Genomic DNA, 56,820 nt, shown 5'->3' on the forward strand with positions numbered 1-56,820 from the left:
GAGGGACTTGAACCCTCACGTCCGTAAGAACACTAACACCTGAAGCTAGCGCGTCTACCAATTCCGCCACCTTCGCATTGATGCTGTGCAATATAAATCATGTGGTTATTTGGTGCGAAGAGAGGGACTTGAACCCTCACGTCCGTAAGGACACTAACACCTGAAGCTAGCGCGTCTACCAATTCCGCCACCTTCGCATTCCAAGAAACATTACCGGAGTAACGTTACCACGGAGGCGAATTCTAGAGATTTTGGCGGGTACGTCAATAGTTATTTCCCCTGTTTGCGGGCGTTTGCTGGAAAAACGTCCGTTTTGGGCCGTTGGTACTGTTCAAACAGCCAAATCAGCCAGTCAATCAATACTCTGACCCGTGGCGCAAGGAAACGGCCGGGGGGATACATGACGTAAATGGGCATCGGCGGCGGCGGGGTGTCCGCCAATACTTCGACCAGTTCCCCTGTCTGCAGCCAGGGGGCCAGCGAGTAATGCGCCGCCTGTATCAACCCCATGCCGGCGCGGCAACCGCTGGTGTAGGCATCCGCCCCGCTGACGCTCAGTTTGGCGGGCAATTCGCGCAATTCCACCTGGCCGTTACGACAAAACTCCAGCGGATAATCCCGGTTGCTGGTGAGGGAAAAGTAGCCCACCGCCTGATGTTGCTGCAATTGGTCAATCGACTGCGGTACGCCGAACTCCGCCAGGTAGCCGGGAGAGGCGCAGGTCAGCTGCGGCAACATGGCAATGCGGCGCGCCACCAGGCTGTCATCTTCGGTTTCCCAGGCGCGCAGCACGCAATCCACGCCCTCACGCAGCAAATCCACGTGGGTGTCGTTGGCACCCAACGCCAGGGTCAGATCCGGATAGCGCCGGTAAAAGTCATCCAGCGCCGGAATAACGATTTCGCGCGCCAGCGAATGGGGCATATCGATGCGCACCTTGCCGGAAGGCTGCAATTTATGGTGGCTGAACAGCGTGTCCGCTTCTTCCAGCGCACCCAGCAATTGTACGCAGCGCTGATAATAGAGCGTGCCTTCGCTGGTCACCTGCACCTGACGGGTGGTGCGCAGCAGCAGGCGCACACCGAGGCGCTGCTCCAGCCGTTTAAGGGCATTGCTGACCGTGGCGCGCGGCAACTGCAAGCGTTCCGCCGCCCGGCTGAAGCTACCCAGTTCGACGATGCGGGTAAAAATGCGCATGGCCTGGATCTGGTCCATCTTGCCGCTCCGTATTGTTAGTGTTTTATGAACAGTGATGAGCAATCTGCATTATTTATCTTTTTAGGCTAAACAACCAGACTCTGTTGCATCAGCACCTCCGCTGACAAAAACCGCAAGAGGGCAACACAATGCAACAACGCAAATTAGGTCCCAATGGCCCGCAGGTTTCCGCTCTGGGCTTGGGCTGCATGGGCATGAGTGATTTTTATTCGACCGATCACGATGAAAAAGAAGCCATCGCCACGCTGCACCGCGCGCTGGAGCTGGGCGTGACTCTGCTGGACACCGCCGACATGTACGGTCCGCACACCAACGAGCAACTGATCGGTAAAGCGATCAAGGGCAAGCGGCAGCAGGTCTTTCTGGCCACCAAGTTTGGCATTGTGCGCGATCCGGCCAACCCTGACGCGCGGGGCGTCAGCAGCCGGCCGGAGTATATCCGTCGCTCGGTGGAGGGTAGCCTGAAACGTCTGGGGGTCGAGGTGATTGATCTTTATTACCAGCATCGCGTGGATCCCGAAGTGCCGATCGAAGAGGTGGTCGGCACGATGGCGGACCTGATCAGCGAAGGTAAAATCCGTTATATCGGGTTGAGCGAGGCTTCGGTCGCCACGCTGGAACGAGCGCATAAAGTGCACCCAATCACCGCGCTGCAAACCGAGTATTCATTGTGGACGCGCGATGCCGAACAGGGCGTATTGGCGGCCTGCGAACGCCTGGGCATTGGGTTTGTTCCCTACAGCCCGCTGGGGCGTGGTTTTCTGACCGGGGCGATCCAACGGCCGGAAGATCTGGACGCTGATGACTTCCGCCGCAGCAATCCGCGCTTCCAGGGGGAAAACTTTGCCCGCAATCTGGCGCTGGTGGAGAAAGTGACGGAGTTGGCCAAACAGAAGGGCGTTGCGCCGTCGCAGCTGGCGTTGGCCTGGGTGTTGGCGCAGGGCGAGCACATTGTGCCGATCCCAGGCACCAAACGCCGTCGGTATCTGGAAGAGAACATCGCGGCGGCGGAGCTGACGCTGAGCGCTGTCGAACTGACGGCCATTGAGGAGGTGTTCCCTCAGCAGGCCGCGGCGGGCGCACGCTACGGTGCGGAGTCGATGACCTATATCAATGGCTAATAAAAAGGGCGCAGCGGGTGAACGCTGCGCCCTGATACCAGCGGATCGCCGTTATTTCTTTTTCTTGGTATCGCGTGGCGCACGGGCTACGGTCGCCTGATACACCTTGAAGCGGCCGTTCTGCGCCAGCACTTCATGGCTGCCGAAGGTGGCGTCCAGAATGTCCGGGTACGGCAGGAAGGCGTTGGCCACGATACGCAGGCGACCGCCGATTGGCAGGTGTTTTAACGCCCCGCGGATCAGGGTTTCTGCTGCGGTCAGGCTGGTTTGCAGGCCATCATGGAACGGCGGGTTGGAGATGATCAGGTCGAAACGGCCGGTAATGTCGGAATAGACGTTACTGACGATCACTTCGCCTTCAATGCCGTTGGCGGCAAGCGTAGCACGGCTGGATTCCACGGCGGCGGCGTTAACGTCGCTGAGGGTCAGCTTCATCTTCGGCGACAGTTTGGACAGTACGGAAGCCATTACGCCGGCACCACAGCCCACGTCCAGCACTTTGCCTTTCATGTGTTTTTCCAGGGTTGACAGCAGCAGTGAGCTGCCGACGTCCAGCCCGTCGCGGCTGAACACGCCCGGCAGGGTTTTCACTTCCAGATCGTGCAACTGATAGCTTTCCCACCAGTCTTCCAGGTTGAATTCGGTCTGCGTATCCAGACGGCCGTGATACAGGCCACAGCGGCGGGCGCTGTCGATTTTCACCAGCGTAGCGTAGTCTTCCACCATCTGGTCGGCGCTGCGCACGCCGCTGCGGTTTTCACCGACCACGAACACCTCTGCGCCGACCGGCAGCAGCGCCAGAATGTTGCACAGCTGGAATTGCGCTTCCTGCTTGCTCTTCGGCCAATAGTAGATCAGCGTATCGCACTCGGCGACGAACGCGGCGTCTACGGTCAGCCCGAACTGCACGTTTTCGCCCATCGCCCGGTTCAGTAACTGCCAGTGATGGTACTGCTGGGTATGGACACGCACATCCGCGGCCTCGAATTGGGCCGGCAGGGTGTCCTGCAGGTCACCGGCGAACAGAACGCGGCGTTCGATAAACTCATCACTGTGGCGCAGCATGACTTCACTGGCGGGGGTTAATGCAGACATCAGGTTTTGGCTCCTAGAAATTAGACCGGGGATTATAGAGCTTTGTGGCGATATGTTCGACGGGTTTGTTGGCGCAGGCCGCGCGGGTTTGTTAGCATAGCGCGGCGCATGGCAGGCATGGCGCACCACAACGGGTAGATCCTGACAGGAATCGGCATGGCATCAAAACGCGACTGGCTGTTACAACAACTGGGTATTACGCAGTGGACATTGCGCCGCCCGGGCGTGTTGCAGGGCGAAGTAGCGGTCAGCCTGCCGCCCGAAGTTCGTTTGCTGATCGTGGCGCAGGCACTGCCTGAGCATAACGATCCGCTGTTTTGCGACGTGCTGCGCAGCCTGGGGCTGACCCCGGCGCAAACCTACGGCCTGACGCCGGACCAGGTAGCGATGCTGCCTGAGGATACCGAATGCAACAGTTGGCGGTTGGGCGTGGCGGAGCCGCTTGCGGTGGCCGGCGCACAACTACACAGCCCGGCGCTGGCCGAGCTTTCTCTCGATGCGGGTGCCAAACGCGCACTCTGGCAGCAGATTTGTCATCATGAATCCTATTTCTACCCTGACCGCAGCCGATCTGGCCACGGCCTTCAAGATTGAGCAAGCCAGTCACGCCTTTCCCTGGACGCAAGCCACTTTCACCAGCAATCAGGGCGATCGTTACCTTAACCTGAAACTGGACGCCGACGGGCAGATGGCGGGTTTTGCCATCACCCAAATCGTGCTGGATGAAGCCACGTTGTTCAACATCGCCATTCACCCCGACTGGCAGCGTCGCGGTTTCGGCCGCCAGTTGCTGGAAGCCTTGATTGCGCAGTTGGAAACCCGCGGCGTGGTCACTTTGTGGCTGGAAGTGCGTGCCTCCAACCGCGCGGCTATCGCGCTGTACGAAGATCTCGGCTTTAATGAAGTCACCGTCCGCCGTAACTACTACCCGAGCGCCAATGGGCGTGAAGACGCGATAGTCATGGCGCTGCCGCTGGCCTGAATCCAAATAAAAACAGCTTATTTATTGTTTCCCGTTCTAATTACAACTAATAGGTTGTTTTTTGGCATGAAAACAGCAAATAAGTTGTTTCTTCCTGAACCAACAACTAATCTGTTGTTTATTGCGGTGATTACAATCAATAAGTTGTTTTGAGGTGGGGATGCGAAAATCATCAGAAATAGCCAGCTTTTTGAAAGAGAAACGCGCCGAGCTGGGCTGGAACCAAAAAGACTTTTTGATGAAAATCGGTATGACCCAGCAGCAATACCAGCGTATTGAATCCGGCAGCGATATGCGGGTGAGCACCCTGTTACGGATATTGGCGGCAATGGATTTGGAATACCTTATCGTGCCGAAAAACGATGTGCGAGAGGTGGAGCGCTTGCTGCAGAAAGACGTGGGCAAGGTTTCAGCAGCTGATAAATTGCAGAGCTTCGAAAAAAAACTGAAAGATCTCGAGGACTAGCTGATGGATGGACAACGGCAGGTTGAATCGGTACAGGCGCTGGCATTGATACTGCACGATGTCCGTATTGGCGTGTTGGCGCACTATAGCGGCGGCAAAAATATCCTGACCTTTGATCCACACTATCTGGCTTTAATGAAGAGTTCCCTTTGATGGCTTGGGCGGGAGCCATCAAAGGGGGCACCTGAGGCATGCGCGCTTGCTGCGAGTGAGATCCCCGCGTGGCGAGCTGGAAGCGGCGCAAATTGACGTCAGCCTGGATGCACAGAAATTTGCTCTGGCAGGCGTGCAGATGAAGTTTTCCTCATGGCGAGGGAGAAGCGTTGGTCAATGATTTCAATGCAGGCTTTTGAACGTTGGGCGGAGCGCGTCGGCATTCCCTGGCCGGCTATTCGGGTGCATTTATTGGATGCCATCGACAAGGCTCGCACCTTATGGCCCGATTTGTTGGAAAATTTACCTATGGTGGCAGAGCATAAAGCCGTATTACGGCAGCACTGGGCCTCGCTCTCATCCGACTTCCGTTTGTAGTGACCAACCCGGTTATTCCCCGCCGGGAAAAGCATTGATTGTCACCGGTTGACAAATCAGCGAAAATACCCGGCTATTATCTTTTATTTACCGCTTTGCCTGGTGCCGTGCGCGGCGCGTTCTGATGCTTTCGCAGGGCGGACTAACTGTAGAATCTGAAAAACATGTCTCCTAGTGAATTTGCCCGCGAAGTCTCGAAAAGAAGAACTTTCGCCATCATCTCGCACCCCGATGCCGGTAAAACCACCATTACCGAAAAGGTACTGCTGTTCGGACAGGCTATCCAGACCGCCGGTACGGTAAAAGGCCGTGGCTCAAACCAGCATGCCAAATCCGACTGGATGGAAATGGAAAAGCAACGTGGTATCTCGATCACGACCTCGGTGATGCAGTTCCCGTACCGCGAATGCCTGGTCAACCTGCTGGACACCCCGGGGCACGAAGACTTCTCCGAAGATACTTACCGTACGCTGACCGCCGTCGACTGCTGCCTGATGGTGATCGACGCTGCGAAAGGGGTTGAAGATCGTACCCGTAAGCTGATGGAAGTGACCCGTCTGCGTGATACGCCGATCCTGACCTTTATGAACAAATTGGACCGCGATATCCGTGATCCGATGGAAGTGATGGATGAAGTCGAGCGTGAGCTGAAAATCGCCTGTTCGCCTATCACCTGGCCTATCGGCTGCGGCAAGCTGTTTAAAGGGGTTTATCATCTGTACAAGGATGAAACCTACCTCTACCAGACCGGCAAAGGCCACACCATTCAGGAAGTGCGCATCGTCAAAGGGCTGGATAATCCGGAGCTGGACGCCGCCGTGGGCGAAGACCTGGCCGCGCAGCTGCGTGAAGAGCTGGAACTGGTGCAAGGCGCTTCTCACGAGTTCGATCATGAAGCTTTCCTGAGCGGTGATCTGACGCCGGTGTTCTTCGGTACCGCACTGGGTAACTTTGGCGTAGACCACATGCTCGACGGTCTGGTGGCCTGGGCCCCTGCGCCGATGCCGCGCAGCAGCAGCACCCGTGAAGTGGTGGCTGCGGAAGAGAAATTCAGCGGTTTCGTCTTCAAGATCCAGGCCAATATGGATCCAAAACACCGTGACCGCGTGGCCTTTATGCGTGTGGTTTCCGGCCGTTACGAAAAGGGCATGAAGCTGCGCCAGGTTCGTACCGGTAAAGACGTGGTGATCTCCGACGCGCTGACCTTTATGGCGGGTGACCGTTCGCACGTGGAAGAAGCCTATCCGGGCGATATCATCGGCCTGCACAACCATGGCACCATTCAGATCGGCGATACCTTCACTCAGGGTGAAGACATGAAGTTCACCGGTATTCCGAACTTCGCGCCGGAACTGTTCCGCCGCATTCGCCTGCGCGATCCGCTGAAGCAAAAACAGCTGCTGAAAGGCCTGGTGCAACTGTCCGAAGAAGGGGCGGTGCAGGTATTCCGTCCTATCGCCAGCAACGATTTGATCGTCGGCGCGGTCGGTGTGCTGCAGTTCGAAGTGGTGGTTGCGCGTCTGAAAAGCGAATACAACGTGGAAGCCTTGTACGAGTCGGTCAACGTCTCGACGGCCCGTTGGGTTGAATGCAGCGACGTGAAGAAGTTTGAAGAGTTCAAACGCAAGTGTGAGCTTAACCTGGCGTTGGACGGCGGCGACAATCTGTCTTACATCGCGCCAACCATGGTTAACCTGAATATCACTCAGGAACGCTATCCGGAAGTGGCGTTCCGCAAAACGCGCGAGCACTAACAGAACAGAAGGGCGCCTCAGGGCGCCCTTCTGATATCTCTCTCCCTGGCTGCTAATTAATAAATCTCCTTCATCAGTTCCCCTCTCTCCGTAGCCGCCTGCACTTGCCCGGCAATACCTGCTTTTTCTGTCATATGGTCTATATTTAACAGGGTATAACCTGACTACTAAGCGGAATTCACTGCATTTCGGTGTCACAGTAGCGAGTTGTTCGGTACTGTTGCCAATGAGAGACAGTGTGATGTTATAAATATCAATAACATAGCGATAACGTTGATTTAACGGCTTAGGATTGTCGTCAATAGGCGACAGTTTTTAGCTTGGATATCCATCAATTTTTGTTTTGTTATTGATTTTTAAGGGTTTTTTAAAATTGGCACAGCCGTTGCAGTAGTCCTGGTGTAGCAACAATCGTCTTAGCGTGAATGTTTGAACATATAGAAAGCGTGAAGTATTGACTGACTGAGTCGCGCTATGGCGACAGCAGGATCCGCAAATTATTTTGGATCCACAACCAAAGGAAGAGATCGATGAAAAATACTAAATTTGCACAATCACTGATGGCTGTTGTTTTGGGTTCCGTTCTGGTTAGTGGCAGCGCGCTGGCTGAAGATACGCTGCTCAATAAAGCGTCGAGTGCCGCTGATAGCGCGGGTGCCAAAATCGATAGCTCCATGAAAAAAGTTGACGGCTACATGGATGACAGTGCAACAACGGCTAAAGTTAAAAGTGCGCTAGTTGATGATAAAACCATCGCCAGCACCGATATCTCGGTGAAAACGGAAAAAGGTACCGTTACCCTGAGCGGTTTTGTCGGCAGCCAGGCGCAGGCCGAGCATGCGGTTGAAGTGGCCGGCAAGGTGGAAGGCGTCAAATCCGTCAGCGACAAGCTGCACGTGAAAGACGAAACCAAACAGTCCGTGAAGGCTTACGCCGGTGATACCGCGACCACCAGCGAGCTGAAAGCCAAACTGTTGGCTGATGACATCGTACCTTCGCGCAACGTGAAAGTGGAAACCACCGACGGTGTGGTGCAGCTTTCCGGTGAGGTGAAAACACAGGCGCAGTCTGAGCGTGCAGAAAGCATCGCCAAAGCGATCGACGGTGTACAAAGCGTCAAGAACGACCTGGTGGTTAAGCCATAACATCAGTTTAAGACCCGTAACAACAAGCACCAAATCCTGGGTTGGCCGCGAGGTTAACCCAGGATGCACCATCAAAAAAAGAAACTGACCTGCAACCTGGTAAAGTCCGAGAGGGGGCACAGGTTGCGATGCGTTTTTTCACTATATGGTAAGGAGAAGCTTATGTTTCGTTGGGGCATTATCTTTTTAGTCATCGCATTGATTGCTGCGGCGTTAGGTTTTGGGACGCTGGCGGGTACCGCCGCCTGGGCCGCGAAAATCGTCTTCGTCGTGGGGATCATTCTGTTCCTGGTTAGCCTGTTTACCGGCCGCCGACGCCCTTAGCTTTTCTCTCAAAGTGTAACAAAGCTTAATTCCTTTTCTCATTCCCAGGGAGGTCAGTCATGAACAGCGACATCATCCTCGGACGCTGGAAACAGTTGAAGGGCCGGGTGTGTCAGGCATTGGCGGAGTGGTCCGACAATGACTGCATCTGGCTGATGGGAAGCAATGACTGCCTCTCTGGCGTACTGCAAGAGGATTACGGAAGAGAGCAAGACGAGGTATCCTCGGGTAAAACGTCTCACTGAGGATGCAGGGTTGGGATACAGAATACCCATCACGCTCGGCAATATAGAACCGCTGGCGTATAAACCTTACCGGCCCGGTAAAATGGCGTTGGTATGTGAAGGGGGCGGGCAGCGCGGCATTTTCACCGCCGGCGTGCTGGACGAGTTTCAGCGTGCCCGTTTTAACCCTTTTGATCTGATGATCGGCACTTCTGCCGGCGCGCAGAATCTCTCGGCCTTTATTTGCGGTCAGATGGGCTACGCGCGGCGCGTGATCACCCGCTACACCACCTCCGCCGAATTCTTTAACCCGCTGCGCTTTGTGCGCGGCGGGCATTTGATCGATCTCGATTGGCTGGTCGACACCACTTCACAGCAGCTGCCGTTGGCGATGGACGTGGCGGAAAAGCACCTGATCGATGGCCGTGAATTCCTGATGTGCGCCTGTCGCAGCGATGATTTCGAACCCACTTATCTGCCGGCGCAGCGTGCCAGTTGGTTGCCGGCCATCAAGGCATCCAGCGCCATCCCCGGCTTTTACCGCATGGGCGTGGAGTTGGATGGCGTCAGCTATCAGGACGGGGGTATCAGCGATGCGATCCCGGTCGAAGAGGCTTATCGACGCGGCGCGGACACCATTGTGGTGATCCGTACCGTGCCGTCGCAGATGTACTACACCCCGCAGTGGATGAAGCGTATGGAGCACTGGCTGAGCGAAAGCAGCCTGCAGCAAATGGTGCGTATTCTGCAGCACCACGAGCAAAGCTATCACCGCATTCAGCAGTTCATTGAGAAGCCCCCCGGCAAACTGCGCATCTTTGAGATTTTCCCGCCGAAGCCACTGGCCAGCAATGCCCTGGGCAGCCGACTGACGTCGCTCAATCAGGATTACCATTTGGGACGCCGCTGCGGACGTTACTTCCTGGCGACCGTCGGTCACTGGCTGGTCCAGCAGGACAAGCTGGACGGCATGAAGGTGAAAAAAGCGCTGTCGCGCCGCTTGATCCAACCGGAGAACGTCATTATGCCTTCGCCGATCATCACCGACGTGGCTCACCCGCACGATCTGGCAACGGCGCCGGAAGCCAATCGGGCCGCGAGGGACATTATTCTGCCGGGCGATGTGCCACCGGGTGAAGGCGGCCTGCTGTGAACCACGATTTCACCGATACCCATTGTCATTTCGACTTTCCGCCGTTCAGCGGCCAGGAGCGCGAAAGCCTGGCGTTGGCCGAGCAGGCGGGGGTGCGGCGGATTATCGTGCCGACGGTGACGGCCGATCGTTTTGCGCGGGTGCTGAAGTTGGCGCGCGATTACCCGCCGCTGTTTGCCGCTCTGGGGTTGCATCCGCTGTATATTGAGCAGCACCAGGAGGCGGAGCTAGAGCAGTTGGCGACCTTGCTGGCCGGCCGGCCGCCGAAGCTGGTGGCGGTGGGGGAGATTGGCCTGGATCTGTATAGGGAAAACCCGCAGTTCGAACGGCAACAGCGGGTATTGAAGGCCCAGTTGAAACTGGCCAAAGAATACGACCTGCCGGTGATCCTGCATTCTCGCCGCAGCCACGATCAACTTGCGGCCATGCTGCGCCGCGCCGACGTGCCGCGCGGTGGTGTGGTGCACGGTTTTGCCGGCAGCCTGTCGCAGGCTCAGGCGTTTATCCGTCTGGGGTATTATATCGGCGTGGGGGGCACCATCAGCTATGAGCGGGCGCAGAAAACCCGTAGCGTGATGGCCCAACTGCCGCTGACTTCTTTGCTGTTGGAGACCGACGCACCGGACATGCCGCTGGCCGGTTACCAGGGGCAACCCAATCGCCCCGAGCGCGCCGTTGAGGTGTTTCAGACGCTGTGCCAACTGCGCTCTGAATCCCCGGATGATATTGCCGCCCAGCTGCAACACAACGCTCACGCCTTGTTTGCCCTTTGAGCGTCAAATTGGCTTTAAATGTGATTTCTGTCACGTTATAAGATTTTCATTTGCTTCCTGTTGTATACATTTGTGACATAAATCGGTGCGGGGGCTACCTCGCTCCGTATAATCGCACCCCGAAATCACTCTAAAGCACCCCTAGTGGCACCATCTGGCAGGGATGCATTTCTTTTTTCGCAACAGGGATACTTTGCATGCAACTCATCATGAGCCTGGTCGGCATGGCGGCGCTGATCGCCATTGCCGTGCTGCTCTCCAGTAACCGCCGGGCGATTAATTTCCGTACCGTTGGCTGGGCGTTTGTTCTTCAGGTCGCCATTGGCGCGCTGGTGCTGTATGTCCCGCTGGGGCGTTCCATTCTCGGCGGCATGTCGGCCGGTGTCGCTAACGTGATTGCCTACGGCAATCAGGGGATCTCATTTATCTTCGGCGGGCTGGTGTCCGACAAGATGTTTGAAGTCTTTGGCGGCGGCGGTTTCGTTTTTGCGCTGCGCGTACTGCCGGTGATCGTGTTCTTCTCCTCGCTGATTGCGGTGCTGTATTACCTCGGCATCATGCAACTGGTGATCCGCGTGTTGGGCGGCGGTTTGCAAAAACTGTTGGGCACCTCGCGTACCGAGTCGCTGTCGGCCACGGCCAATATTTTTGTTGGCCAGACCGAGGCCCCGCTGGTGGTGCGTCCGTATATCGCCACCATGACCCAGTCTGAACTCTTTACCGTAATGTGTGGTGGCCTGGCCTCGGTGGCCGGTTCGGTGTTGGCGGGGTATGCCCAGATGGGGGTGCCGCTGGAATACCTGATTGCCGCTTCGTTCATGGCCGCGCCGGGGGGCTTGCTGTTCGCCAAGCTGATGGTGCCGGAAACCGAAAAAACCCACGATAAAGACGATGCGATGAAGCTGATCGCCGAAGAAGATCGCCCGGCCAACGTGATCGATGCGGCGGCTTCCGGTGCGGCTTCCGGTATGCAGTTGGCGCTGAACGTCGGCGCCATGTTGCTGGCGTTCATCGCTTTGATCGCTTTGCTGAACGGTATCCTCGGCGGTATCGGCGGTTGGTTCGACTATCCGCAGCTGTCGCTGGAACTGATACTCGGTTGGGTGTTCTCGCCGATCGCTTTCCTGATCGGCGTACCTTGGCATGAAGCGATGACTGCCGGTTCGTTTATCGGCCAGAAGATTATCGTTAATGAGTTTGTCGCCTACATGAACTTCGGCGCTTATCTGCGTCCGGACGAGGTGGTCGCGGCAGACGGGCTGCAGGTGCTGTCGGCACATACCAAAGCGATCATCTCCTTTGCGCTGTGCGGCTTTGCCAACCTGTCGTCGGTGGCGATCCTGCTCGGCGGGCTGGGCAGCATGGCACCGAACCGTCGTCACGACATCGCCCGTTTCGGCCTGAAAGCCGTGGCTGCGGGTACGCTCTCCAACCTGATGAGCGCGACTATCGCCGGGTTCTTCCTGGCGCTGTAATTCAGGCCCGGTCCTGTGATGGCGCCGCAGGCTCTATTGCAGGACACCGCCTATACTCTAAGGCGGGCACAGGGTGCCGTGCCCGTTGCTCGCATCCGTTTCTTTAGCGAATTTGTGAACGATATCGCGTTATTTTGTGATGTTCTTCACATATAATTCCGGTCTGTTACAGTGCTATTTCATATAGTGTGACCCCGAACGCGAATTGCCCCCGGCGATCGTGTTCAAATAGCTATTATTGACCCTGCGCGGTGCGAAGGGTCATGTGCGGTGAGAAGGATCTCAGTTGCCGCGGTGGGAACCCGTTCCCCCAGCGCTATCTTCAAGGAACCAAGTCCGCTCGCCAACATCCAGGTTCTCAGTTGGAGAGTTTTATGACCGAATTAACCGCAGCAGCGCAACGTGCGCTGACCTTAATGGATTTAACCACGCTGAACGACGATGACACCGACGAGAAAGTGATCGCGTTGTGTCGTCAGGCGAACAGCCCGGCCGGCCATACGGCGGCCATCTGCATTTACCCGCGCTTTATCCCGGTGGCGCGCAAGGCTCTGCGTGAGCAGGGAACGCCGGACATCCGCATTGCGACCGTCACCAATTTCCCGCATGGCAACGACGATATCGAAATCGCGCTGGCTGAGACGCGCGCGGCTATCGCCTATGGTGCCGATGAAGTGGACGTGGTGTTCCCTTACCGCGCGCTGATCGCCGGTAACGAGCACGTCGGTTTCGAGCTGGTTAAACAGTGCAAGCAGGCTTGCCAGGCCGCCAAGGTGCTGTTGAAAGTGATCATTGAAACCGGTGAACTCAAGCAAGCCAGCCTGATCCGCAAAGCCTCGGAAATCGCCATCAACGCCGGCGCTGACTTTATCAAAACCTCTACCGGTAAAGTGCCGGTCAACGCGACGCTGGAAAGCGCCGAACTGATGATGTCGACGATCCGCGATCTGGGCGTTGCCAAAACTGTGGGCTTCAAGCCGGCCGGTGGCGTACGCACTGCCGAAGACGCGCTGCATTATCTGCAACTTGCCGATCGTATTCTGGGTGAAGGCTGGGCCGATGCGCGTCATTTCCGCTTCGGGGCTTCCAGCCTGTTAGCCAGCCTGCTCACGACGCTGGGCCACAGTGCCGAGACGTCCGGCAGCGGTTACTGATCGATTACGTCGGCAAGGCGCGATGGGCGCCGGCCTGCATCTACATTCGCTAAAACAGGGGGATGCCTTGTTCCTGGCCCAAGAAATTATCCGTAAAAAACGTGACGGTCAGCCGTTGAGCGAAGCGGAAATCCGCTTTTTCATCAATGGTATTCGTGACAACGTCGTCTCGGAAGGTCAAATCGCCGCACTGGCGATGACCATTTATTTCCACGATATGACCATGCCGGAGCGCGTGGCGCTGACCATGGCAATGCGTGATTCCGGTACCGTGCTGGACTGGAAAAGCCTGTCTCTGAACGGACCGCTGGTCGACAAGCATTCCACCGGCGGCGTGGGCGATGTCACTTCGCTGATGCTCGGCCCGATGGTAGCGGCGTGCGGCGGCTATGTACCGATGATCTCCGGCCGTGGTTTGGGCCATACCGGCGGTACGCTGGACAAGCTGGAAGCCATCCCGGGCTTTAATATTTTCCCGGACGACAATGCCTTCCGCAAGATTATTCAGGATGTGGGCGTGGCGATTATCGGCCAAACCAGCTCGCTGGCACCGGCGGACAAACGCTTCTATGCGACCCGTGATATCACCGCGACCGTGGATTCGATTCCGCTGATCACCGCCTCTATTTTGGCGAAGAAGCTGGCGGAAGGCCTGGATGCGTTGGTGATGGATGTTAAGGTCGGTTCCGGTGCCTTTATGCCGACTTACGCTCTGTCGGCCGATTTGGCGCAGGCGATTGTTGGCGTGGCCAACGGTGCCGGCTGCAAAACCACCGCGTTGCTGACCGACATGAACCAGGTGCTGGCTTCCAGCGCCGGTAATGCGGTGGAAGTTCGCGAAGCGGTGCGCTTCCTGACCGGTGAATACCGCAATCCGCGCCTGCTGGAAGTGACGATGGCGCTGTGCGTGGAAATGCTGCTTTCCGGCGGGCTGGCGAAAGATGACGCCGATGCGCGTGCCAAACTGCAGGCGGTGCTGGACAATGGTAAAGCGGCGGAAGTGTTTGGCCGCATGGTGGCCGCGCAACAGGGCCCGACCGATTTCGTCGAGCGCTACGACAGCTATCTGCCGGCCGCGACCCTGAGCAAGCCGGTTTACGCCGAGAAAACAGGTATCATCAGTGCGATGGATACCCGTGCGCTGGGCATGGCGGTGGTGTCCCTGGGCGGCGGCCGTCGCCGTGCGACCGACAGCATCGACTACAGCGTGGGCCTGACCGGCATGGCGCGTCTGGGCGACAAAGTGGATACCCAGCAGCCGCTGGCGGTGATCCACGCCAATGACGAAGAGAGCTGGCAGCAGGCGGCCGAAGCGGTACGCAGTGCGATGGTGCTGAGCGATAAAGCGCCGGAAATGACGCCAGTGGTCTATAAGCGCATCACGGAAGAGTGATCCCCGCCGTCTTTCAAGCCGTAGCGTTGTTGGCTGCGCACACGTACCCCAGTTACTTACTTGAGTAAGCGCCTGGGGATACGCGCACTGGCCGCCTAGCTACAACTTGAAATCCATAGGGTATAAATTTAGCGAATTAAAGACGATTGCAGTTTTGCAGTCGTAATAGCGTGAAAGCGCGTAGGAGATAAGCATGAAACGTACATTCATTATGGTATTAGACTCATTCGGTATTGGCGCGAGCGAAGATGCCGAGCGTTTTGGCGACAAGGGTTCCGATACTCTGGGTCACATTGCCGAGGTTTGCGCGCGTGGCGAAGCCAACGTTGGCCGTCAGGGCCCGTTAACGCTGCCTAACCTGAGCCGTCTGGGCCTGGGCAAGGCCGCGGAAGAATCCACCGGCACCTTCCCGCAAGGGCTGGATCGCAATGCGGACATCATCGGCGCTTATGCTTACGCCAGCGAACTCTCTTCCGGTAAAGATACGCCGTCAGGCCACTGGGAAATCGCCGGCGTGCCGGTGCTGTTCGATTGGGGCTATTTCAGCGACGAACACAACAGCTTCCCGCAGGAGCTGCTGGACAAACTGGTCGAGCGCGCCAATCTGCCGGGTTACCTCGGCAACTGCCACTCCTCCGGCACGGTGATCCTCGACCAACTGGGCGAAGAGCACATGAAAACCGGCAAGCCGATTTTCTACACTTCTGCCGACTCGGTATTCCAGATCGCCTGTCATGAAGAGACCTTCGGCCTGGATCGCCTGTATGAACTTTGTGAAATCGCCCGTGAAGAGCTGACCGAAGGCGGTTACAACATCGGCCGCGTGATCGCGCGTCCTTTCCTGGGCGACAAGCCGGGCAACTTCCAGCGTACCGGTAACCGTCACGATCTGGCCGTAGAGCCACCGGCGCCAACCGTGCTGAAAAAGCTGGTGGACGAGAAGGGCGGCGAAGTGGTGTCGATCGGTAAAATTGCCGATATCTACGCCAACGTGGGCATCACCAAAAAGGTCAAGGCTACCGGCATCGACGCGCTGTTCGACGCTACCCTGATCGAAATGGAAAAAGCCGGCGACAACACCATCGTGTTCACCAACTTCGTTGATTTTGACTCCTCTTACGGCCACCGCCGTGACGTGGCCGGCTATGCCGCCGCGCTGGAGCTGTTCGACCGCCGCCTGCCGGAGCTGCTGAAACTGGTGAAAGATGAAGACATCATTATCTTCACCGCCGACCACGGCTGCGACCCGACCTGGCCGGGCACCGACCACACCCGTGAGCACATTCCGGTCCTGGTTTACGGCCCGAAAGTGAAACCGGGTTCGCTGGGGCACCGCGAAACCTTCGCCGACATCGGCCAGACTGTCGCCAGCTACTTTGGCGTGTCACCGATGGATTACGGCAAATCCATGCTCTAAGACTTTGTTTGTGCCGGGCGGTTGCCCGGCGTATTTTTTATTCATGACGACGATTTGAAGGAAGATAATTATGGCTACGCCGCATATTAATGCTGAAATGGGTGATTTCGCTGACGTAGTACTGATGCCGGGCGATCCGCTGCGGGCAAAATACATCGCGGAAACTTTCCTGGAAGGCGCGGTGGAAGTGAACAACGTGCGTGGCATGCTGGGCTTCACCGGGACCTACAAGGGCCGCAGGATCTCCGTAATGGGCCACGGTATGGGTATCCCATCCTGCTCCATCTATGCGCGTGAACTGATTGCCGAATTCGGCGTGAAGAAAATCATCCGCGTAGGTTCTTGCGGCGCGGTGCGTGACGATATCAAACTGCGTGACGTGGTGATCGGTATGGGGGCTTGCACCGATTCCAAAGTGAACCGCCTGCGTTTCAAGGATCATGACTACGCGGCAATCGCCGACTTCGACATGGTGCGTAACGCCGTCGACGCGGCTGCCGCACAGGGTATCCCGGCGCGCGTGGGTAACATCTTCTCCGCCGATCTGTTCTATACGCCGGATCCGGATATGTTCCAGGTGATGAAGAAGTACGGCATCCTGGGTGTGGAAATGGAAGCTGCGGGCATCTACGGTGTGGCGGCTGAGCTGTTCGAAGAATTCGGTTCCAAGGCGCTGACCATTTGCACCGTTTCCGACCACATTCTGCGTCACGAAGCGACCACCGCTGCAGAGCGTCAAACCACCTTTAATGAAATGATCATTATCGCGCTGGAGTCTGTGCTGTTGGGCGACAAAGAGTAATCACGCTGTGGGCGCAGCGTTCTGCTGCGCCCCTGTCGAAGCTATTCACCAATCTATTCAATACTGCACAAAATAATCAGGATTTTCTTTTTAATTCAATCTGTTGGTTGGTTTTCTTTCTATTCATTTATCCATGCATGATCCTGCGGGCATCAGACCTTTTTCTCTGCTTCTTTTTCTTGCGGCTGTTCGTCATCGTCATCTTCCACCGTGTTGCCTTCCTCCAACGGCGTGTTGGCGGTCAACAGATACGGCGACTGTTGCCAGCGGCTGCGACGGTGTTGCAGTAATGTGCGTGCCAGGATAATGCCGATGGCCAGCGCCAGCAGGATCATCAGGCGCAGCAGGTTGGTGGTGTTATCCACCTGTTTGGATTCGGTCGCCAGTACGTGGGTGTCCAGCGTGATGCGGATAAAGCCGATCGGCCCGTCTTTGTTCTCAATGGGTTCAACCAGTTGATGATTGAAATAGCTGCCGGCGCGTTTGCCGTCAAGCGACAGGCGATCGCGTATACTTATCTGTTCGCCGGCGTGGGAAACCAACGATCCGTCCAGCTGATAGACGCTGGCGTCCAGAATGCGGCTGTGGTCGGTGAGCTGTTTGAGGATGGCCTCGACGCGTTGGTTGTCGACGTCGCTGTCGTCATCCATCAGGGGCGCCAGGCTGGACGCCACCTGTTTGGTCAGCGTTTGGGCCAGTTCTTCCACCTGTTCGGATCGCGCCAACTGGTGACTCAGGCTAAAATAGGACGCGCCCTGCATCAACAGTACCAGCAAAGCCAGGCAAATCAGGATAATAGCGGTGCGGTGCAGGCGAAATTTCAGTTTAGCGCGAGCCATGCAGGTTCCTTGGGCATCTTGGACACTTTATGTTGCCAGAAGCAATGGCGATAGGATAGCTTGATGCGTCGTTTTATCATGCAGTGTTTTTTCAGGAGTTAAGGATGTCGAATAGTCTGACCTATTGCGATCTCCCGGCTGAGATTTCTCAATGGCCGGGTCTTCCCCTTTCGCTGAGCGGTGACGAAGTGATGCCGCTGGATTATCGGGCGGGTCATACCGGTTGGCTATTATATGGCAGAGAACTGAACAAAACGCGCATTACCGATTTCCAGCGTAAGCTGGGCGCGGCGATGGTGATCGTCACCGCCTGGTGCGTAGAGGATTATCAGGTGGTTCGTTTGGCAGGGACTCTGACGGCGCGCGCCAAGACGCTGGCGGCGGAGAGTGGGCTGGATGTGGCACCGCTGGGCAAGATCCCCCATCTGCGTACCCCAGGCTTGCTGGTGATGGATATGGACTCCACCGCGATTGAAATTGAATGCATCGACGAGATCGCCAAACTGGCGGGCGTCGGTGAGCAGGTGTCGGAAGTGACCGAACGCGCGATGCGCGGCGAACTGGACTTTACCGCCAGCTTGCGTCAGCGCGTCGGCACGCTGAAAGGTGCCGATGCCAATATCCTCAAGCAGGTGCGCGACGAGCTGCCACTGATGTCCGGGCTGACCAACCTGGTGCGCAAGCTGCAGGCGATGGACTGGCATGTGGCGATAGCCTCGGGCGGTTTCACCTATTATGCCGAATACCTGCGCGATAGGCTGAAGCTGGTGGCGGTGGTCGCCAACGAGCTGGAGATCCGCGACGGCAAGCTGACCGGCGAGGTGCTGGGCCCGGTGGTGGACGCGCAGTTCAAAGCCGATACGCTGGTGGCACTGGCGGAAAAACTGGGCATTCCACCGCAGCAAACCGTGGCGATCGGCGACGGTGCCAACGATTTGAAAATGATGCAGGTTGCCGGGTTGGGCATTGCCTATCACGCCAAACCGAAAGTCTATGAGAAGGCGCAGGTGTCGATTCGCCATGCAGACCTGATGGGCGTGCTGTGCGTACTGACCGGCAGCCTGAAACACGAAGTTCGCTAAAGTAAGCCCCTGACCCGGCGATAATGCCCGTCAGCGGCAATGTGGTAATAAAGCAGAGGTAATACGTGGCAAAAGCAGCAAAACGGGCGTTTGTATGTAATGAGTGCGGCGCAGATTATCCGCGCTGGCAGGGGCAGTGCAGCGCTTGCCACGCCTGGAACAGCATTACAGAAGTGCGCCTGGCTGCGGTGTCTTCCTCTTCTCGCAATGAGCGCCTGAGCGGTTACGCCGGCGATGCCGGGATCAGCAAGGTGCAAAAGCTGTCGGACATCAGCCTGGAGGAACTGCCGCGCTTCTCCACCGGTTTCCTGGAGTTTGACCGCGTGCTGGGCGGCGGCGTGGTGCCGGGCAGTGCGATCCTGATCGGCGGTAACCCCGGTGCCGGTAAAAGTACCTTGCTGCTGCAGGTGCTGTGCAAACTGTCCGAACAGATGAAAACCCTGTACGTCACCGGTGAGGAGTCACTGCAGCAGGTCGCGATGCGCGCCCATCGCCTCGGCTTGCCGACCGGCGGCCTGAATATGCTGTCGGAAACCAGCATTGAACAGATCTGCCTGATCGCCGAGCAGGAACAGCCGAAGCTGATGGTGATCGACTCCATTCAGGTGATGCACATGGCGGATATTCAATCTTCGCCGGGCAGCGTAGCGCAGGTGCGTGAAACTGCCGCCTATTTGACGCGCTTTGCCAAGACGCGCGGCGTGGCGATTGTCATGGTCGGTCACGTCACCAAAGACGGTTCGCTGGCCGGACCGAAAGTATTGGAACACTGTATCGACTGTTCGGTACTGCTGGATGGCGACGCCGATTCGCGTTTTCGTACCCTGCGCAGCCATAAAAACCGCTTTGGTGCGGTGAATGAACTGGGCGTGTTCGCCATGACCGAGCAGGGCCTGCGTGAGGTCAGCAACCCGTCGGCCATCTTCCTCAGTCGTGGCGATGAGGTCACCTCCGGCAGTTCGGTGATGGTGGTTTGGGAAGGCACGCGGCCGTTGCTGGTGGAAATTCAGGCGCTGGTGGATCATTCGATGATGTCTAACCCGCGGCGGGTGGCGGTCGGCCTGGAACAAAACCGATTGGCGATCCTGCTGGCGGTACTGCACCGCCACGGCGGATTGCAGATGTCCGATCAGGACGTGTTCGTTAACGTGGTCGGCGGGGTGAAGGTCAGCGAGACCAGCGCCGATTTGGCGTTGCTGATGTCGCTGGTGTCCAGCCTGCGCGATCGCCCACTGCCGAACGATTTGGTGGTGTTTGGCGAAGTGGGGCTGGCGGGGGAGATCCGTCCGGTACCGAGCGGTCAGGAACGTATTTCCGAGGCGGCGAAACACGGCTTCAAGCGCGCCATTGTGCCGCACGCCAACGTACCGAAAAAACCACCGGCCAATATGCAGGTGTTCGGCGTGAAGAAGCTGGCGGACGCGCTGGACGTGCTGGAACAGTTTTATTAATTGCCACGGGGTACGCAGATTATGCTATTTTGTTTAGCATACTAAACCCTATGAATTTCAAGTTGCAGCTAGGCGCCCAGCTCGCTCATTCCCAGGCGCTTACTTAGGTAAGTAACTGGGATGAGCGACAAATCTGTCGGGAACCGATTTGAACGCTGCTTGCAGCGGCCCCAAAGGGGCAAGGCCCACGGATGGGCCTTGTAAGCAGGTAACAACGCTGCGGCTTGAAATACGACGGGTAAAAACGGAGGGGCTATGCGGCAATTCGACTACCTTAAGGCGTCGATTAAGCAGAAGAACTGCACTCTGCAGCAGGTGGCGGATGCCAGTGGCATGACCAAAGGCTATCTTAGCCAGCTGTTAAACGACAAAATCAAAAGCCCGAGCGCCCAGAAACTGGAAGCGCTGCACCGTTATCTGGGGCTGGAATTCCCGCGCCGCGAGAAAAAGGTCGGCGTGGTGTTTGGTAAATTTTACCCACTGCACACCGGCCATATTTACCTGATCCAGCGAGCCTGTAGCCAGGTGGATGAGTTGCACGTGATCCTGTGCCACGATGAGCCACGCGATCGGGAACTGTTTGAGAACAGCTCGATGTCGCAACAGCCGACGGTCAGCGATCGTCTGCGTTGGTTGCTGCAAACCTTCAAATACCAGAAAAACATTCATATTCATTCGTTTGACGAGCAGGGCATCGAACCCTATCCGCACGGCTGGAACGTGTGGAGCGACGGAATGAAAGCTTTTCTGGAACAGAAGGCGATAGTGCCGAGCTTTATCTATTCCAGCGAAGAGCAGGATGCCCCGCGTTACCGTGAACATCTGGCGATTGAAACCATTCTGATCGACCCCGAACGCTCATTCATGAATATCAGCGGCCGCCAGATCCGTCAGGATCCGTTCCGCTATTGGGATTATATTCCGACCGAAGTGAAGCCGTTCTTTGTCCGCACCGTGGCGATCCTCGGCGGTGAGTCGAGCGGTAAATCGACCCTGGTGAATAAGCTGGCGAACATCTTTAACACCACCAGCGCCTGGGAATATGGCCGCGACTATGTGTTCTCGCACCTCGGCGGGGATGAGATGGCGTTGCAGTATTCAGACTACGACAAAATCGCTCTGGGCCAGGCGCAATACGTTGACTTTGCGGTGAAATATGCCAACAAAGTGGCGTTCATCGATACCGACTTCGTCACCACGCAGGCGTTCTGCAAAAAGTACGAAGGGCGCGAACACCCCTTTGTGCAGGCGTTGATTGACGAGTACCGGTTTGATTTGGTGATCCTGCTGGAGAACAACACCCCCTGGGTGGCGGATGGCCTGCGCAGCCTCGGCAATCCCAACGATCGCAAGGCGTTCCAGTATTTGCTGGAAGAGATGCTGCGCGCCAACAACATCGAGTACGTACACGTAGAGTCCAGCGATTACGACGAGCGCTTCCTGCGCTGCGTCGAACTGGTCAAGCAGTTGCTTGCGGCCGACGCCAGCCGTTTGGTCGACGTCACTGCGTCGTAAACCATCGGGGCGCACGCTGCTGCGCCCCGCCTGCTATCAGTAAACAATCACCAGTTTTCCCTGCATGTGTCCGTCGAGCAGTTTTTGGTGCGCGGCGGTCAGCGTGGGCACTGTCAGCCCCTGCAGCGTCTCGCTCAGGGTAGTGCTCAGTTTCCCTTCATCCAGCAATTGCGCCACTTGCTTGAGGATCTCGCCCTGTTGAGCGATGTCCGGCGTGTTGAACATGCTACGGGTAAACATCAATTCCCAGTGCAGCGCAGCGCTTTTTAACTTCAGGGCGCTCTGGTCCAGTGGCTGTGCGTTTTCGACGATGGTACAGATATGGCCCATCGGCGCGATCAGATCGGAGATGGCTTTCCAGTGGCCGTCGGTGTCGTTCAGGCAAAGAATATAATCCACGCTCTCAATGCCCTGCTGCGCCAGGTTGCCTTTCAGATCACGATAATCCACCACCAGATCGGCGCCACGTTCCAGACACCATGCCGCCGACTCGGGACGTGAAGCGGTCGCAATCACCTTCACCTGGCTGCGCTGGGCCGCAAACGGGATCGCCAACGAACCCACGCCACCGGCGCCGCCGATAATCAGCAGGGTTTTGCCCGCTGCCGCGTCCTGAATTTTCAGGTGTTCGAACAGGGCTTCCCAGGCGGTCAGGGCGGTCAACGGCATGGCGGCGGACTCGGCCCAGTTCAGGTTGCGCGGCTTGCGGGCAGTGATGCGCGAATCAATCAACTGATGGGTGCTGTTGCTGCCAGGGCGGGTGATATCGCCCGCGTACCAGACCTCGTCGCCGGGTTTGAAGCCGCTGACGCTGCTGCCCACTTCAACCACGACGCCGCTGGCGTCCCAACCGAGAATACGGGGCTGCTGCAGGCCGCTTTTTTGCAGGCCGGCATGGACCTTGGTGTCCACCGGGTTGACCGACACCGCTTTAACCTCCACCAGCAAATCGTACTGGCCTGGGGTGGGTTTCTCCGGGCTGATCTCAATGAAGTCGGCGGGGTTTTTCGGGTCTACGGCAATGGCTTTAATCGGCATGACGGTACTCCTTTCGAATGAATAGTCTCAGTGTAGACCTGTTGAGAGAGGGTGATAAGATGGACAATAACTAACTAAGTGTTCGTCTGAGGTGAACAATGAGGTTTAAACAACTGCAGGATATGGCGTTGTTTGCGCTGGTGGCCGAATGTGGCAGCTTTACCGCCGCCGCCAAACGCGCTGCCTTGCCGAAGTCCAGCGTCAGCCAGCGCATCAGCCAGTTGGAACAGACGTTGGGCCTGCGGTTGCTGAACCGCACTACCCGTCAGCTTAATCTGACCTTTGCCGGCGAACGCTATCTGGAACACTGCCAGGAGATGCTGACCGCCGCCGAACGGGCCGATTTGGCGTTGCAACGGCTGCGTGACAACCCGAGCGGCCGGTTGCGCATCTCGACCCCCGCCGGACTGGGCGCAACGTTGCTGGCGCGGCTGGCGGCGGATTTTCAGCGCCAATATCCGGACGTCTCGCTGGAGGTGTCGGTATCCGATGCGATGGTGGATATGGTGCAGGATGGGTTTGATGCCGCGTTACGCACCGGCAAGCCGCAGGACTCTTCGCTGATTGGCCGCCGTTTGGGGCATGCGCCGCGTTATTTACTGGCTTCATCGGCCTATCTGGCGCAGTACCCGCCGATCGTTCATCCGCAACAGCTACAGCAGCATCGCTGTATCGCGCACCGTTCCTGGCCCGCCTGGAGCCTGCGGCGAGGTGATGAGTATTTCCGCTGGCAACTGCCGACGCTGCATATCACCGATAACCTGCTGTACGCGCGTGAATGTGCGATTGCCGGTGCGGGCATCACCTTGCTGCCGGCCTTTCTCAGCCGCGAGGTGGTGGCGCAAAAGCAGTTGGTGGAGGTGTTGCCGGAATGGCAGGCGGAAGGCAATGAACTGTATCTGGTTTATCCGAGCCGCAAGCTTAATTCGCCGGCGCTGGCCTGTTTTATCGACGTGGTGTTGCAGCACCCGGTGTTTGACGACTACGCCCGCGAGCTGGCGCGGGAATAAAAAAGGCGCCGTATCAAACAGCGCCTGAGTTAGATGACAACGTTATATTCTAGCTCGAGATACCCGGGCCTAGCGCACCGAGGGGCCATTATGGGACACGTCCATGTGTCCCACCCTACGGGCCGACTGAAAGTCGTTCCAATTTGCTCCCGGCAAATTGGTCGGCAGCTAAAGCTGCTACGACCCCAACGGCACGCTCTCCCTAATAACGGGCTTTGTCAGCCTTGAGGGTTACTTGGCGATCTTCTTGTACTTGATACGGTGCGGTTCCAGTGCTTCGGCGCCCAGCGTACGTTTCTTGTACTCTTCGTATTCGGTGAAGTTACCTTCGAAGAACTCGACGTTGCCTTCATCCTGGTAATCCAGAATGTGGGTGGCGATACGGTCGAGGAACCAACGGTCGTGCGAGATAACCATCGCGCAGCCTGGGAATTCCAGCAGGGCGTTTTCCAGCGCGCGCAGGGTTTCGATATCCAGGTCGTTGGTCGGTTCGTCGAGCAGCAGCACGTTGCCGCCAACCTGCAGCAGCTTGGCCAGATGCAGACGACCGCGCTCACCGCCGGACAGTTCGCCGACGTGCTTGCCCTGATCGACGCCTTTGAAGTTAAAGCGACCGACGTAAGCACGGCTTGGCATTTCGGTGTTGCCGATACGCATGATGTCCTGGCCGCCGGACACTTCTTCCCAAACGGTTTTTGAATTGTCCATGCTGTCGCGGAACTGATCGACCGAGGCCAGCTTCACGGTGTCGCCCAGCACGATGCTGCCGGAGTCAGGCTGTTCCTGACCGGACATCATGCGGAACAGCGTGGATTTACCGGCGCCGTTCGGGCCGATAATGCCGACAATCGCGCCTTTCGGCACGGCAAAGGAGAGATCGTCAATCAGCACGCGGTCGCCATAGGACTTGCGCAGGTTGCTGACTTCAACCACTTTATCGCCCAGGCGTGCGCCAGGTGGGATAAACAGTTCGTTGGTTTCGTTACGCTTTTGGTATTCGGTGCTGTTCAGCTCTTCAAAGCGGGCCAAACGTGCCTTGCCTTTGGACTGACGGCCTTTGGCGCCCTGACGAACCCACTCCAGCTCTTTCTCGATGGATTTGCGACGTGCGGCTTCGGAAGAGGCTTCCTGTGCCAGACGTTCGTCTTTCTGCTCCAGCCAGGAAGAGTAGTTGCCTTCCCACGGGATGCCTTCGCCACGGTCCAGTTCGAGGATCCAACCGGCCACGTTGTCGAGGAAGTAACGGTCGTGGGTGATCGCCACGACGGTGCCTTCGAAGTCGTGCAGGAAGCGTTCCAGCCAGGCCACGGATTCAGCATCCAGGTGGTTGGTCGGTTCGTCGAGCAGCAACATGTCCGGTTTTTCCAGCAGCAGGCGGCACAGCGCTACGCGGCGACGCTCACCCCCGGAAAGGTTGGCGATTTTCGCGTCCCATTCCGGCAGGCGCAACGCATCGGCGGCACGCTCAAGCTGGGTATTCAGGTTGTGGCCATCGTGGGCCTGAATGATCTCTTCCAGGCGACCCTGCTCAGCGGCCAGCTTGTCGAAGTCTGCGCCTTCTTCAGCGTACAGCGCGTACACCTCATCAAGACGTTTCAGGGCGCCAACCACTTCCGCCAGCGCTTCTTCGACCGACTCGCGGACGGTGTGCTCCAGGTTCAGTTGCGGTTCCTGAGGCAGGTAGCCGATTTTGATCCCTTGCTGCGGGCGAGCTTCACCTTCGATATCGGTATCGATGCCGGCCATGATGCGCAACAGGGTGGATTTACCTGAGCCGTTCAGACCCAGTACGCCGATTTTGGCGCCAGGGAAGAAGCTCAGCGAGATGTTTTTCAGGATGTGACGCTTCGGCGGAACCACTTTGCCGACGCGGTGCATGGTATAGACGTATTGAGCCACAGTGCTCTGCCTCTCTATATCAGTTTTTATAGGATGTCTGGCTGCGGAGTGTAGCCCGTTTCGAAAGCGGATCCCAGACATCACACTCAGCGAGCGCTAAGTATAACCGGTTATGCGCCCGTGAAGGCGCATATTGGTGGCTTAAGGGGTGACGACGATCGCGACGCGGCGGTTTTCCGCACGGCCGCTGGAGGTGTGGTTATCGGCGACCGGATCGCGTTTACCCATACCGCGGGTTTCGATGTTGGCGCGCGGAATGCCTACGCTGGCCAGCAGGTCGGCCACCGCATTGGCGCGGCGCAGCGAGAGCTGGTCGTTATAGCTGTCTTCACCGTAATTATCCGTGTGACCATCCAGACGGAACTTGGTGATGCCGACGCTCATCAGTGCGCGACCCATTTTCTGTACCGTGTCGGTACTTTCCGGGTTCAGTTTGCCGATGTTGTTGCCAAACAGCACCTTGTCGGACATGCCAAATTCCCAGCCGTTATCCGTCAGTTTGAACCCTTGCGACTGCAGCAAGGCAATCTGCTCGGGCGTCAGGCCCTGTGGCTTGCTCTGGCAGCCGGCGAGCGCCAGCAGGGCGATAAACATCATCGTCAGTAGTGAAAAACGGCTTTTTAATGTTTGCTGTATCATAATCAAATCCCTAGTTTTATTTTATAGCCGGGGCTTTATTTTTGTATTGCCAGCCGCCAGCCTCCGTTATAACGATGCTTTGCCTGATACATTGCATCGTCAGCTTCGTGCAAGAGTCCCTGAGGCGTCATCGCATGTTCAGGGTAAAGTGCAATACCGATACTCAAAGAGGACATGACCTCTTCGCCGTTCGGTAAAATTACCGGTTGGGTCATGCAGTCGATAATGTTATCGGCAATCTGCAGTACATCTTCCGTAGTGTGGACCGGTGCCAACAGTACGGCGAACTCATCACCTCCTAAACGTGCAACCAGGTCGCTTTCGCGCAACTGCGCGCGGATACGCCCGGCAATGGTGGTCAGCACTACGTCGCCGGCGGCGTGACCGTAGCTGTCGTTAACTTCCTTGAAGCGATCGCCGTCGATAAACAGCACCGCCAGTTTTTCGGGTGACTGAATGTCCCCCAGCGCACGGCTCAGTCGGCCTTCGAAGAAGGCACGGTTCGGCAAGCCGGTCAGGCTGTCGTGGGTCGCCCGGTGCGTCAGTGAGTCATTCTCCTGTTTCAGGTGTGCCTGCCAGGCTTCCAGTTCGTCGAGCAGGCCATTAAAGTCGCTGCTCAGCTCATGCAGTTCGGCAATCGGCGCCGAAGGGACGCGCAGGCCAAAGGCGCGATCGCGTCGCACCGCATGGGCCACGTTGGCGATATCGTCCAGCGAGCGGACGATCCCTTGCAGCATGCGGCGGGACAGGACCAGCGCACACAGGGTACTGAGCACCAGACAGGCGATCATGCCCACCATGCCGCGCAGCAGAAAACGCAGCAGGCTGCCGCCGTGGCCGCTCAGCCACACTTTGCCGACTTCTTTGCCTTCGTGGGTGATCGGCAGGATCACCGGTTCCGGCAAGGCCCAGTGGGCCACGACTTGTTCCATGCCGTGCAGCGGGCCATCCTTGGGATGGCGCCAGGTGGCGAGCACTTTGCCGCTGTTGTTCAGGATTCTGGCTTCCGACACTTCCTCTTTGGAGGCGATCAGCACCAGCGCCTCGCGTGCGGCGGTGCGGTCTTCGAACACCACGGCGGCTTCAACGGTATAGCTGATGGAGCGTGCGATCAGATGCAGGTTGTGGTTGGCGTAGGCACGCAGCGCAAACAGCGCCACCAGCGTCAGGAAAATCCCGGCGGTGCCGACGGCAATCAGCGCCAGTCCAAGATGTACCCTTTGCAGCACCCGGCCCAGCGTGGGGCGTGACTGACCCGAACGGTTCTTGCGCAACCACTTCATAGCGGAGGCGCCTGTTTGCGTGCCAGTTGCAGCACGTTGGGGTGAACGCGTACGCCGCTACGTGCCAGTGCATCGAGGTTCGCTTTGAAACTGGCGGTGTCACCTTCGATTTGCAGGCAAAACGCGCTGCCGGCCGAACATTCAACATCGTTCTCGCTGATGCTGAGAATGGAATGGCCGCTGATGCGCTGTATAAAATTCTGTTTCTGAGCGGCGTTAACATTGCCCAAATAAATCACGTCGCAGCCGGTGCTCAGCAGTGGGCTGTCGAACGAGACGCGTTCGGCCTTAATCGGCCGCGGAGCGCTAAGCAGGATGGGATCGAACAGGCCTTCGGCATACTGGGTTGGCGCTGTCACGCACAGCCGGATCGGATTGGGTTCATTGGGCCAACGGGCATAGCTGATGATGCCCACCACCACGGTGGTGACGGCATGAATACGATTTTGATAGGGATCACCGGTTGCAGGGCGGGCTGAACCGGGAAATGCCAACAGAGTCAGCAGAACCAGCGACAACAGACGGCCGTAGTCCAGACGTGCGCAAATGAAACTCGTGAATGAGTTTTTTGCGCAGGTTGCCAACCACGCGACATTCTTCGCCATCTTCATCTGCCATTCCTGCCTACGTCCGCAGTACTGATGCGGCAACATAACAATGAGAAGCCTGACCCGGTCGAAGGGATAATTGCCTTGCTAAAAACGATCAATCGCACTGCTTGATGAACACTATCTGACCCATAATTGGCGCGGATTGTATTATAAGATATCCCGGTTGCGCGCTTTATGTGCCGTTTTCTCGGAATTATCTTACCTTTTTTTAATAGTATAAAAATGTCGGTCAGGCTTTGCCAGGCGTTTTCTGCAAAGTTATCGCGGCCGGTCTGGGGTTCGGGGGATTTGCGCAACACCTTTGTTCCCCGTTTTTGGGTTATATCCTGTGATGACTCATTATTTCAAATGACTTCATCTTATTGTCGGGTGGCGCATATTAATAATAAAGGAGCCGTGCGTTGCTCCATGTTAACGTCGGGTTAATGATTAATATCCGGGCATTGATGCCCGCTTTATTTTATTTGTCAGCGACGGTAAACCTTTTTTACCTGAAGCCCATCGTGACGATAAACTTCTTCTACAGTAGTGAATGGATAAGCGATCGCGCTGTCTATGGTAGATGGCTGAGCGAGTCGCTCAGCGCCCCCTTTTGCTCTGGCGTGTTGGATGAGGTGAGATCTCACGACAGGGCGCGAAACACTCGGAGAGTCGTTTCACCGAACCGTTGGCTGCCGGCGTAGCGCGGCAACGGGGGAATCGGCTCTGGCAACACCATCAGCATTAGCGAGGAAAGAGTCAGTATGGTCAAGGTAGACAAGTGGCGGTTTTTGGCTGTGGGCCTGTGCCTGACGGCATTCTCTGGTGCCGCATTGGCGGACTCGCTGGACGCCCAGCGTCAGCGTTACCAGCAGATTAAACAGGCGTGGGACAGCAAACAGATGGACGTGGTGGCGCAATTGATGCCGACGCTGCGCGATTACCCGCTATACCCTTATCTGGAATACCGTGAGCTGACGCAAGATCTTGGCCAGGCCGGGTTCTCCGAAGTGAATGACTTTATCAAGCAGCACCCGACGTTGCCGCCGGCCAAATCGCTGGCCCCGCGCTTTGTTAACGAACTGGCGCGGCGTGAAGACTGGCGCACCCTGTTGGCCTTTAGCCCGCAAGCCCCCAAACCCATCGCTGCGCGTTGCAATTACTACTACGCCAAATGGGCCACCGGCGATCAACAGGCGGCCTGGAGCGGCGCTGAAGATGTCTGGATGAGCGGTAAATCATTGCCGGGCGCCTGTGACAAGTTGTTCAACGTCTGGCAAGGCTCCGGTAAACAGACGCCGTCGGCTATTTTGGAACGCATGAAGTTGGCGTTGAAAGAAGGCAACAGCGGCCTGGTCAACAGCCTCTACCGTCAGTTGCCGTCAGATTATCAGACCATGGGCGATGCGTTGGTACGGCTGCAAAACGATCCTGCCACGGTAGAGTCCTTTGCCCGTAGCGTGGGGCCGACCGATTTTACGCGTGCCGCGACTGGCATCGCTTTCGAACGCCTGGCACGCCAGGATGTAGAAAATGCCCGCGCGATGATCCCGACGCTCGTGCGCTTGCAGAAAATGAGCGACAGCGAGCGACTGGGGCTGGAAGAGGCGGTGGCCTGGCGCCTGATGGGCAGCGACGCGACCTTTGAACAAACCCAGTGGCGCGATAAGGTGATCTTGCGCAGTCAGTCTCCGGCGCTGCTGGAGCGTCGTGTGCGTATGGCCTTGGGCAATGGCGATCGCCAGGGCGTAGCGACCTGGCTGGCGCGACTGCCAACGGAATCACGCAATAAAGATGAATGGCGTTACTGGCGTGCGAGCCTGTTACTGGACGAGGGCAAACGCAGCGAAGGTGAAGAGATCCTGCGTCGCCTGATGAATGAACGCGGCTTCTACCCGATGGTGGCCGCGCAGAAACTGAATACGACTTACCCGGTGATGGTCGCGGTGGCGGCAAAACCGCGCGCGTCGCTGGTGGACGGGCCGGAAATAGCCCGGGTACGTGAACTGATGTACTGGAATATGGATAACCTGGCGCGCAGCGAGTGGACCTCGTTCGTCTCCAGCCGCAGCCGTCCGGAACAGGAAGCGCTGGCGCGTTATGCATTCGAGCAAAAATGGGCCGATCTCAGCGTGCAGGCGACCATCGTCGGCAAACTGTGGGATCACCTTGAAGAGCGCTTCCCGGTGGCCTGGCCGCAAGAGTTCCGGGCTGCGACCGATGACAAGGGGATCACGCCAAGCTACGCCATGGCCATAGCCCGTCAGGAGAGCGCCTGGAACCCGAAAGCCCAGTCGCCGGTCGGGGCCAGTGGCCTGATGCAGGTGATGCCGCGTACCGCGCAGCATACCGTGCAGATGTACAATATTCCCGGTTACTCCAGCCCGAGCCAACTGCTTGATCCCCGGGTTAACATTACCATCGGCACCAGCTATCTGGAGTATGTGTACCAGCAGTTCGGCCGTAACCGCATTCTGTCGTCGGCGGCTTACAATGCCGGTCCATCGCGGGTGAATACCTGGTTGGGTAACAGCGAAGGCCGGGTGGATGCGGTGGCGTTTGTCGAAAGCATCCCGTTCTCGGAAACCCGTTCCTACGTGAAGAACGTGCTGGCCTATGACGCATTTTATCGCTATCTCATGCATCGTCCGGCCAAGGTGCTGACCGATGCCGAGTGGCAGAGGCGTTATTGATTTTTGCGTCGCTATGGTATGCTGCTGTACTAGTTAAATAGTATGGTGGCTTGCCATGACGCAATTATCGCTTAACGACCCGGCTCTTTCAGAACAAGGCAATGAGGATTGGCTGCGCTTTGTCGCGCTGCTGCAGAATTCGTTCGCCCAGGAATTGCATCAACCGCTGATGCAGCTGCTGCTGACGCCGGACGAACGTACGGCTTTGGGGACGCGGGTGCGGATTATTCAGGAACTGATGCGCGGTGAGATGAGCCAGCGTGAGCTGAAGAACGAACTGGGGGCGGGAATTGCCACCATCACTCGCGGTTCGAACAGCCTGAAGGCGGCGACGCCGGCGTTGAAGCAGTGGCTGGAACAGCAATTGCTGGACGAGGCGCAGTAGTCGCGCCTCGTCCGCCCGCGCTTATTTTTGCGGCGCGTTGTTGTGGTTTTGGTAGATCGGGTTGTGGAAGGGCACCAGCGCCAGCAACAGAGCCTGATGGTAAACGCTGGTGCGGCTCAACCGCCCATCGGTAAAGATACCGATAGCGCCGCCCTGGCGCTTCACTTCGGCATTGCCGGTGATAGCCGCCATTTCACTCCCCAATTCGCGGCCGGCGCGAATTCCCTGTAAAATCGTCTCCGGCAGCATCAGACTGGCTGAGCGCGATTCGCCGCGGGTGTACGGGTTTTCCACCGTCATCCAGGCGAAGGTCATATTCTCTTCGATACCCGCTTCCACGCCGACCCAAAAGTCGGCCTCTGGGCGTACCTGGCGCGCTTCCATTACGCGCTGGCGTGCGCCGGTACGGGTTTCGTGATTGCCGATGGGTTGCAGTGAGACGCCGCTGGCGACGTCGACCGATTCAATGCGGCATTGGTCCGCGCCAAAGGTGTCATTAAAGGCTAACTGAATAGCCTTGATCTTTGCCGGGTTGGTGGTTGCAGCGACAACATGATACATAACGGGTTTGGCATCCTTAAGCTAAGAGCCTATTCAATACGTCAGACGCTGCGCAAGCGGCTTGTGACGAAGATAAACTCAGGTTTCACGCAGTATAACGGAAAAGCAAAATGTTACAGGTATACCTCGTTCGCCACGGCGAAACGGAATGGAATGCGGCTCGCCGCATCCAGGGCCAGTCCGACAGCCCGTTAACCGCCAACGGTGAACATCAGGCTCATTTGGTTGCCCAACGCGTCAGCAAACTGGGTATCACGCACGTGATTACCAGCGATCTGGGGCGAACACGACGCACCGCGCAAATCATCGCAGAGGCTTGCGGCTGCGAGGTTATTCACGATCCACGTTTGCGTGAGTTGCATATGGGGGTTCTGGAAGAACGCCTGATCGAAAGCCTGACGCCGCAGGAAGAACTGTGGCGCAAGCAGATGGTCGATGGCACTGCTGACGGCCGAATCCCTCAAGGTGAATCCATGAGCGAGCTGGGTGAACGGATGCGCGAGGCACTGGAAAGCTGCCTGATGTTGCCTGAAGGCAGCAAACCGCTGATCGTGAGCCACGGTATCGCTCTGGGCTGTTTGATCAGCACCGTGCTCGGGTTACCGGCCTATGCCGAGCGCCGCCTGCGTTTACGTAACTGTTCGCTGTCGCGTGTCGATCATCAGCAGAGCCCATGGCTGGCTTCCGGCTGGATCGTTGAAACGGCGGGCGATGTCACGCATCTGGACATGCCCGCACTGGACGAACTGCAGCGTTAACGGCGAACCGGGATCAAATAGTCGCAGTTGATCTCGGTTGGCGGTTGGGGTGGCCGACGGTCACCCTTGGGGTAAAAGCGCTCAATATCGTGCCCTTTGCGGCGCGTGAGTTTGAGTGCCGGCAGGCAAGTGCCATACAGGGTCAGAATAAAGTCCTGCAGGCCAGAGGCCGGGCCTTCATAACTGAACATCGCATACTCGCCACCTTGCAGCGTCAGCGGCTGCCCAGCCTGAATTTCCTTCGGAACGTGATGCGGTTCCAGCGCCGTGGTGTACAGCACTTCCTGCTCGTCGTCCTTTTCCTGGCTTGGGCGCGAATGGTGCAAGCCATACAGCACCGGCGGCATCGTCTCCGCTTCGCCCAGATACTGACGCCAGAACTGTGAACGCAGCTCGGTACGGAAGTTGGAAATTTGCTCCAGCGTGCAGGAATAGCTTTGCGTCAGGCCAATCAGATGCTGTTCCGGCAGAGTGACAAACTCTGGCTGCGGCAGGGTAAAGGCACCCAGGCGAATTGGCGGACAGATGCCGAATGCGCTCCAGTCTTCGGCGCGGCGATACAACGCCGGCGTTTGCGCAAACTGTTTTTTAAATGCGCGCGTGAATGTCTGCTGCGAGTCGAAGCGATATTGTAAGGCGATATCCAGAATAGGGCGGCTGGTTAAACGCAGCGCCACTGCAGCTTTGGATAATCTCCTTGCCCGGATATAAGCGCCGATGGCGTTACCGGTAATATCTTTGAACATCCGTTGTAAATGCCATTTTGAGTAACCCGCTTTTGCCGCCACGTTGTCCAGCGACAAGGGTTGGTCCAAATGGCTTTCCAGCCAGCTAAGCAGATCACGAATGATACCGGCTTGATCCATAGATCTTCCTCGTAGAGCTTTAGGGTCGGGACCCGAACTGTTTATTCATCACGCTGGTGCTTGCGCTATCAGACCACAATCCATGAGCCATTTTGCGTAGCACTCTTTGCCTCTCGCAGCGGGTTGCGCGAGAGTTGGACGGGGGCACACCTTAAAGGGCGCAAAGAAATAACGACGCCGCATAATAGCAATTTTTTTCCTCCGAGACTCTCAAAGATTTTTTTCACGCTCTGTGCTAAAAAGACCGGTGCGGACCAGAAAAACCCCTATTCTGTGACCTAAAACATAAACAATATTAATTGCCTGCAGCTATTTATATAGTTCAGGTTATTGGAGTTAAGTGAATGAAAAAAGGATGGATATTTTTGTTTGGTTTAGTTTGCGCAACGGTAAACAGCGCGCAGGCAGAACAGGTCGGGTCGGTGGATACGGTATTCAAACTCTTTGGTCCGGACCATAAAATCGTGGTGGAAGCGTTCGATGATCCCGATGTTAAAAATGTAACTTGTTATATCAGCCGGGCCAAAACCGGTGGCATTAAAGGCGGGCTGGGATTGGCGGAAGATACTGCGGATGCGGCCATTTCTTGCCAGCAGGTCGGGCCGATTGCGCTGAACGACAAAATCAAAAACGGCAAGGCGGAAGGGACGGTGGTGTTCCAGAAACGGACGTCACTGGTGTTCAAGAAGCTGCAGGTGGTGCGCTTCTACGATGCGACTCGCAATGCGTTGATTTATCTTAGCTATTCAGACCGTGTGGTGGATGGTTCACCGAAGAATGCGCTGAGTGCGGTGCCGATCATCCCTTGGGGTGAGGCAAAATAAGAGACTTGGGGTTCGGCTGAACCCCAAATATTTTGACACGGGAATTTACTCTTCCAGATCGCCGCAGAAACGGTAACCTTCACCGTGAATGGTAGCAATGATTTCCGGCGTGTCCGGCGTTGATTCGAAGTGCTTGCGGATGCGACGAATGGTCACGTCCACGGTGCGGTCATGCGGCTTCAACTCGCGACCGGTCATCTTCTTCAGCAATTCGCCACGGGATTGGATCTTGCCCGGGTTTTCGCAGAAGTGCAGCATGGCGCGGAATTCACTGCGCGGCAATTTGTATTGCTCGCCCGCAGGGCTGATCAGTGAGCGGCTGTTGATGTCCAGCTCCCAACCGTTGAACTTATAGCTTTCAACCAGACGACGTTCTTCGCCGACGCTGCCCAGGTTCATGGTGCGTGACAGCAGGTTGCGTGCGCGAATGGTCAGTTCACGCGGATTAAATGGCTTGGTGATATAGTCATCAGCGCCGATTTCCAATCCGAGGATCTTATCAACTTCGTTATCGCGGCCGGTCAGGAACATCAGCGCAACGCTGGCCTGTTCGCGCAGTTCACGCGCCAGCAGCAGGCCATTTTTGCCTGGCAGATTGATGTCCATGATAACCAGATTGATATCATTTTCAGACAGGATGTTGTGCATCTCTGCACCATCATTGGCTTCATGAACAACGTAGCCTTCCGCCTCGAAAATGCTCTTCAGGGTGTTACGAGTGACTAACTCGTCTTCGACAATCAGAATGTGCGGGGTCTGCATATTTGCTACCTAAAATTGCCAACAAAATAGAAAATAGGAAGTACAGAAGTCTTTGTTTTCTTAGCGGAGGGCAGAGATTAGCGCTCACGTTCCCTCTTACCAAATGACTACAGTACGTAAACTCGTTCTTGATGCACTTTCCATCTCATGTCAACAAGATCGCTAGCTTGGTGGGGCTGCTATTCCTTACATCCCCAAAGGTGCCAAAACGGCGCATATCCTAACCCTATTAACAGCAATATAACAGTGCGTACCGAATTCATCACCCAACAAAACTAAGCTTTGTTGACATATATCAAATTCAATTGTAGCACGTTAACAGTTTTGTGAAAAACACTTACAGAAATGCCAGCTTAAGTCACAGAAGCCTAAATTCTGTGTACGATTCAGCATTGTTGCGCCTAATGGGGTAGAATTAACGGCTTATTGATAAAGCAGTTATATTAACACCTTGATTAATAAGAATAGTAAATCATAAGAAGTAATAATATGTATTCCGTGCCATTTATCAGGCCAATAACGCATTTAATCCTGTCTATCGCGACCTGTGGGATTATTGTTGCACATTTGTAAATGTAATCAGACTATCCTGAACAGTCAAAAACTCTCGATCCCTTATTCTGCGGAGTATTGATGCAGCTTCATATTGTTTTAGTGGCTCCGGCACGGCCGGAAAACGTCGGCGCTGCGGCGCGGGCAATGAAAACCATGGGCTTCACTTCGTTGCGTATCGTCGACAGTGAGGCTCACCTGCAGCCGGCCGCTCGCTGGGTCGCTCATGGCGCAGGGGAAATCCTCGACGGCGTGCAAACTTTCGCGACTCTGGAGCAGGCGCTGGCGGACGTGGATTTCACCGTGGCCACCACGGCCCGCAGCCGAGCGCGTTTTCATTATTACTGCACGCCGCAACAACTGCTGGGCCAGTTGAATGAGCGCCGCCAGTGGGTGAACCAGGCGGCATTGGTGTTTGGCCGCGAAGATTCCGGGCTGACCAATGAAGAGCTGGAGCTGGCCGATCTGCTGACCGGCGTGCCGATGCAGGCGGATTACCCTTCACTGAATCTCGGCCAGGCGGTAATGGTGTACTGCTATCAATTGTCGGAGTTGATGAACGTTGGTGCACCGCAGGAGCCGGTGGCCAACGAAGGACAGCTCAAGGCGTTGCGTCAGCGTGCTGACGGTTTATTGGCGGCGTTGGAGGTCAGTGACGATCGAAAATTGCGCGACTGGTTGCATCAACGGCTTGGCGTTCTGCAACAGCGGGACACGGCGATGCTGCATACTTTGTTGCACGATATCGAAAAAAAACTGACAAAGTGATACCCGTAAACATGGCTAATTTTGCAGTGTGATCCACTGCAAATTTGCCGCCTGTCTGTCTTTTTGTTCTGCCATCTGGCTTTTCAGCTATCGCATCGCTCAGTTGCTGTGTTGGGTGATAAATGAGCAAAAACAAGAAATAATTTGACTTGGGATAGCGATTGCTTTAACCAATAGAGGGGACAGAGTATTTAATGAGACAGACAGACAAAATGCGAAATATCAGCCTGAACACAACAATTATTACCACCACCGATACCACAGGTAACGGGGCGGGCTGACGCGTACAGGAAACAAAAGAAAAAAGCCCGCACCTAACCAGTGCGGGCTTTTTTTTCGGCTTAAATTCGGGAGAGATAAGAAATGCGAGTGCTGAAATTTGGCGGAACCTCGGTAGCGAATGCAGAACGTTTTCTGCGCGTCGCCGACATCATGGAAAGTAACGCACGTCAGGGACAGGTAGCCACGGTATTGTCTGCTCCGGCTAAAATCACCAACCACTTGGTGGCGATGATTGAAAAAACGGTAGCAGGGCAAGACATTCTGCCAAATATGAGCGATGCAGAACGCATCTTCGCCGACCTGCTGAGCGGTCTGGCGCAGGCACTGCCCGGCTTTGAATACGATCGCCTCAAGTCTTTGGTCGATCAGGAGTTTTCCCAACTGAAGCAGGTGCTGCATGGCGTCGCGTTGCTGGGGCAGTGCCCGGACAGCGTGAATGCGGCCATCATATGCCGTGGCGAAAAGCTCTCCATCGCCATCATGGAAGGGGTGTTTCGCGCCAAAGGTTTCCCGGTCACGGTGATCAACCCGGTTGAGAAACTGTTGGCGCAGGGGCACTACCTGGAATCCACGGTGGACATCGCGGAATCGACTCTGCGTATTGCCGCTGCGGGGATCCCGGCGGATCACATCGTGCTGATGGCCGGTTTCACCGCCGGTAACGACAAGGGCGAATTGGTGGTGCTGGGCCGTAACGGTTCCGACTACTCAGCCGCGGTGCTGGCTGCCTGCCTGCGTGCCGACTGTTGCGAAATCTGGACCGACGTCGATGGCGTTTATACCTGTGACCCGCGCACCGTGCCGGATGCCAGGTTGCTGAAATCGATGTCGTATCAGGAGGCCATGGAGCTTTCCTATTTCGGCGCCAGCGTCCTTCACCCCCGCACCATTGCCCCTATCGCCCAGTTCCAAATTCCTTGCCTGATCAAAAACACCGCTAATCCGCAGGCTCCAGGCACGCTGATTGGCGGCGAAAATCTGGACTCCGATACGCCGGTGAAAGGCATCACCAACCTGAATAACATGGCGATGATCAACGTTTCCGGTCCGGGGATGAAGGGCATGGTCGGCATGGCTGCGCGGGTGTTCGCCGTGATGTCGCGCGCCGGTATCTCGGTGGTGTTGATCACCCAGTCTTCCTCCGAGTACAGCATCAGCTTCTGCGTACCGCAGAGCGAACTGCAACGTGCGCGCCGCGCGCTGGAAGACGAGTTCTACCTTGAATTGAAAGACGGTCTGCTGGAGCCGCTGGACGTGATGGAGCAGCTGGCGATCATCTCGGTGGTCGGCGACGGCATGCGTACCCTGCGTGGCATCTCAGCCAGCTTCTTCTCCGCGCTGGCACGCGCCAATATCAATATTGTCGCTATCGCCCAAGGTTCCTCCGAACGCTCCATTTCGGTGGTGGTCAGCAATGAGTCCGCCACCACCGGGGTGCGCGTTTGCCACCAGATGCTGTTCAACACCGATCAGGTGATTGAAGTGTTTGTCATCGGTGTCGGCGGTGTGGGTGGGGCGTTGATCGAACAGATCTACCGCCAGCAGCCTTGGCTGAAACAAAAGCATATCGATCTGCGGGTGTGCGGCATCGCCAACTCACGCGCCATGCTGACCAACATACACGGCATTCAGCTGGAAAGCTGGCGTGATGAGTTGGCCGGTGCGCAGGAGCCGTTCAACCTGGGGCGTTTGATTCGTCTGGTGAAGGAGTATCACCTGCTGAATCCGGTGATTGTCGACTGCACCTCCAGCCAGGCGGTTGCCGATCAATACGCCGACTTCCTGGCCGACGGTTTCCACGTGGTGACGCCAAACAAAAAGGCTAACACCTCGTCGATGAACTATTACCAACAGTTGCGCACCGCCGCTGCCGGCTCACACCGCAAGTTCCTGTACGACACCAACGTCGGCGCGGGTTTGCCGGTGATCGAGAACCTGCAAAACCTGCTGAACGCCGGTGACGAGCTGACGCGCTTCTCCGGTATTCTGTCCGGTTCGCTGTCGTTTATTTTTGGCAAACTGGACGAGGGCATGTCGTTGTCGGCAGCGACCCTGGAGGCCAAGGCCAAGGGGTATACCGAGCCGGATCCGCGCGATGACCTTTCCGGCATGGACGTCGCCCGCAAGCTGCTGATCCTGGCCCGTGAAGCCGGTTATAAGCTGGAACTGGAGGATATCGAGGTCGAGTCGGCGCTGCCGCCTTCCTTTGATGCCTCCGGGGATGTGGAAACCTTTATGGCACGCCTGCCTGAGCTGGACAAAGAGTACGCTCGCAACGTGGCCAACGCTGCCGAACAGGGCAAGGTGCTGCGCTACGTCGGCGTGATTGAAAATGGCCGCTGTCAGGTACGCATTGATGCGGTAGACGGCAACGATCCGTTGTATAAAGTGAAGAACGGCGAGAACGCCTTGGCTTTCTACAGCCGTTACTATCAGCCGTTGCCGCTGGTGCTGCGTGGCTACGGTGCCGGTAACGATGTGACCGCAGCAGGGGTCTTTGCCGACCTGTTGCGCACACTGTCATGGAAGTTGGGAGTTTAATATGGTTAAGGTGTATGCGCCGGCCTCAATTGGCAACGTAAGCGTCGGCTTCGACGTTCTGGGTGCAGCGGTGTCGCCGATCGACGGCACCTTGCTGGGCGACTGCGTCAGCGTGGAGGCTGCCGAAACGTTCAGCCTGCAGAATGCCGGTCGCTTCGTCAGCAAACTGCCGGACGATCCGAAAGAGAATATCGTTTACCAGTGCTGGGAGCGTTTCTGCCAGGAGATCGGTCGTCAGGTTCCGGTGGCGATGCGACTGGAGAAAAACATGCCGATCGGTTCAGGGCTGGGTTCCAGCGCTTGTTCGGTGGTCGCCGGGCTGATGGCGATGAATGAATTCTGCAACCGACCGCTGGACGAAATGACCCTGCTGGGCCTGATGGGCGAGCTGGAAGGCCGTATCTCCGGCAGCGTGCATTACGACAACGTGGCCCCTTGCTACCTCGGTGGCCTGCAGTTGATGCTGGAAGAAGAAGGCTTCATCAGCCAGGAAGTGCCATGCTTTAAAGACTGGCTGTGGGTGATGGCCTATCCGGGCATCAAGGTCTCCACCGCCGAAGCGCGCGCGATTTTGCCCGCGCAGTATCGTCGTCAGGACTGTATCAGTCACGGCCGCTATCTGGCGGGCTTTATCCACGCCTGCCACACCCAGCAGCCACGTTTGGCCGCCAAACTGATGCAGGACGTGATTGCCGAGCCGTACCGCACCCGCCTGTTGCCGGGCTTTGCCGATGCACGTAAAGCCGCGCAGGATATAGGTGCGCTGGCTTGCGGCATTTCCGGCTCCGGCCCGACGCTGTTCGCCGTCTGTGACGACAGTGCGACGGCGCAACGCATGGCCGATTGGCTGACTAATCACTATCTGCAAAACGACGAAGGTTTTGTTCATATTTGCCGTCTGGATACCGCAGGCGCACGACTACTGGGATAACGCATGAAACTGTACAACCTTAAGGATCACAACGAGCAGGTCAGCTTCGCACAGGCGATCAAACAAGGCCTGGGCAAACAGCAAGGGCTGTTTTTCCCGCTGGAATTGCCGGAGTTTGAGCTGACCGAAATCGACCATCTGCTGGAACAGGACTTTGTCACCCGCAGCAGCCGCATCCTGTCGGCGTTTATTGGTGACGAAGTTTCCGAAGAAGCCCTGCATAAGCGTGTGGCGGCGGCCTTCGAGTTCCCGGCGCCGGTGGCGAAAGTGGAAGATGACATCGCCTGTCTGGAGCTGTTCCACGGCCCGACGCTGGCGTTCAAAGATTTCGGCGGCCGCTTTATGGCGCAAATGCTGGCGGAAGTGGCGGGCGATCAGCCGGTGACAATTCTGACGGCGACCTCCGGCGATACCGGTGCGGCGGTGGCGCATGCTTTCTACGGCCTGAAAAATGTTCGCGTGGTGATCCTTTACCCACAGGGCAAAATCAGCCCGCTGCAGGAAAAGCTGTTCTGTACCCTGGGCGGCAACATCCATACCGTGGCGATTGACGGCGACTTCGACGCCTGTCAGGCATTGGTGAAACAGGCATTTGACGATCAGGAGCTGAAAGAAGCGCTGCACCTGAATTCGGCAAACTCAATCAACATCAGCCGTCTGCTGGCGCAGATTTGCTACTACTTCGAAGCGGTGGCGCAACTGCCGCAGGAAGCCCGTAATCAACTGGTGATCTCGGTGCCAAGCGGCAACTTCGGCGATCTGACCGCCGGTCTGTTGGCCAAATCGCTGGGCCTGCCGGTGAAGCGTTTTATCGCCGCGACCAATGCCAACGACACCGTGCCGCGCTTCCTGACGAATGGTCAGTGGCAGCCGCATGCCACGGTGGCTACGCTGTCGAATGCGATGGACGTCAGTCAGCCGAACAACTGGCCGCGGGTAGAAGAACTGTTCCGTCGCAAGATCTGGCAGTTGAAAGAGCTGGGGCATGCCACGGTGAGTGATGAAACCACCAAGGACAGCATGCGTGAACTGGCGCAGTTGGGTTACCTTTCTGAGCCGCACGCCGCAATCGCCTATCGCGCGCTGCGTGACCAGTTGAAGGAAGGGGAGTTTGGTTTGTTCCTCGGTACCGCGCATCCAGCCAAGTTCAAAGAGAGCGTAGAGGAAATTCTTGGTCAGGAGCTGCCGCTGCCGAAGGCGCTGGCGCTGCGTGCCGATTTGCCGCTGCTGTCTCACAGCCTGCCGGCCGGTTTTAGCGAACTGCGTAAGTTCCTGATGGCCTTGCCTGCCTGAATCTCATCGGGCTCATAAAATCGAAAAGCCGTCATTGCGACGGCTTTTTTATGACTGGGATGGCTTACTGCTCGGGGCGTTTGAACACCAGTTCGTTGCCTTTGGAGTCGGCTTCGTCAAAAGCGTAGCCTTCCAGATTGAAACCCAGTAGTTGTTCGCACTGCGTCAGGCGGTTTTTGATGATGAAGCGGCTCATCAATCCGCGCGCCTTCTTGGCGTAGAAGCTGATCACTTTGTATTTGCCGTTCTTCTCGTCGAGGAACACCGGTTTAATCAGCGTGCCGTGCAGTTTGGCCGGCTTCACCGATTTGAAATATTCGTCGGAGGCCAGATTGACCACCACGTCATCCCCCTGCTGCTCCAGCGCTTCATTAAGCTTTTTGGTGATTTGTTCGCCCCAGAAACTGTACAAATCCTTGCCCTTGGCGTTTTCCAGTTTGATGCCCATTTCCAGGCGGTAAGGCATCATCAGATCGAGCGGGCGCAGCACACCGTACAGGCCGGACAGCATACGCAGATGCTGCTGGGCGAAGTCAAAATCGTCTTCGCTGAAGTCCTGTGCGTGCAAACCGGTATAGACATCGCCCTTAAAGGCCAACAGGGCCTGGCGGGCATTGTCCGGGGTGAATTTGGGCTGCCAGTCGCCAAAGCGAGCAGCGTTCAGGCCGGCCAGTTTATCGCTGATGCCCATCAGTTTGGAGATTTGTACCGGCGTCAGCTCACGGCAGATTTTGATTAACTGCTTCGATTTGTCCAGCAGCTCCGGCTGCGTGAAGCGTTCTGTCGCCAACGGGCTTTCATAATCAAGGGTTTTTGCAGGTGAAATAATAACGAGCATGGCCAGATCCTGTTTATCCAAGAGCGGATACTGTAGCAAAAAGCGCGAGAAAAAGGGTCAATGGGTCTGATAGGCAGGGCGCGTGCCAGACGCGCCCGCAAAAAATCAGTTTTTATCCCATACGCCGGGTTCCAACTGAGATTTCAGCTCAGGGAAACGGTTGGCGTCGAAAGTGGGCAATTTCCCCAGCGTGCGTTGGCGGTGGTAATCGTTGGCCAGTTTCAGCGCCACTTTCGACAGCAGCAGAATGGCCGTCAGGTTGGTGATGGCCATTAACGCCATTGAGGTGTCCGCCATTTTCCACACCACCGGCAACTCGGCCAGTGCGCCAAACATCACCATGCCCAGCGCGGCGCAACGGAAAACCAGCATGCCGGCCGGGTGGTTGCGTTCAAGGAACACCAGGTTGCTCTCGGCATAGGCATAGTTGGCGATAATCGAGGTAAAGGCGAAAAAGAAAATGGCGATGGCGACAAAGGGTGAGCCCCAACTGCCGACGGCGGCGGACAACGCCCTCTGAGTCATGTCGATACCGCTGACGTTGGCCACCGGTTGATCCAGCACGCCGGAGGACAGGATGATCGCGGCGGTTGCGCTGCAAATCACGATGGTATCGATAAAGACCCCGAGCATCTGCACATAACCCTGAGAAGCCGGATGAGGCGGGTAAGGCGAGGCGGAAGCCGCGGCATTGGGTGCCGACCCCATACCGGCCTCGTTGGAGAACAGGCCGCGCTGAACGCCCTGGGTCATCGCCTGAGAAATGCCGTAGCCGACGGCGCCGGCAGCCGCTTCCTGCAGCCCGAAGGCGCTCTTGAGCACCAGCGACAGGATCGCCGGCATTTGCTCGATGTTATGGCCAATCACCCAGAAGGCCAGCAGCAAATAAGCGGCGGCCATCAGCGGCACGACCCATTCGGCCACGCGGGCAACGGAACGAATGCCGCCGAAGATCACCAGACCGCTGAGGACCACCAGAGCGATGCCGACATACAAGGGTTTCACGTTGAAAGCGACGGCGGAAGCCTGGGCGATGGAGTTGGCCTGTACGGCATTGAACACCAGCCCGAAGGCGATGATCAGGAAGATTGAGAACAGCACGCCCATCCAGCGCATGCCCAGCCCTTTCTCCATATAGTAAGCCGGACCGCCGCGGAAGTTACCCTGATCGTCTTTGGTTTTGTAGAGTTGCGCCAGGCTGCTTTCGACAAAGGAAGTGGCCATGCCGATGAAGGCCACCACCCACATCCAGAAGATGGCCCCAGGGCCGCCCGCGGTGAGGGCAATCGCCACGCCGGTCAGGTTACCGGTACCTACGCGCGCGGCGAGAGTGGTACACAAAGCTTGAAAGGAGGAGATGCCTGCGCTGTCGCTTTTGTTGCTGTGCCTGAGCACCGAAAACATGTGGCTGAAATGGCGGACCTGGATAAAGCGGGTGCGCAGGGTGAAATAAATGCCTGTACCGAGCAGCAAATAAATCAGTACCGAACCCCACAAAATATTATTTATAAAATTCATCAGGTCCGTCACGGATCCCTCCTTATTATTGTCATGTGTTGCGCACCACGCTGTATCCACTGCGGGTGAAAATGCATTGATTTAATTTTTACAAGAGCTTAGCTGAAACCAGCCCGGTTCCGAGCAATTGAGATTTTTCTCAGATTGCCGACCCTATTGCATCAATTTTCGCGAATTTAACATAATTTATTCAATCGATAGCACGTTATTGCCTTTTCATCAGCTCGGGAATGACGAAAGATATGGGCGTAAACGGTTGCTCGTCCTAGGATAAAACTCGCGCCGCCGGGCCGCGATTTTCCAGCCTTGCACCGGGCCTTGCGCATGTTATTATCAAGGCAGGGCATGGTTGAACGATGCCAAAAGTTCATGCACAAACGATGAGATAATGCCAACATGACCGATAAATTAACTTCCCTGCGCCAACTCACTACCGTGGTTGCAGATACGGGCGATATCGCGGCAATGAAGCTGTATCAACCGCAAGATGCTACAACTAACCCTTCGCTGATCCTCAATGCAGCCCAAATTCCTGAATACCGCAAACTGATTGACGAAGCCATTGCCTGGGCGCGCGAGCAGAGCAGCGATCGCGAACAGCAAATCGCCGACGCCGCTGACAAGCTGGCGGTCAACATCGGTCTGGAAATCCTTAAGCTGGTTCCTGGCCGTATCTCTACCGAAGTGGACGCCCGCCTGTCCTACGACACCGTCGCCAGCGTTGCCAAGGCCAAGCGCCTGATCAAGCTGTACAACGATGCCGGCATCAGCAACGATCGCATCCTGATCAAACTGGCTTCTACCTGGCAGGGCATCCGCGCGGCAGAGCAGTTGGAGAAAGAAGGCATCAACTGTAACCTGACGCTGCTGTTCTCCTTCGCTCAGGCGCGTGCCTGTGCCGAAGCCGGCGTGTTCCTGATTTCTCCGTTTGTGGGCCGTATCCTCGACTGGTACAAAGCCAACGGCGACAAGAAAGAATTCGCGCCAAACGAAGATCCGGGTGTGGTTTCCGTTACCGAGATCTACCAGTATTACAAACAGCACGGTTACAAAACCGTGGTGATGGGCGCCAGCTTCCGTAACGTCGGTGAAATCATCGAACTGGCCGGTTGTGACCGTCTGACCATCGCCCCTGCGCTGCTGAAAGAGCTGGCAGAGAGCGAAGGTTCCCTGGAACGTAAACTGGCCTACACCGGCGAAGTGAAAGCGCGTCCTGCCGCGTTGACCGAGCCTGAGTTCTACTGGCAGCACAACCAGGATCCAATGGCGGTTGAGAAACTGACCGACGGTATCCGCAAGTTTGCCGTGGACCAGGGCAAGCTGGAAAAAATGATCGCCGATCTGCTGTAATTCACGCAATCAGCGCAGAAAAAGGTGGCTTGGGCCGCCTTTTTTTATGCCCGCAGATCCCCGGCACGGGCAGACACCTTATACTCTCGGGACGAATAACAGGACGGGAAATGAACCCGTTCGAACCCCATTAGGTTGTAGAGGTTACGCATGGACATATTACGTATTGGTTTGGTTTCTGTTTCTGACCGCGCTTCCGGCGGCGTTTATCAGGACAAGGGCATTCCGGCGTTGGAAGAATGGCTGACCGGCGCACTGGCCACCCCGTTCAAACTGGAAACCCGCCTGATCCCCGATGAGCAAACGTTGATCGAGCAAACCCTGTGTGAGCTGGTGGATGAAATGGGCTGCCATCTGGTGCTGACGACCGGCGGAACCGGGCCGGCGCGACGTGACGTGACCCCGGACGCCACGCTGGCGATCGCCGATCGTGTGATGCCCGGCTTCGGCGAGCAAATGCGTCAAATCAGCCTACACTATGTGCCAACGGCAATTCTTTCACGTCAGGTGGGAGCCATCCGCAAGCAGGCGCTGATCATTAACCTGCCGGGCCAGCCCAAGTCGATTAAGGAAACGCTGGAAGGGGTCAAGGATGAGCAGGGCAAAGTGGTGGTACACGGCATCTTCGCCAGCGTGCCGTACTGCATTCAGTTGCTTGAGGGGCCTTATGTGGAAACCCAGGCTGAAGTGGTAGCAGCATTTCGCCCGAAGAATGCACGCCGCGAGATAAACCTCTAAATTTCAGCGTTATGTGGGATAAGCCCTAAGCGATCTGGTGTGAAAATATTTTGCCGTTATAGTAAGGATTCGTTTACAGAAAGCCGCAGGCTTTTATTTTAACAGTCTCCTCCGACGGTACCCTATGCCTCACGATAATAATCGCCGGTTAAACCGGCAAGACTACAAAACTCTGACGTTGGCCGCTCTGGGCGGCGCGCTGGAGTTCTATGACTTCATCATTTTTGTCTTCTTTGCGGCGGTGATGGGCGAGCTGTTCTTCCCGGCGGATATGCCTGAGTGGCTGCGTCAGGTGCAAACCTTCGGCATTTTTGCCGCCGGTTACCTGGCCCGCCCGCTGGGTGGCATCGTGATGGCTCACTTCGGCGATTTGGTCGGCCGCAAAAAAATGTTCAGCCTGAGCATTTTGCTGATGGCGTTACCGACGCTGGGCATGGGGTTGTTACCGACCTATGCCAGCATCGGGATTGCCGCTCCGCTGTTGCTGTTGCTGATGCGCGTGCTGCAAGGGGCGGCGATTGGCGGTGAAGTCCCTGGTGCCTGGGTGTTTGTTGCCGAGCACGTACCGCGCCGCCGCATCGGTTTTGCCTGCGGCACGCTGACCGCCGGTCTGACGGTCGGTATCCTGCTGGGCTCGTTGGTGGCGACGGTGATCAACACCACGCTCAGCCAACAGACCATTGCTGAAGGCGGCTGGCGCGTTCCCTTCCTGCTGGGCGGTATTTTCGGCCTGGTGGCGATGTACCTGCGCCGCTGGTTGCAGGAGACGCCGATTTTCATCGAGATGCAGGCGCGCAAAGCCCTGGCCGGGGAGCTGCCGCTGAAATCCGTGGTGATGAACCATCGCAAGGAAGTGGTAGTGTCGATGCTGCTGACCTGGCTGCTGTCCGCCGGTATTGTGGTCGTGATCCTGATGACCCCCACCTATCTGCAAAAGCAGTTCGGCATTGCCCCGGCGTTGTCGCTGCAGGCGAACAGTATCGCCACCATTATGCTGATTGCCGGTTGCATCACCGCCGGTTTGGCGGCGGATCGCTTTGGCGCCAGCAAAACCTTTATCGTCGGCAGCCTATTGTTGGCCGGATGCAGTTGGCTGTTTTATCGAACGGTGGGAGAACACCCGGAAATGTTGTTCGCCTGCTATGCGCTGGTGGGCTTCAGCGTTGGCGTGGTGGGCGCAGTACCCTATGTCATGGTGCGGGCTTTTCCGGCGGAAGTGCGATTTACCGGGATTTCGTTCTCATATAATGTCGCATACGCTATTTTTGGAGGTTTAACCCCGATATTTGTGACATTGATCATGAAGTTAACCCCGTTAGCACCCGCTTACTACGTATTGGCCCTGTCGGGGATCGGGTTGTTGTTGGGGATTTACCTGCACCGCGATCTGAACAGCGAAAGCAAGGCCCAACGCGCCGGTTCTTACAGCTGAAAAAAAAGCCCTGCAATTCATCGCAGGGCTTTTTCGTTTCAGGCCAAAGGCGATTACGCCACTGCCCGAATCGGCTCCACATTGTTAACGCTTGGCTCGCCAATCGGCAGCACCGTACGGCCAAACTGCTCGTTGAGCACTTCCGCCATCGCCAGGTAGATGGCGCTGGCCCCGCAGATAATGCCTTCGTAACCGGCCAGGTTCAGCAGGGCATGATTGCCGGTGATGTTACCTATGGCCAGCAGGGCGAACAGCAGCGTCAGGCTGCCGAACACGAACTGCAGCACGCGGTTGGCGCGCAGAGTGCCAAAGAACATGAACAGGGTGAAGACGCCCCACAGGGCCAGATAAATGCCCAGCACCTTGGCGTCGGTCGGCTCGGCCAGGCCCAGGCGTGGCAACAACAGCAGGCCAACCAGGCTCAGCCAGAAGCTGCCGTAAGAGATAAAGGCAGTCATACCGAAGGTGTTGCCTTTCTTGTATTCCAGCAGGCCAGCCATAATCTGGGCCAGTCCACCGAAGAAAATCCCCATGCTGATGATGGAGGAGTTCAATGGGAAAAAGCCCGCGTTGTGCAGGTTCAGCAAGACGGTGGTCATCCCGAAGCCCATCAGGCCGAGGGGGCCGGGATTCGCCAACTTGTTGGTGTGCATATGTCCTCTGCGATAACAGAATTGTAACGAAAATGGATAGGTAAATTCATAAATGGTCTGAATGGCCGAAAAAACCCTAACTTCCATCAGAGCGCGCGGCATCATAATGATCCCCGGAACAGGAAACAATGATCTGAGTGGCGATAAAAACGAATTTTTTTTCGTCCTGCCCCTTGATGCTGGATTGTATGGCCCCATCTTATTTGCAACCGCAGTTGCTGACCGCGGGTAAGTCTGAAATGTCGGGCAGTTGAAAAGCAAAAATTCGCCCGCATATAGGTTAGCAACCTGACCGAATATGAATTTATTAGTGGAGACGTTTAGATGGGCAAAATCATTGGTATCGACCTGGGTACTACCAACTCTTGTGTAGCAATTATGGATGGTGGTAAAGCGCGCGTGCTGGAGAACAGCGAAGGCGACCGTACTACACCTTCGATCATCGCATATACCCAGGATGGTGAAATTCTGGTTGGCCAGCCTGCTAAGCGTCAGGCTGTTACTAACCCACAAAACACCCTGTTTGCGATCAAGCGCCTGATTGGCCGTCGCTTCCAGGATGAAGAAGCACAGCGTGATAAAGACATCATGCCGTACAAAATTGTGGCTGCTGATAACGGCGACGCATGGGTAGAAGTGAAAGGCCAGCGTGTGGCACCCCCGCAGATCTCTGCTGAAGTGCTGAAGAAAATGAAGAAAACGGCGGAAGATTACCTGGGTGAACCGGTAACTGAAGCGGTTATCACCGTACCTGCATACTTCAACGACGCACAGCGTCAGGCGACCAAAGACGCCGGCCGTATCGCAGGTCTGGAAGTAAAACGTATCATCAACGAACCGACCGCTGCGGCTCTGGCTTACGGCCTGGACAAAGAAGTCGGCAACCGTACCATCGCGGTTTATGACCTGGGTGGCGGTACTTTCGATATCTCCATTATCGAAATCGACGAAGTTGACGGTGAGAAAACCTTCGAAGTTCTGGCAACCAACGGTGATACCCACCTGGGTGGTGAAGACTTCGACAGCCGCCTGATCAACTATCTGGTGGAAGAGTTCAAGAAAGAACAAGGTTTCGATCTGCGCAACGATCCGTTGGCGATGCAGCGTCTGAAAGAAGCCGCTGAGAAAGCGAAGATTGAACTGTCTTCCGCTCAGCAGACCGACGTAAACCTGCCGTATATTACTGCAGATGCGAGCGGTCCAAAACACATGAACATCAAAGTGACCCGTGCAAAACTGGAGTCACTGGTAGAAGATCTGGTTGCGCGTTCTATCGAGCCGTTGAAAGTGGCACTGAAAGACGCAGGCCTGTCGGTTTCCGACATTCAGGACGTGATCCTGGTCGGTGGCCAGACCCGTATGCCAATGGTTCAGAAGAAAGTTGCTGACTTCTTCGGTAAAGAACCACGTAAAGACGTTAACCCGGACGAAGCCGTTGCGGTGGGTGCTGCGGTACAGGGCGGCGTGTTGGCCGGTGATGTGAAGGACGTTCTGCTGCTGGACGTTACCCCGCTGTCGCTGGGTATCGAAACCATGGGCAGCGTGATGACTCCGCTGATCACCAAAAACACCACCATCCCGACCAAGCACAGCCAGGTGTTCTCTACCGCTGAAGACAACCAGTCTGCGGTAACCATCCACGTGCTGCAGGGTGAGCGTAAACGCGCTAACGATAACAAATCACTGGGCCAGTTCAATCTGGACGGCATCCAGGCTGCTCCACGCGGCATGGCGCAAATCGAAGTGACCTTCGACATCGACGCCGACGGTATTCTGCACGTGTCTGCCAAAGACAAGAATACCGGCCGTGAGCAGAAGATCACCATCAAGGCTTCTTCTGGTCTGAACGAAGAAGAAATCCAGAAAATGGTGCGCGATGCTGAAGTGAACGCCGAAGCTGACCGTAAGTTCGAAGAGCTGGTGCAGACCCGTAACCAGGCCGACCACCTGATCCACGGCACCCGCAAGCAGTTGGAAGAAGCGGGCGACAAACTGCCTGCGGAAGACAAAACGGCTATCGAAGCGGCGCTGAAAGATCTGGAAGTTGCGGTCAAAGGCGAAGATAAAGCCGAGATCGAAGCTAAGACCCAGGCTCTGGTGCAGGTTTCCGGCAAACTGCTGGAAATGGCTCAGGCGCAGCAGGCTCAGCAAGGTGCTGATGCCGGTGCTGACAACGCGGCGCAGAAAGACGACGACGTGGTTGATGCTGAGTTCGAAGAAGTTAAAGACAAAAAATAATCGCCCTTAAGCGGGCACGGAACGGCCGAGAGGCCGTTACCGGAAACCAGCACGGGCGTCGAGGCAACTCTACGCCCGTGCACGCATGTTAAGGGTTACAGAAATAATGGCGAAGAAAGACTATTACGAGATTCTCGGCGTCTCCAAGACGGCGGAAGAGCGTGAGATCAAAAAGGCGTATAAGCGCCTGGCGATGAAATACCATCCTGACCGCAACCAGGATCAAGACGCCGAAGCCAGATTTAAAGAGGTCAAGGAAGCGTACGAAGTTCTGACCGACGATCAAAAGCGTGCGGCCTACGATCAATACGGCCATGCGGCGTTTGAACAGGGCGGCATGGGCGGCGGCGGTGGGTTTGGTGGCGGCGGTGCCGACTTCAGCGATATCTTTGGCGACGTATTTGGCGACATCTTCGGTGGTGGACGCCGTCAACGCGCCAGCCGCGGTTCTGATCTGCGCTACAACATGGAGCTGTCCCTCGAGGAAGCGGTTCGTGGCGTGACCAAAGAGATCCGCATCCCGACGCTGGAAGAGTGTGGCGTTTGCCACGGCAGCGGCGCGAAGCCAGGCAGCTCACCGGTGACCTGTCCAACCTGTCACGGTCAGGGTCAGGTGCAGATGCGCCAGGGCTTCTTTACCGTGCAGCAGGCCTGTCCGCACTGTCATGGCCGCGGTCAGATCATCAAAGACCCTTGCAACAGCTGCCATGGCCACGGCCGGGTAGAGAAAGCCAAAACGCTGTCGGTGAAAATCCCGGCCGGCGTAGATACCGGTGATCGCATCCGCCTGGCGGGTGAGGGTGAAGCGGGCGAGCACGGCGCACCGGCAGGGGATTTGTACGTTCAGGTTCAGGTGAAAGCTCACCCGATCTTCGAGCGTGAAGGCAATAACCTGTACTGTGAAGTGCCAATCAACTTTGCGATGGCGGCATTGGGCGGCGAGATCGAAGTGCCGACGCTGGATGGCCGAGTGAAGCTGAAGGTACCGACAGAAACCCAAACCGGCAAACTGTTCCGTATGCGCGGCAAGGGGGTTAAATCGGTACGTGGTGGCAGCCAGGGCGACCTGCTGTGCCGTGTCGTGGTAGAAACCCCGGTTAACCTGAACGACAAGCAGAAGCAATTGCTCAAGGAACTGGAGGAGAGCCTGGGTGGCCCTTCCGGTGATAAAAACAGCCCGCGTTCGAAGAGCTTCTTCGACGGCGTGAAAAAGTTTTTTGATGACCTGACGCGTTAAGCTCCTGTCACCGTTAGCGTTCTGCATAACCCCGGCGTCAAAACCGGGGTTTTTTTATTGTGATTGATCCCGCCAATACCCTTATAAAAAATGTGACATACATCGCTTATTGCTCGGTTTTTACGATGTTTAAAGCATTTATAAACTTATTTTATCGAACTGAATCGCCGTCTATACTCATTCCATTACTTTGTCTGCGGGCGGTTTGCCCCGCATTGCTCTGGAGAGACGTATTGTGACCAACATCATTCGTCAATTTTTACGTCAGGAAGCCGCGGGCGGCATTATCCTGATCGTAGCCGCGATTATCGCGTTGATCATGGCCAATACCCCAGCCCAGGGGATTTATCACGCTTTTCTCAACTTGCCGGTCATGGTGAAGGTTTCTTCACTGGAGATCGCCAAGCCGCTGTTGCTGTGGATTAACGACGGCCTGATGGCGATCTTTTTCCTGGTGGTCGGGCTGGAGGTCAAGCGTGAGCTGATGCAAGGCTCATTGGCCGGCCGTGACAAGGCGGTATTCCCGGCGATTGCCGCATTGGGCGGTATGCTGGCACCGGCATTGATTTACCTGATGTTTAACGGTGCGGACGAAGTGACCCGCCAGGGCTGGGCGATCCCCGCTGCGACCGACATTGCGTTTGCCCTCGGGGTGATGGCGCTGCTGGGTAACCGCGTACCGACCAGCCTGAAGGTGTTCCTGTTGGCGCTGGCGATTATCGATGACCTGGGGGTGATCGTGATTATCGCGCTGTTCTATACCCACGAGGTCTCGATGACGGCGTTGGGTGTGGCGGCGGCTGCTATCGCGGTGCTGGCGTTTATGAACTGGCGCGGCGTGGGGAAAACCTCGCTTTATATGATTGTCGGCCTGGTGCTGTGGGTGGCTATCCTCAAATCTGGGGTGCACGCAACGCTGGCCGGGGTGATCATCGGCTTTATGATACCGCTGAACGTGAAGAAAGGGCCTTCACCGTCAGAGACGTTAGAGCACGAGCTACATCCGTGGGTGGCGTTCCTGATCCTGCCGCTGTTTGCGTTTGCCAACGCCGGCGTTTCATTACAGGGCGTGTCGCTGAGCGGGCTAACCTCGCTGCTGCCGGTGGGGATTGCCGCAGGTCTGTTTATTGGTAAGCCGTTGGGCATCTTCGTCTTTAGCCTGCTGGCGGTGAAGTTGGGCATTGCCAAGCTGCCCGAGGGAATTGGTTTCAAACAGGTGTTTGCCGTTTCCGTGCTCTGTGGTATTGGTTTCACCATGTCGATTTTCATCGCATCACTGGCGTTTGGCGATGCGGATGTTGTACTAAGCACCTACTCGCGATTGGGGATCCTGATTGGGTCAACCACGGCGGCGGTGGTCGGGTACGGCCTGTTGCGCATGTCTTTACCGCGAGTCAGATAACCCCTTTAGGGGATCCCCTGTTCGCGGGGACACACTACAATAGCTGGTCGGAGCTGCACAGGGTAAAATATGTGCAGCTTCGGCCGTTCTGTTTGGGACGAATGCAGCAACAGGTTGTCTGAAACAGGGAAAGGACATTAGTCGCTCGTCACGGTCGAACGTTCGCCGTGATGAAATGTTAAGGAGAGCACCTCGTGAGGATGTCGCATATCAACTTTAATCACCTTTACTACTTCTGGCAGGTCTGCAAGGAAGGTTCGGTGGTCGGCGCCGCCGAAGCGTTGTTTCTGACGCCGCAGACCATCACTGGCCAGATCAAGGCGCTGGAGGAACGTTTGGACGGCAAGCTGTTCAAGCGACAGGGACGTGGACTGGTGCCATCTGAGTTGGGGCAGCTGGTGTTCCGCTATGCCGACAAGATGTTTATGCTCAGCCAGGAAATGCTGGATATCGTCAACTATCGCAAGGAGTCCAACCTGCTGTTCGACGTGGGGGTCGCGGATGCGCTGTCCAAGCGTTTGGTCAGCCAGGTCCTGGAGACGGCGGTGGTGGTGGACAATGAGCAAATTCATCTGCGTTGTTTTGAATCGACGCACGAGATGCTGCTGGAGCAGCTCAGTCAGCATAAGCTCGATATGATCCTGTCAGACTGCCCGGTGGACTCCAGCCAGCAGGAAGGGTTGTTTTCGCTCAAGCTGGGCGAATGCGGCATCAGCTTCTTCTGCCGTCAGCCGGCGCCGGATCTGCCGTTCCCCGCCTGCCTGGAACAGCGCAAGCTGCTGATCCCCGGTCGACGCTCGATGCTGGGGCGTAAGCTGCTTAACTGGTTTAACACCCAAGGCATTCAGGTGGAGATCCTGGGCGAGTTTGATGATGCGGCCCTGATGAAGACCTTCGGCATGTACCACAACGCGATCTTCGTTGCACCGACGCTGTACGCGCAGGATACCTATAACGATGATGACGTGGTGGAGATTGGGCGTATTGATAGCGTGCAGGAAGAGTACTACATCATCTTTGCCGAGCGCATGATCCAGCATCCGGCGGTACAGCGGGTGTGCAACAAGGACTTCTCTGCGTTGTTTGCCTACTAGACCGGGTATGACAGACGTAAAAAAACCGGCCTGAGCCGGTTTTTTTATCAAGCAGACAACACGATGCTTATTACATTGCGTTGATGCGCGCCGACAGGTTTGACTTATGGCGTGCTGCTTTGTTTTTGTGGATCAGGCCTTTAGCAGCCTTGCGGTCCACGATTGGTTTCATTACAGCGTAAGCAGCTTGCGCAGCTTCTTTGTCGCCAGTGGCGATAGCAGCTTCTACTTTCTTGATGTAGGTACGCATCATTGAGCGGCCGCTAGCGTTATGCTTACGACGCTTCTCAGACTGTACGGCGCGCTTCTTAGCTGATTTGATATTAGCCAAGGTCCAACTCCCAAATATATTCTATTGAGGACAATTCGAAGGCCGAGGAATATGCCCTTTTAGCCCGCGTTTGTCAATGAATTTGTGCAAATAAGCGCCGTTTGTACGGGCGGCACTTGCTACGTTGTGATGGCGCAGGATTTTACCAGCTTCGGTCATGGGAATACAGTCTTTCGCGAGAAAATTCGCCAATGATTTGCCGTGGTGACCGCAACCCCTTGGCCGCAGTCGGTAATCGCGTTGATAGCGCCGGATAAACTGCGGTTAGAGCGTTTCACCTGCAGATTATCTCCGGTATGGTATGTCTATTACATAAAGGCACCAATCGCGGGTTAACCTTAACCGCTGTACAAGGTATAATCCGGCGATTTCCACTGTTTTGAGCCAGCTATGGAGCTAATTCGCGGCATTCACAATATCCGGGCACGCCACCATGGTTGCGTGCTCACCATCGGCAACTTTGACGGCGTACACCGCGGTCACCAAGCGTTGCTGGAGCAGCTGAAACAAGAGGGGCAACGCCTCGGGCTGCCAGTGATGGTCATGATCTTTGAGCCGCAGCCGCTGGAAATGTTTGCAGCGGACAAGGCACCGGCCCGTCTCACGCGTTTGCGTGACAAGGCCAAATACCTGGCGCAGGCGGGCGTTGACTACCTGTTATGCGTCAAGTTTGATCCGCGTTTTGCCGCCAATACGGCACAGGCGTTCGTCGCCGAGCTGCTGGTGGAAAAACTGGGCGTAAAATTCCTGATGGTCGGGGATGATTTTCGCTTTGGCGCAACCCGCCAGGGCGATTTTCCGCTATTGCAAAAAGCCGGGAAAGAATACGGTTTTGAGGTGATCAGCACGCCGACCTTCCGCGAGGGCGATCAACGTATCAGCAGCACGGCGATCCGCAATGCGCTGCGCGATGACGACCTGGCTCAGGCTGAAACGCTGCTGGGCCACCCGTACAGCATTTCGGGTCGGGTGGTGCACGGCGATGAACTGGGCCGAACCATCGGCTTCCCCACTGCCAACCTGCCGCTCAAGCGCCTGGTTGCGCCGGTGAAAGGGGTTTATGCGGTAGACGTTTATGGCCTGGGGCCTGAACCGCTCCCCGGCGTTGCCAATATCGGCACGCGCCCAACCGTTGCCGGCGTGCGTCAGCAGTTGGAAGTCCACCTGCTGGATGTCACGATGGATCTTTACGGGCGCCATATAGACGTGGTGCTCCGCGCGAAATTGCGCAATGAACAGCGTTTTGCTTCGCTCGATGCCCTGAAGCAGCAAATCGCCAATGATGTGGTGACGGCCCGAAAATTCTTCGGGCTACAGACACCGGTTTAATCTCTATAGCCGAAAACGGAACCGAGAATCTAATGAGTGACTACAAGAATACCCTGAACTTGCCGGAAACAGGGTTCCCGATGCGCGGCGATCTGGCCAAGCGTGAACCTGGCATGCTGCAACGTTGGTATGAACAGGATCTGTACGGGATTATTCGTACTGCCAAAAAGGGCAAAAAATCCTTCATTTTGCATGACGGCCCTCCGTATGCGAACGGCAGCATTCACATTGGTCACTCGGTTAACAAGATTCTCAAAGACATTATTATCAAGTCAAAAGGGATGTCCGGCTTCGACTCGCCTTATGTTCCGGGTTGGGACTGCCATGGCCTGCCGATTGAACTGAAGGTTGAACAACTGTACGGCAAACCGGGTGAGAAACTCACCGCGGCGGAATTCCGTGTGAAGTGCCGCGAGTACGCCGCCGAGCAGGTTGAAGGCCAGAAGAAGGACTTTATCCGTCTGGGCGTGTTGGGCGACTGGGATCACCCGTACCTGACCATGGACTTCAAAACCGAAGCCAACATCATCCGTGCGTTGGGTAAAATCATCGACAACGGCCACCTGCTGAAAGGCGCCAAGCCGGTGCACTGGTGTACCGACTGCCGCTCTTCACTGGCGGAAGCGGAAGTGGAATATTACGACAAAACTTCACCGTCGATCGATGTGGCCTTCCACGCGGTTGACGCGGCTGCCGTGGCCGCAAAGTTTGAAGTGATCAACTTCAACGGCCCGGTTTCCCTGGTGATCTGGACCACCACCCCGTGGACCTTGCCGGCTAACCGCGCCATTTCTTTGCACCCGGAATTTGCTTACCAACTGGTGCAGGTAGAAGGCCAGTGCCTGATCCTGGCGGCCGAGCTGGTGGAAAGCGTGATGAAGCGTCTCGGCATCACTGCATGGACCGTGCTGGGCAGCTGCAAAGGCGCCGATCTGGAACTGATGCGTTTCGAACACCCGTTCATGGGCTTCGACGTGCCGGCGATCATGGGCGAACACGTGACGCTGGATGCCGGTACCGGTGCGGTACATACCGCCGGTGGTCACGGTCCGGATGACTTTGTCATCAGCC

Annotated in this window: 54 protein-coding genes, 1 tRNA gene and 1 other annotated feature (1 of these 56 only partly in view); of the genes, 39 read left to right on the plus strand and 16 right to left on the minus strand. The window is 56.5% G+C overall.

Going from position 1 to position 56,820, the window contains the following annotated elements:
• Nucleotides 1-110 precede the first annotated feature (110 nt).
• Together ACGS9J_RS17875 and ACGS9J_RS17880 are read right to left on the minus strand one after the other, a co-directional pair.
• A tRNA-Leu gene (locus ACGS9J_RS17875) sits at nt 111-197 on the minus strand.
• Nucleotides 198-270: 73 nt separating this feature from the next.
• Complete coding sequence (locus ACGS9J_RS17880) at nt 271-1,215, minus strand: LysR family transcriptional regulator (protein WP_442232171.1); 945 nt, start codon at nt 1,213-1,215, stop codon at nt 271-273.
• Nucleotides 1,216-1,346: 131 nt separating this feature from the next.
• Between ACGS9J_RS17880 and ACGS9J_RS17885 the strand changes: the two genes are divergently transcribed.
• Entirely contained in the window at nt 1,347-2,339 is a 993-nt protein-coding gene (locus ACGS9J_RS17885; RefSeq protein ID WP_442232172.1) for an aldo/keto reductase, read from the plus strand.
• Nucleotides 2,340-2,390: 51 nt separating this feature from the next.
• Here the strand turns inward: ACGS9J_RS17885 and rsmC are convergent, their stop codons facing one another.
• Complete coding sequence (gene rsmC / locus ACGS9J_RS17890) at nt 2,391-3,434, minus strand: 16S rRNA (guanine(1207)-N(2))-methyltransferase RsmC (protein ID WP_442232173.1); 1,044 nt, start codon at nt 3,432-3,434, stop codon at nt 2,391-2,393.
• Nucleotides 3,435-3,590: 156 nt separating this feature from the next.
• Between rsmC and ACGS9J_RS17895 the strand changes: the two genes are divergently transcribed.
• From ACGS9J_RS17895 to deoD, 16 genes are all read left to right on the plus strand, one after another.
• Nucleotides 3,591-4,028 carry a DNA polymerase III subunit psi gene (locus ACGS9J_RS17895; RefSeq protein WP_442232174.1) on the plus strand — a complete coding sequence of 146 codons (438 nt, stop codon included), beginning with the start codon at nt 3,591-3,593 and terminating at the stop codon, nt 4,026-4,028.
• A complete protein-coding gene (gene rimI / locus ACGS9J_RS17900; RefSeq protein WP_442232175.1) occupies nt 3,973-4,416 on the plus strand; it encodes a ribosomal protein S18-alanine N-acetyltransferase in 444 nt (147 codons plus the stop codon). Before ACGS9J_RS17895 ends, rimI begins: the two co-directional genes overlap by 56 nt.
• Before the next feature lie 160 nt (nt 4,417-4,576).
• The gene (locus tag ACGS9J_RS17905; protein WP_442232176.1) at nt 4,577-4,882 is read left to right on the plus strand and encodes a helix-turn-helix domain-containing protein; all 306 of its coding nucleotides are present in this window, start codon (nt 4,577-4,579) and stop codon (nt 4,880-4,882) included.
• A 3-nt stretch (nt 4,883-4,885) separates the two neighbouring features.
• Nucleotides 4,886-5,035, plus strand: a complete 150-nt coding sequence (locus ACGS9J_RS17910) for a hypothetical protein (protein ID WP_442232177.1) — start codon at nt 4,886-4,888, stop codon at nt 5,033-5,035.
• Nucleotides 5,036-5,212: 177 nt separating this feature from the next.
• Entirely contained in the window at nt 5,213-5,413 is a 201-nt protein-coding gene (locus ACGS9J_RS17915; protein ID WP_442232178.1) for a hypothetical protein, read from the plus strand.
• 164 nt (nt 5,414-5,577) lie between these two features.
• Complete coding sequence (prfC, locus tag ACGS9J_RS17920; protein ID WP_442232179.1) at nt 5,578-7,167, plus strand: peptide chain release factor 3; 1,590 nt, start codon at nt 5,578-5,580, stop codon at nt 7,165-7,167.
• 530 nt (nt 7,168-7,697) lie between these two features.
• The gene (gene osmY, locus ACGS9J_RS17925; protein WP_442232180.1) at nt 7,698-8,312 is read left to right on the plus strand and encodes a molecular chaperone OsmY; all 615 of its coding nucleotides are present in this window, start codon (nt 7,698-7,700) and stop codon (nt 8,310-8,312) included.
• A gap of 162 nt (nt 8,313-8,474) precedes the next feature.
• Nucleotides 8,475-8,636 carry a DUF1328 domain-containing protein gene (locus ACGS9J_RS17930; protein WP_004955572.1) on the plus strand — a complete coding sequence of 54 codons (162 nt, stop codon included), beginning with the start codon at nt 8,475-8,477 and terminating at the stop codon, nt 8,634-8,636.
• A 59-nt stretch (nt 8,637-8,695) separates the two neighbouring features.
• A complete protein-coding gene (locus ACGS9J_RS17935; protein ID WP_037424142.1) occupies nt 8,696-8,881 on the plus strand; it encodes a CsbD family protein in 186 nt (61 codons plus the stop codon).
• Between the two features lie 10 nt (nt 8,882-8,891).
• Nucleotides 8,892-10,013 (plus strand): patatin-like phospholipase family protein, encoded by a 1,122-nt coding sequence (locus ACGS9J_RS17940; RefSeq protein WP_442232181.1) that lies wholly within the window; start codon nt 8,892-8,894, stop codon nt 10,011-10,013.
• Entirely contained in the window at nt 10,010-10,786 is a 777-nt protein-coding gene (locus ACGS9J_RS17945; protein WP_442232182.1) for a TatD family hydrolase, read from the plus strand. The genes ACGS9J_RS17940 and ACGS9J_RS17945 overlap by 4 nt, the downstream gene beginning before the upstream one ends.
• Nucleotides 10,787-10,995: 209 nt before the next feature.
• Nucleotides 10,996-12,261, plus strand: coding sequence for a NupC/NupG family nucleoside CNT transporter (locus ACGS9J_RS17950; RefSeq protein WP_442232346.1), 1,266 nt, complete (start codon nt 10,996-10,998; stop codon nt 12,259-12,261).
• Nucleotides 12,262-12,635: 374 nt separating this feature from the next.
• Nucleotides 12,636-13,415, plus strand: coding sequence for a deoxyribose-phosphate aldolase (gene deoC / locus ACGS9J_RS17955; RefSeq protein ID WP_442232183.1), 780 nt, complete (start codon nt 12,636-12,638; stop codon nt 13,413-13,415).
• A 67-nt stretch (nt 13,416-13,482) separates the two neighbouring features.
• Nucleotides 13,483-14,808, plus strand: coding sequence for a thymidine phosphorylase (deoA, locus tag ACGS9J_RS17960; RefSeq protein ID WP_442232184.1), 1,326 nt, complete (start codon nt 13,483-13,485; stop codon nt 14,806-14,808).
• A gap of 193 nt (nt 14,809-15,001) precedes the next feature.
• Nucleotides 15,002-16,225: a phosphopentomutase gene (gene deoB / locus ACGS9J_RS17965; protein ID WP_044554100.1), complete on the plus strand. Its 1,224-nt coding sequence runs from the start codon at nt 15,002-15,004 to the stop codon at nt 16,223-16,225.
• 70 nt (nt 16,226-16,295) lie between these two features.
• Nucleotides 16,296-17,027: a purine-nucleoside phosphorylase gene (deoD, locus tag ACGS9J_RS17970; RefSeq protein WP_442232185.1), complete on the plus strand. Its 732-nt coding sequence runs from the start codon at nt 16,296-16,298 to the stop codon at nt 17,025-17,027.
• Between the two features lie 152 nt (nt 17,028-17,179).
• Here the strand turns inward: deoD and ACGS9J_RS17975 are convergent, their stop codons facing one another.
• Entirely contained in the window at nt 17,180-17,866 is a 687-nt protein-coding gene (locus ACGS9J_RS17975; RefSeq protein ID WP_442232186.1) for a YtjB family periplasmic protein, read from the minus strand.
• Between the two features lie 104 nt (nt 17,867-17,970).
• On the opposite strand from ACGS9J_RS17975, the gene serB reads away from it, so the two are divergent.
• From serB to nadR, 3 genes are all read left to right on the plus strand, one after another.
• On the plus strand, nt 17,971-18,948 hold the full coding sequence (gene serB, locus ACGS9J_RS17980) for a phosphoserine phosphatase (protein WP_020825122.1): 978 nt from the start codon (nt 17,971-17,973) through the stop codon (nt 18,946-18,948).
• A 65-nt stretch (nt 18,949-19,013) separates the two neighbouring features.
• Nucleotides 19,014-20,399 (plus strand): DNA repair protein RadA, encoded by a 1,386-nt coding sequence (gene radA / locus ACGS9J_RS17985; RefSeq protein ID WP_020825123.1) that lies wholly within the window; start codon nt 19,014-19,016, stop codon nt 20,397-20,399.
• A 255-nt stretch (nt 20,400-20,654) separates the two neighbouring features.
• Nucleotides 20,655-21,914 (plus strand): multifunctional transcriptional regulator/nicotinamide-nucleotide adenylyltransferase/ribosylnicotinamide kinase NadR, encoded by a 1,260-nt coding sequence (gene nadR / locus ACGS9J_RS17990; RefSeq protein ID WP_442232187.1) that lies wholly within the window; start codon nt 20,655-20,657, stop codon nt 21,912-21,914.
• Nucleotides 21,915-21,950: 36 nt separating this feature from the next.
• On the opposite strand, the gene ACGS9J_RS17995 is transcribed toward nadR, so the two are convergent.
• Complete coding sequence (locus tag ACGS9J_RS17995; protein WP_442232188.1) at nt 21,951-22,952, minus strand: zinc-binding alcohol dehydrogenase family protein; 1,002 nt, start codon at nt 22,950-22,952, stop codon at nt 21,951-21,953.
• Nucleotides 22,953-23,050: 98 nt separating this feature from the next.
• On the opposite strand from ACGS9J_RS17995, the gene ACGS9J_RS18000 reads away from it, so the two are divergent.
• A complete protein-coding gene (locus ACGS9J_RS18000; protein ID WP_442232189.1) occupies nt 23,051-23,962 on the plus strand; it encodes a LysR family transcriptional regulator in 912 nt (303 codons plus the stop codon).
• Nucleotides 23,963-24,193: 231 nt separating this feature from the next.
• On the opposite strand, the gene ettA is transcribed toward ACGS9J_RS18000, so the two are convergent.
• From ettA to ACGS9J_RS18020, 4 genes are all read right to left on the minus strand, one after another.
• Nucleotides 24,194-25,861: an energy-dependent translational throttle protein EttA gene (ettA, locus tag ACGS9J_RS18005; protein ID WP_442232190.1), complete on the minus strand. Its 1,668-nt coding sequence runs from the start codon at nt 25,859-25,861 to the stop codon at nt 24,194-24,196.
• Nucleotides 25,862-26,002: 141 nt separating this feature from the next.
• On the minus strand, nt 26,003-26,500 hold the full coding sequence (locus ACGS9J_RS18010) for an OmpA family protein (protein WP_442232191.1): 498 nt from the start codon (nt 26,498-26,500) through the stop codon (nt 26,003-26,005).
• A 35-nt stretch (nt 26,501-26,535) separates the two neighbouring features.
• The gene (locus ACGS9J_RS18015; RefSeq protein ID WP_442232192.1) at nt 26,536-27,783 is read right to left on the minus strand and encodes a diguanylate cyclase domain-containing protein; all 1,248 of its coding nucleotides are present in this window, start codon (nt 27,781-27,783) and stop codon (nt 26,536-26,538) included.
• Nucleotides 27,780-28,394 carry a YfiR family protein gene (locus tag ACGS9J_RS18020; RefSeq protein ID WP_442232193.1) on the minus strand — a complete coding sequence of 205 codons (615 nt, stop codon included), beginning with the start codon at nt 28,392-28,394 and terminating at the stop codon, nt 27,780-27,782. The genes ACGS9J_RS18015 and ACGS9J_RS18020 overlap by 4 nt, the downstream gene beginning before the upstream one ends.
• Nucleotides 28,395-29,137: 743 nt before the next feature.
• On the opposite strand from ACGS9J_RS18020, the gene sltY reads away from it, so the two are divergent.
• Nucleotides 29,138-31,066, plus strand: coding sequence for a murein transglycosylase (gene sltY, locus ACGS9J_RS18025; protein ID WP_442232194.1), 1,929 nt, complete (start codon nt 29,138-29,140; stop codon nt 31,064-31,066).
• Between the two features lie 55 nt (nt 31,067-31,121).
• Nucleotides 31,122-31,451, plus strand: coding sequence for a trp operon repressor (gene trpR, locus ACGS9J_RS18030; protein ID WP_442232195.1), 330 nt, complete (start codon nt 31,122-31,124; stop codon nt 31,449-31,451).
• 21 nt (nt 31,452-31,472) lie between these two features.
• On the opposite strand, the gene yjjX is transcribed toward trpR, so the two are convergent.
• Entirely contained in the window at nt 31,473-32,012 is a 540-nt protein-coding gene (yjjX, locus tag ACGS9J_RS18035; protein ID WP_442232196.1) for an inosine/xanthosine triphosphatase, read from the minus strand.
• A gap of 110 nt (nt 32,013-32,122) precedes the next feature.
• On the opposite strand from yjjX, the gene gpmB reads away from it, so the two are divergent.
• Complete coding sequence (gpmB, locus tag ACGS9J_RS18040) at nt 32,123-32,770, plus strand: 2,3-diphosphoglycerate-dependent phosphoglycerate mutase GpmB (protein ID WP_442232197.1); 648 nt, start codon at nt 32,123-32,125, stop codon at nt 32,768-32,770.
• Here the strand turns inward: gpmB and robA are convergent.
• A complete protein-coding gene (gene robA / locus ACGS9J_RS18045; protein ID WP_442232198.1) occupies nt 32,767-33,636 on the minus strand; it encodes an MDR efflux pump AcrAB transcriptional activator RobA in 870 nt (289 codons plus the stop codon). The genes gpmB and robA overlap by 4 nt on opposite strands.
• A gap of 344 nt (nt 33,637-33,980) precedes the next feature.
• Between robA and creA the strand changes: the two genes are divergently transcribed.
• Nucleotides 33,981-34,460, plus strand: coding sequence for a protein CreA (gene creA / locus ACGS9J_RS18050; RefSeq protein ID WP_099063139.1), 480 nt, complete (start codon nt 33,981-33,983; stop codon nt 34,458-34,460).
• Nucleotides 34,461-34,505: 45 nt separating this feature from the next.
• Here the strand turns inward: creA and arcA are convergent, their stop codons facing one another.
• Nucleotides 34,506-35,222 (minus strand): two-component system response regulator ArcA, encoded by a 717-nt coding sequence (gene arcA, locus ACGS9J_RS18055; protein WP_004949989.1) that lies wholly within the window; start codon nt 35,220-35,222, stop codon nt 34,506-34,508.
• A 633-nt stretch (nt 35,223-35,855) separates the two neighbouring features.
• Here arcA and ACGS9J_RS18060 point away from each other — a divergent pair.
• The 5 genes from ACGS9J_RS18060 to thrC all read left to right on the plus strand — a co-directional run bounded on the left by ACGS9J_RS18060 (nt 35,856) and on the right by thrC (nt 41,589).
• Nucleotides 35,856-36,542 (plus strand): tRNA/rRNA methyltransferase, encoded by a 687-nt coding sequence (locus ACGS9J_RS18060; RefSeq protein ID WP_442232199.1) that lies wholly within the window; start codon nt 35,856-35,858, stop codon nt 36,540-36,542.
• A 212-nt stretch (nt 36,543-36,754) separates the two neighbouring features.
• Nucleotides 36,755-36,823, plus strand: a complete 69-nt coding sequence (gene thrL / locus ACGS9J_RS18065) for a thr operon leader peptide (protein ID WP_071998276.1) — start codon at nt 36,755-36,757, stop codon at nt 36,821-36,823.
• Nucleotides 36,762-36,880: a sequence feature (Thr leader region), on the plus strand. It overlaps the preceding gene by 62 nt.
• Before the next feature lie 25 nt (nt 36,881-36,905).
• The gene (thrA, locus tag ACGS9J_RS18070) at nt 36,906-39,365 is read left to right on the plus strand and encodes a bifunctional aspartate kinase/homoserine dehydrogenase I (protein WP_442232200.1); all 2,460 of its coding nucleotides are present in this window, start codon (nt 36,906-36,908) and stop codon (nt 39,363-39,365) included.
• A gap of 1 nt (nt 39,366) precedes the next feature.
• Nucleotides 39,367-40,296: a homoserine kinase gene (gene thrB, locus ACGS9J_RS18075; RefSeq protein ID WP_442232201.1), complete on the plus strand. Its 930-nt coding sequence runs from the start codon at nt 39,367-39,369 to the stop codon at nt 40,294-40,296.
• Nucleotides 40,297-40,299: 3 nt separating this feature from the next.
• Complete coding sequence (thrC, locus tag ACGS9J_RS18080; protein WP_442232202.1) at nt 40,300-41,589, plus strand: threonine synthase; 1,290 nt, start codon at nt 40,300-40,302, stop codon at nt 41,587-41,589.
• A 64-nt stretch (nt 41,590-41,653) separates the two neighbouring features.
• Here the strand turns inward: thrC and yaaA are convergent, their stop codons facing one another.
• On the minus strand, nt 41,654-42,427 hold the full coding sequence (gene yaaA, locus ACGS9J_RS18085) for a peroxide stress protein YaaA (protein ID WP_442232203.1): 774 nt from the start codon (nt 42,425-42,427) through the stop codon (nt 41,654-41,656).
• A 105-nt stretch (nt 42,428-42,532) separates the two neighbouring features.
• The gene (locus ACGS9J_RS18090; RefSeq protein WP_442232204.1) at nt 42,533-43,957 is read right to left on the minus strand and encodes an alanine/glycine:cation symporter family protein; all 1,425 of its coding nucleotides are present in this window, start codon (nt 43,955-43,957) and stop codon (nt 42,533-42,535) included.
• 384 nt (nt 43,958-44,341) lie between these two features.
• Here ACGS9J_RS18090 and tal point away from each other — a divergent pair, with 384 nt between their 5' ends.
• The 3 genes from tal to ACGS9J_RS18105 all read left to right on the plus strand — a co-directional run bounded on the left by tal (nt 44,342) and on the right by ACGS9J_RS18105 (nt 47,465).
• Nucleotides 44,342-45,295 carry a transaldolase gene (gene tal, locus ACGS9J_RS18095; RefSeq protein ID WP_442232205.1) on the plus strand — a complete coding sequence of 318 codons (954 nt, stop codon included), beginning with the start codon at nt 44,342-44,344 and terminating at the stop codon, nt 45,293-45,295.
• 150 nt (nt 45,296-45,445) lie between these two features.
• Entirely contained in the window at nt 45,446-46,033 is a 588-nt protein-coding gene (mog, locus tag ACGS9J_RS18100; protein ID WP_442232206.1) for a molybdopterin adenylyltransferase, read from the plus strand.
• A 124-nt stretch (nt 46,034-46,157) separates the two neighbouring features.
• Complete coding sequence (locus ACGS9J_RS18105) at nt 46,158-47,465, plus strand: MFS transporter (protein WP_442232207.1); 1,308 nt, start codon at nt 46,158-46,160, stop codon at nt 47,463-47,465.
• Between the two features lie 53 nt (nt 47,466-47,518).
• Here the strand turns inward: ACGS9J_RS18105 and satP are convergent, their stop codons facing one another.
• Nucleotides 47,519-48,118, minus strand: coding sequence for an acetate uptake transporter (gene satP / locus ACGS9J_RS18110; RefSeq protein ID WP_442232208.1), 600 nt, complete (start codon nt 48,116-48,118; stop codon nt 47,519-47,521).
• 324 nt (nt 48,119-48,442) lie between these two features.
• On the opposite strand from satP, the gene dnaK reads away from it, so the two are divergent.
• The 4 genes from dnaK (at nt 48,443) to nhaR (ending at nt 54,089) form a co-directional block, all read left to right on the plus strand.
• Entirely contained in the window at nt 48,443-50,356 is a 1,914-nt protein-coding gene (gene dnaK, locus ACGS9J_RS18115) for a molecular chaperone DnaK (RefSeq protein WP_020825147.1), read from the plus strand.
• Nucleotides 50,357-50,462: 106 nt separating this feature from the next.
• Nucleotides 50,463-51,593, plus strand: coding sequence for a molecular chaperone DnaJ (dnaJ, locus tag ACGS9J_RS18120; RefSeq protein ID WP_020825148.1), 1,131 nt, complete (start codon nt 50,463-50,465; stop codon nt 51,591-51,593).
• Between the two features lie 235 nt (nt 51,594-51,828).
• On the plus strand, nt 51,829-52,995 hold the full coding sequence (gene nhaA / locus ACGS9J_RS18125) for a Na+/H+ antiporter NhaA (protein WP_442232209.1): 1,167 nt from the start codon (nt 51,829-51,831) through the stop codon (nt 52,993-52,995).
• A 194-nt stretch (nt 52,996-53,189) separates the two neighbouring features.
• A complete protein-coding gene (nhaR, locus tag ACGS9J_RS18130) occupies nt 53,190-54,089 on the plus strand; it encodes a transcriptional activator NhaR (protein ID WP_004950031.1) in 900 nt (299 codons plus the stop codon).
• A 70-nt stretch (nt 54,090-54,159) separates the two neighbouring features.
• Here the strand turns inward: nhaR and rpsT are convergent, their stop codons facing one another.
• Nucleotides 54,160-54,420, minus strand: coding sequence for a 30S ribosomal protein S20 (gene rpsT, locus ACGS9J_RS18135; RefSeq protein ID WP_442232210.1), 261 nt, complete (start codon nt 54,418-54,420; stop codon nt 54,160-54,162).
• 390 nt (nt 54,421-54,810) lie between these two features.
• On the opposite strand from rpsT, the gene ribF reads away from it, so the two are divergent.
• Nucleotides 54,811-55,749, plus strand: a complete 939-nt coding sequence (ribF, locus tag ACGS9J_RS18140) for a bifunctional riboflavin kinase/FAD synthetase (protein ID WP_442232211.1) — start codon at nt 54,811-54,813, stop codon at nt 55,747-55,749.
• Nucleotides 55,750-55,781: 32 nt separating this feature from the next.
• A protein-coding gene (gene ileS, locus ACGS9J_RS18145) for an isoleucine--tRNA ligase (RefSeq protein ID WP_442232212.1) crosses the window boundary here: on the plus strand, nt 55,782-56,820 show its 5' portion. 1,778 nt of this gene lie beyond the right edge of the window; only the first 1,039 of its 2,817 coding nucleotides appear in the window; it begins with the start codon at nt 55,782-55,784; its stop codon lies off the right edge, out of view.

This window comes from Serratia quinivorans, assembly GCF_052113645.1.
Taxonomy (GTDB): Bacteria; Pseudomonadota; Gammaproteobacteria; order Enterobacterales; family Enterobacteriaceae; genus Serratia; species Serratia quinivorans_B.

What these genes read in the sequence shown, in the direction of transcription:
- ACGS9J_RS17880 (WP_442232171.1), bottom strand. Translation starts at nt 1,215, where the DNA reads ATGGACCAGATCCAGGCCATGCGCATTTTTACCCGCATCGTCGAACTG.
- ACGS9J_RS17885 (WP_442232172.1), top strand. Translation starts at nt 1,347, where the DNA reads ATGCAACAACGCAAATTAGGTCCCAATGGCCCGCAGGTTTCCGCTCTG.
- rsmC (WP_442232173.1), bottom strand. Translation starts at nt 3,434, where the DNA reads ATGTCTGCATTAACCCCCGCCAGTGAAGTCATGCTGCGCCACAGTGAT.
- ACGS9J_RS17895 (WP_442232174.1), top strand. Translation starts at nt 3,591, where the DNA reads ATGGCATCAAAACGCGACTGGCTGTTACAACAACTGGGTATTACGCAG.
- rimI (WP_442232175.1), top strand. Translation starts at nt 3,973, where the DNA reads ATGAATCCTATTTCTACCCTGACCGCAGCCGATCTGGCCACGGCCTTC.
- ACGS9J_RS17905 (WP_442232176.1), top strand. Translation starts at nt 4,577, where the DNA reads ATGCGAAAATCATCAGAAATAGCCAGCTTTTTGAAAGAGAAACGCGCC.
- ACGS9J_RS17910 (WP_442232177.1), top strand. Translation starts at nt 4,886, where the DNA reads ATGGATGGACAACGGCAGGTTGAATCGGTACAGGCGCTGGCATTGATA.
- ACGS9J_RS17915 (WP_442232178.1), top strand. Translation starts at nt 5,213, where the DNA reads ATGATTTCAATGCAGGCTTTTGAACGTTGGGCGGAGCGCGTCGGCATT.
- prfC (WP_442232179.1), top strand. Translation starts at nt 5,578, where the DNA reads ATGTCTCCTAGTGAATTTGCCCGCGAAGTCTCGAAAAGAAGAACTTTC.
- osmY (WP_442232180.1), top strand. Translation starts at nt 7,698, where the DNA reads ATGAAAAATACTAAATTTGCACAATCACTGATGGCTGTTGTTTTGGGT.
- ACGS9J_RS17930 (WP_004955572.1), top strand. Translation starts at nt 8,475, where the DNA reads ATGTTTCGTTGGGGCATTATCTTTTTAGTCATCGCATTGATTGCTGCG.
- ACGS9J_RS17935 (WP_037424142.1), top strand. Translation starts at nt 8,696, where the DNA reads ATGAACAGCGACATCATCCTCGGACGCTGGAAACAGTTGAAGGGCCGG.
- ACGS9J_RS17950 (WP_442232346.1), top strand. Translation starts at nt 10,996, where the DNA reads ATGAGCCTGGTCGGCATGGCGGCGCTGATCGCCATTGCCGTGCTGCTC.
- deoC (WP_442232183.1), top strand. Translation starts at nt 12,636, where the DNA reads ATGACCGAATTAACCGCAGCAGCGCAACGTGCGCTGACCTTAATGGAT.
- deoB (WP_044554100.1), top strand. Translation starts at nt 15,002, where the DNA reads ATGAAACGTACATTCATTATGGTATTAGACTCATTCGGTATTGGCGCG.
- deoD (WP_442232185.1), top strand. Translation starts at nt 16,296, where the DNA reads ATGGCTACGCCGCATATTAATGCTGAAATGGGTGATTTCGCTGACGTA.
- ACGS9J_RS17975 (WP_442232186.1), bottom strand. Translation starts at nt 17,866, where the DNA reads ATGGCTCGCGCTAAACTGAAATTTCGCCTGCACCGCACCGCTATTATC.
- serB (WP_020825122.1), top strand. Translation starts at nt 17,971, where the DNA reads ATGTCGAATAGTCTGACCTATTGCGATCTCCCGGCTGAGATTTCTCAA.
- nadR (WP_442232187.1), top strand. Translation starts at nt 20,655, where the DNA reads ATGCGGCAATTCGACTACCTTAAGGCGTCGATTAAGCAGAAGAACTGC.
- ACGS9J_RS17995 (WP_442232188.1), bottom strand. Translation starts at nt 22,952, where the DNA reads ATGCCGATTAAAGCCATTGCCGTAGACCCGAAAAACCCCGCCGACTTC.
- ACGS9J_RS18000 (WP_442232189.1), top strand. Translation starts at nt 23,051, where the DNA reads ATGAGGTTTAAACAACTGCAGGATATGGCGTTGTTTGCGCTGGTGGCC.
- ACGS9J_RS18010 (WP_442232191.1), bottom strand. Translation starts at nt 26,500, where the DNA reads ATGATACAGCAAACATTAAAAAGCCGTTTTTCACTACTGACGATGATG.
- ACGS9J_RS18015 (WP_442232192.1), bottom strand. Translation starts at nt 27,783, where the DNA reads ATGAAGTGGTTGCGCAAGAACCGTTCGGGTCAGTCACGCCCCACGCTG.
- ACGS9J_RS18020 (WP_442232193.1), bottom strand. Translation starts at nt 28,394, where the DNA reads ATGAAGATGGCGAAGAATGTCGCGTGGTTGGCAACCTGCGCAAAAAAC.
- sltY (WP_442232194.1), top strand. Translation starts at nt 29,138, where the DNA reads ATGGTCAAGGTAGACAAGTGGCGGTTTTTGGCTGTGGGCCTGTGCCTG.
- trpR (WP_442232195.1), top strand. Translation starts at nt 31,122, where the DNA reads ATGACGCAATTATCGCTTAACGACCCGGCTCTTTCAGAACAAGGCAAT.
- yjjX (WP_442232196.1), bottom strand. Translation starts at nt 32,012, where the DNA reads ATGTATCATGTTGTCGCTGCAACCACCAACCCGGCAAAGATCAAGGCT.
- gpmB (WP_442232197.1), top strand. Translation starts at nt 32,123, where the DNA reads ATGTTACAGGTATACCTCGTTCGCCACGGCGAAACGGAATGGAATGCG.
- robA (WP_442232198.1), bottom strand. Translation starts at nt 33,636, where the DNA reads ATGGATCAAGCCGGTATCATTCGTGATCTGCTTAGCTGGCTGGAAAGC.
- creA (WP_099063139.1), top strand. Translation starts at nt 33,981, where the DNA reads ATGAAAAAAGGATGGATATTTTTGTTTGGTTTAGTTTGCGCAACGGTA.
- arcA (WP_004949989.1), bottom strand. Translation starts at nt 35,222, where the DNA reads ATGCAGACCCCGCACATTCTGATTGTCGAAGACGAGTTAGTCACTCGT.
- ACGS9J_RS18060 (WP_442232199.1), top strand. Translation starts at nt 35,856, where the DNA reads ATGCAGCTTCATATTGTTTTAGTGGCTCCGGCACGGCCGGAAAACGTC.
- thrA (WP_442232200.1), top strand. Translation starts at nt 36,906, where the DNA reads ATGCGAGTGCTGAAATTTGGCGGAACCTCGGTAGCGAATGCAGAACGT.
- thrB (WP_442232201.1), top strand. Translation starts at nt 39,367, where the DNA reads ATGGTTAAGGTGTATGCGCCGGCCTCAATTGGCAACGTAAGCGTCGGC.
- thrC (WP_442232202.1), top strand. Translation starts at nt 40,300, where the DNA reads ATGAAACTGTACAACCTTAAGGATCACAACGAGCAGGTCAGCTTCGCA.
- yaaA (WP_442232203.1), bottom strand. Translation starts at nt 42,427, where the DNA reads ATGCTCGTTATTATTTCACCTGCAAAAACCCTTGATTATGAAAGCCCG.
- tal (WP_442232205.1), top strand. Translation starts at nt 44,342, where the DNA reads ATGACCGATAAATTAACTTCCCTGCGCCAACTCACTACCGTGGTTGCA.
- mog (WP_442232206.1), top strand. Translation starts at nt 45,446, where the DNA reads ATGGACATATTACGTATTGGTTTGGTTTCTGTTTCTGACCGCGCTTCC.
- ACGS9J_RS18105 (WP_442232207.1), top strand. Translation starts at nt 46,158, where the DNA reads ATGCCTCACGATAATAATCGCCGGTTAAACCGGCAAGACTACAAAACT.
- satP (WP_442232208.1), bottom strand. Translation starts at nt 48,118, where the DNA reads ATGCACACCAACAAGTTGGCGAATCCCGGCCCCCTCGGCCTGATGGGC.
- dnaK (WP_020825147.1), top strand. Translation starts at nt 48,443, where the DNA reads ATGGGCAAAATCATTGGTATCGACCTGGGTACTACCAACTCTTGTGTA.
- dnaJ (WP_020825148.1), top strand. Translation starts at nt 50,463, where the DNA reads ATGGCGAAGAAAGACTATTACGAGATTCTCGGCGTCTCCAAGACGGCG.
- ribF (WP_442232211.1), top strand. Translation starts at nt 54,811, where the DNA reads ATGGAGCTAATTCGCGGCATTCACAATATCCGGGCACGCCACCATGGT.